The sequence below is a fragment of the Syntrophomonas sp. genome, from assembly GCF_028707975.1.
GTDB lineage: Bacteria > Bacillota > Syntrophomonadia > Syntrophomonadales > Syntrophomonadaceae > Syntrophomonas.
In genome coordinates, this window is sequence record NZ_JAQVZX010000006.1 from 1 (window position 1) to 57671 (window position 57671).

55 protein-coding genes, 1 tRNA gene, 1 riboswitch and 1 other annotated feature (1 of these 58 running past the window's edge) are annotated in these 57671 nt (G+C 44.9%); of the genes, 49 read left to right on the forward strand and 7 right to left on the reverse strand.

The features are described 5' to 3' along the window. Positions 1-434: 434 nt before the first annotated feature. Positions 435-511: transfer RNA gene (locus PHP87_RS01540), tRNA-Pro, on the reverse strand. A gap of 54 nt (positions 512-565) precedes the next feature. Next, positions 566-1426 carry a peptidoglycan-binding protein gene (locus PHP87_RS01545; protein ID WP_299917666.1) on the reverse strand — a complete coding sequence of 287 codons (861 nt, stop codon included), beginning with the start codon at positions 1424-1426 and terminating at the stop codon, positions 566-568. A 198-nt stretch (positions 1427-1624) separates the two neighbouring features. On the opposite strand from PHP87_RS01545, the gene PHP87_RS01550 reads away from it, so the two are divergent. From PHP87_RS01550 to yihA, 9 genes are all read left to right on the forward strand, one after another. Beyond that, complete coding sequence (locus PHP87_RS01550) at positions 1625-2938, forward strand: tetratricopeptide repeat protein (protein ID WP_299917667.1); 1314 nt, start codon at positions 1625-1627, stop codon at positions 2936-2938. A gap of 392 nt (positions 2939-3330) precedes the next feature. After that, a complete protein-coding gene (locus PHP87_RS01555; RefSeq protein WP_299917668.1) occupies positions 3331-4242 on the forward strand; it encodes a slipin family protein in 912 nt (303 codons plus the stop codon). After that, entirely contained in the window at positions 4232-4771 is a 540-nt protein-coding gene (locus PHP87_RS01560) for a peptidoglycan-binding domain-containing protein (protein WP_299917669.1), read from the forward strand. Before PHP87_RS01555 ends, PHP87_RS01560 begins: the two co-directional genes overlap by 11 nt. Before the next feature lie 307 nt (positions 4772-5078). Continuing rightward, positions 5079-6395 (forward strand): trigger factor, encoded by a 1317-nt coding sequence (gene tig, locus PHP87_RS01565; RefSeq protein ID WP_299917671.1) that lies wholly within the window; start codon positions 5079-5081, stop codon positions 6393-6395. Positions 6396-6650: 255 nt separating this feature from the next. Then, a complete protein-coding gene (clpP, locus tag PHP87_RS01570) occupies positions 6651-7253 on the forward strand; it encodes an ATP-dependent Clp endopeptidase proteolytic subunit ClpP (RefSeq protein WP_299917673.1) in 603 nt (200 codons plus the stop codon). A 25-nt stretch (positions 7254-7278) separates the two neighbouring features. After that, positions 7279-8529 (forward strand): ATP-dependent Clp protease ATP-binding subunit ClpX, encoded by a 1251-nt coding sequence (gene clpX, locus PHP87_RS01575; RefSeq protein ID WP_299917674.1) that lies wholly within the window; start codon positions 7279-7281, stop codon positions 8527-8529. Positions 8530-8814: 285 nt separating this feature from the next. Next, positions 8815-10515, forward strand: coding sequence for an ATP-dependent protease LonB (lonB, locus tag PHP87_RS01580; RefSeq protein ID WP_299917675.1), 1701 nt, complete (start codon positions 8815-8817; stop codon positions 10513-10515). A 103-nt stretch (positions 10516-10618) separates the two neighbouring features. After that, positions 10619-13057 (forward strand): endopeptidase La, encoded by a 2439-nt coding sequence (gene lon / locus PHP87_RS01585; RefSeq protein WP_299917677.1) that lies wholly within the window; start codon positions 10619-10621, stop codon positions 13055-13057. Between the two features lie 72 nt (positions 13058-13129). Beyond that, positions 13130-13717 carry a ribosome biogenesis GTP-binding protein YihA/YsxC gene (yihA, locus tag PHP87_RS01590; RefSeq protein ID WP_299917679.1) on the forward strand — a complete coding sequence of 196 codons (588 nt, stop codon included), beginning with the start codon at positions 13130-13132 and terminating at the stop codon, positions 13715-13717. Here yihA and PHP87_RS01595 read toward each other — a convergent pair. Both PHP87_RS01595 and PHP87_RS01600 read right to left on the reverse strand, forming a co-directional pair. Continuing rightward, positions 13714-14976, reverse strand: a complete 1263-nt coding sequence (locus PHP87_RS01595; protein WP_299917681.1) for an SEC-C metal-binding domain-containing protein — start codon at positions 14974-14976, stop codon at positions 13714-13716. The genes yihA and PHP87_RS01595 overlap by 4 nt on opposite strands. A 14-nt stretch (positions 14977-14990) precedes the next feature. After that, positions 14991-15650: a phosphatidylserine decarboxylase family protein gene (locus tag PHP87_RS01600; protein WP_299917682.1), complete on the reverse strand. Its 660-nt coding sequence runs from the start codon at positions 15648-15650 to the stop codon at positions 14991-14993. Between the two features lie 283 nt (positions 15651-15933). On the opposite strand from PHP87_RS01600, the gene PHP87_RS01605 reads away from it, so the two are divergent. The 20 genes from PHP87_RS01605 (at position 15934) to PHP87_RS01700 (ending at position 35796) form a co-directional block, all read left to right on the forward strand. Further along, positions 15934-18585, forward strand: coding sequence for a valine--tRNA ligase (locus PHP87_RS01605; RefSeq protein ID WP_299917683.1), 2652 nt, complete (start codon positions 15934-15936; stop codon positions 18583-18585). A 56-nt stretch (positions 18586-18641) separates the two neighbouring features. Then, positions 18642-19856: a folylpolyglutamate synthase/dihydrofolate synthase family protein gene (locus tag PHP87_RS01610; protein WP_299917765.1), complete on the forward strand. Its 1215-nt coding sequence runs from the start codon at positions 18642-18644 to the stop codon at positions 19854-19856. An 87-nt stretch (positions 19857-19943) separates the two neighbouring features. Continuing rightward, a complete protein-coding gene (locus PHP87_RS01615; RefSeq protein ID WP_299917685.1) occupies positions 19944-20579 on the forward strand; it encodes a DUF47 family protein in 636 nt (211 codons plus the stop codon). Beyond that, complete coding sequence (locus PHP87_RS01620; RefSeq protein ID WP_299917686.1) at positions 20572-21561, forward strand: inorganic phosphate transporter; 990 nt, start codon at positions 20572-20574, stop codon at positions 21559-21561. The genes PHP87_RS01615 and PHP87_RS01620 overlap by 8 nt, the downstream gene beginning before the upstream one ends. A 109-nt stretch (positions 21562-21670) precedes the next feature. Continuing rightward, entirely contained in the window at positions 21671-22303 is a 633-nt protein-coding gene (locus PHP87_RS01625) for a redox-sensing transcriptional repressor Rex (RefSeq protein WP_299917687.1), read from the forward strand. Positions 22304-22615: 312 nt separating this feature from the next. Continuing rightward, positions 22616-22879, forward strand: coding sequence for a DUF4321 domain-containing protein (locus PHP87_RS01630; protein WP_299917688.1), 264 nt, complete (start codon positions 22616-22618; stop codon positions 22877-22879). A 15-nt stretch (positions 22880-22894) separates the two neighbouring features. After that, on the forward strand, positions 22895-23479 hold the full coding sequence (locus tag PHP87_RS01635; RefSeq protein WP_299917689.1) for a nucleoside triphosphate pyrophosphatase: 585 nt from the start codon (positions 22895-22897) through the stop codon (positions 23477-23479). Between the two features lie 10 nt (positions 23480-23489). Beyond that, positions 23490-24197 carry a DNA repair protein RadC gene (gene radC / locus PHP87_RS01640; protein ID WP_299917690.1) on the forward strand — a complete coding sequence of 236 codons (708 nt, stop codon included), beginning with the start codon at positions 23490-23492 and terminating at the stop codon, positions 24195-24197. 19 nt (positions 24198-24216) lie between these two features. Next, positions 24217-25239, forward strand: a complete 1023-nt coding sequence (locus PHP87_RS01645; RefSeq protein WP_299917693.1) for a rod shape-determining protein — start codon at positions 24217-24219, stop codon at positions 25237-25239. 14 nt (positions 25240-25253) lie between these two features. After that, complete coding sequence (mreC, locus tag PHP87_RS01650; RefSeq protein WP_299917695.1) at positions 25254-26120, forward strand: rod shape-determining protein MreC; 867 nt, start codon at positions 25254-25256, stop codon at positions 26118-26120. After that, positions 26117-26620 (forward strand): rod shape-determining protein MreD, encoded by a 504-nt coding sequence (gene mreD, locus PHP87_RS01655; RefSeq protein ID WP_299917697.1) that lies wholly within the window; start codon positions 26117-26119, stop codon positions 26618-26620. Before mreC ends, mreD begins: the two co-directional genes overlap by 4 nt. Beyond that, a complete protein-coding gene (locus tag PHP87_RS01660) occupies positions 26621-28714 on the forward strand; it encodes a penicillin-binding protein 2 (RefSeq protein WP_299917698.1) in 2094 nt (697 codons plus the stop codon). It begins immediately after the preceding gene. Between the two features lie 336 nt (positions 28715-29050). Continuing rightward, entirely contained in the window at positions 29051-29668 is a 618-nt protein-coding gene (gene minC, locus PHP87_RS01665; protein WP_366942872.1) for a septum site-determining protein MinC, read from the forward strand. Between the two features lie 14 nt (positions 29669-29682). After that, positions 29683-30483: a septum site-determining protein MinD gene (minD, locus tag PHP87_RS01670; protein WP_299917700.1), complete on the forward strand. Its 801-nt coding sequence runs from the start codon at positions 29683-29685 to the stop codon at positions 30481-30483. Positions 30484-30499: 16 nt separating this feature from the next. Beyond that, entirely contained in the window at positions 30500-30772 is a 273-nt protein-coding gene (gene minE / locus PHP87_RS01675; RefSeq protein ID WP_299917701.1) for a cell division topological specificity factor MinE, read from the forward strand. Between the two features lie 431 nt (positions 30773-31203). Then, a complete protein-coding gene (rodA, locus tag PHP87_RS01680) occupies positions 31204-32340 on the forward strand; it encodes a rod shape-determining protein RodA (protein WP_299917703.1) in 1137 nt (378 codons plus the stop codon). Positions 32341-32403: 63 nt separating this feature from the next. Then, positions 32404-32829, forward strand: a complete 426-nt coding sequence (locus PHP87_RS01685; protein ID WP_299917706.1) for a YkvA family protein — start codon at positions 32404-32406, stop codon at positions 32827-32829. 88 nt (positions 32830-32917) lie between these two features. Further along, positions 32918-33036, forward strand: a riboswitch (molybdenum cofactor riboswitch). A 179-nt stretch (positions 33037-33215) separates the two neighbouring features. Continuing rightward, on the forward strand, positions 33216-33893 hold the full coding sequence (locus PHP87_RS01690; RefSeq protein ID WP_299917708.1) for an ABC transporter permease: 678 nt from the start codon (positions 33216-33218) through the stop codon (positions 33891-33893). Positions 33894-33904: 11 nt separating this feature from the next. Next, complete coding sequence (locus PHP87_RS01695) at positions 33905-34636, forward strand: phosphate ABC transporter ATP-binding protein (protein ID WP_299917709.1); 732 nt, start codon at positions 33905-33907, stop codon at positions 34634-34636. A gap of 59 nt (positions 34637-34695) precedes the next feature. Further along, positions 34696-35796 carry a substrate-binding domain-containing protein gene (locus tag PHP87_RS01700; protein WP_299917710.1) on the forward strand — a complete coding sequence of 367 codons (1101 nt, stop codon included), beginning with the start codon at positions 34696-34698 and terminating at the stop codon, positions 35794-35796. A gap of 594 nt (positions 35797-36390) precedes the next feature. Here the strand turns inward: PHP87_RS01700 and PHP87_RS01705 are convergent. Then, positions 36391-37560, reverse strand: a complete 1170-nt coding sequence (locus PHP87_RS01705) for an iron-containing alcohol dehydrogenase (protein WP_299917712.1) — start codon at positions 37558-37560, stop codon at positions 36391-36393. A gap of 514 nt (positions 37561-38074) precedes the next feature. Between PHP87_RS01705 and PHP87_RS01710 the strand changes: the two genes are divergently transcribed. The 4 genes from PHP87_RS01710 to PHP87_RS01725 all read left to right on the forward strand — a co-directional run bounded on the left by PHP87_RS01710 (position 38075) and on the right by PHP87_RS01725 (position 42498). Then, positions 38075-38254 carry a hypothetical protein gene (locus PHP87_RS01710; RefSeq protein ID WP_299917713.1) on the forward strand — a complete coding sequence of 60 codons (180 nt, stop codon included), beginning with the start codon at positions 38075-38077 and terminating at the stop codon, positions 38252-38254. Between the two features lie 246 nt (positions 38255-38500). Beyond that, positions 38501-39235: a Uma2 family endonuclease gene (locus PHP87_RS01715; RefSeq protein ID WP_299917714.1), complete on the forward strand. Its 735-nt coding sequence runs from the start codon at positions 38501-38503 to the stop codon at positions 39233-39235. A 427-nt stretch (positions 39236-39662) separates the two neighbouring features. Beyond that, positions 39663-40802, forward strand: coding sequence for an acyl-CoA dehydrogenase family protein (locus PHP87_RS01720; RefSeq protein WP_299917716.1), 1140 nt, complete (start codon positions 39663-39665; stop codon positions 40800-40802). A 538-nt stretch (positions 40803-41340) separates the two neighbouring features. Continuing rightward, positions 41341-42498: a hypothetical protein gene (locus tag PHP87_RS01725; RefSeq protein ID WP_299917719.1), complete on the forward strand. Its 1158-nt coding sequence runs from the start codon at positions 41341-41343 to the stop codon at positions 42496-42498. Positions 42499-42702: 204 nt separating this feature from the next. On the opposite strand, the gene PHP87_RS01730 is transcribed toward PHP87_RS01725, so the two are convergent. Then, complete coding sequence (locus PHP87_RS01730) at positions 42703-43128, reverse strand: PIN domain-containing protein (RefSeq protein ID WP_299917720.1); 426 nt, start codon at positions 43126-43128, stop codon at positions 42703-42705. Continuing rightward, complete coding sequence (locus tag PHP87_RS01735) at positions 43103-43384, reverse strand: AbrB/MazE/SpoVT family DNA-binding domain-containing protein (protein ID WP_299917723.1); 282 nt, start codon at positions 43382-43384, stop codon at positions 43103-43105. Before PHP87_RS01735 ends, PHP87_RS01730 begins: the two co-directional genes overlap by 26 nt. Before the next feature lie 369 nt (positions 43385-43753). On the opposite strand from PHP87_RS01735, the gene PHP87_RS01740 reads away from it, so the two are divergent. The 16 genes from PHP87_RS01740 to proB all read left to right on the forward strand — a co-directional run. After that, entirely contained in the window at positions 43754-44125 is a 372-nt protein-coding gene (locus PHP87_RS01740) for a GntR family transcriptional regulator (RefSeq protein WP_299917724.1), read from the forward strand. Then, a complete protein-coding gene (locus tag PHP87_RS01745; protein WP_299917726.1) occupies positions 44125-44823 on the forward strand; it encodes an ATP-binding cassette domain-containing protein in 699 nt (232 codons plus the stop codon). The genes PHP87_RS01740 and PHP87_RS01745 overlap by 1 nt, the downstream gene beginning before the upstream one ends. Next, positions 44810-45559: a hypothetical protein gene (locus tag PHP87_RS01750; RefSeq protein WP_299917728.1), complete on the forward strand. Its 750-nt coding sequence runs from the start codon at positions 44810-44812 to the stop codon at positions 45557-45559. The genes PHP87_RS01745 and PHP87_RS01750 overlap by 14 nt, the downstream gene beginning before the upstream one ends. A gap of 527 nt (positions 45560-46086) precedes the next feature. Beyond that, complete coding sequence (locus tag PHP87_RS01755; RefSeq protein ID WP_299917731.1) at positions 46087-46596, forward strand: hypothetical protein; 510 nt, start codon at positions 46087-46089, stop codon at positions 46594-46596. 254 nt (positions 46597-46850) lie between these two features. Continuing rightward, positions 46851-47738, forward strand: a complete 888-nt coding sequence (locus PHP87_RS01760) for an Rpn family recombination-promoting nuclease/putative transposase (protein ID WP_299917733.1) — start codon at positions 46851-46853, stop codon at positions 47736-47738. A gap of 136 nt (positions 47739-47874) precedes the next feature. Continuing rightward, positions 47875-48453, forward strand: a complete 579-nt coding sequence (locus tag PHP87_RS01765; protein WP_299917735.1) for a murein hydrolase activator EnvC — start codon at positions 47875-47877, stop codon at positions 48451-48453. Positions 48454-48455: 2 nt separating this feature from the next. Then, positions 48456-49316: a M50 family metallopeptidase gene (locus tag PHP87_RS01770; RefSeq protein WP_299917738.1), complete on the forward strand. Its 861-nt coding sequence runs from the start codon at positions 48456-48458 to the stop codon at positions 49314-49316. A 274-nt stretch (positions 49317-49590) separates the two neighbouring features. Continuing rightward, complete coding sequence (locus PHP87_RS01775) at positions 49591-51450, forward strand: TIGR03960 family B12-binding radical SAM protein (RefSeq protein WP_299917741.1); 1860 nt, start codon at positions 49591-49593, stop codon at positions 51448-51450. After that, positions 51428-52105, forward strand: a complete 678-nt coding sequence (locus tag PHP87_RS01780; protein ID WP_299917743.1) for a TIGR03936 family radical SAM-associated protein — start codon at positions 51428-51430, stop codon at positions 52103-52105. Before PHP87_RS01775 ends, PHP87_RS01780 begins: the two co-directional genes overlap by 23 nt. A gap of 116 nt (positions 52106-52221) precedes the next feature. Further along, positions 52222-53652, forward strand: coding sequence for an Rne/Rng family ribonuclease (locus tag PHP87_RS01785; RefSeq protein WP_299917745.1), 1431 nt, complete (start codon positions 52222-52224; stop codon positions 53650-53652). A gap of 53 nt (positions 53653-53705) precedes the next feature. Beyond that, positions 53706-53782 (forward strand) — a sequence feature (ribosomal protein L21 leader region). 13 nt (positions 53783-53795) lie between these two features. Beyond that, positions 53796-54110, forward strand: a complete 315-nt coding sequence (gene rplU / locus PHP87_RS01790) for a 50S ribosomal protein L21 (protein ID WP_299917747.1) — start codon at positions 53796-53798, stop codon at positions 54108-54110. Beyond that, a complete protein-coding gene (locus PHP87_RS01795) occupies positions 54110-54439 on the forward strand; it encodes a ribosomal-processing cysteine protease Prp (protein WP_299917749.1) in 330 nt (109 codons plus the stop codon). Before rplU ends, PHP87_RS01795 begins: the two co-directional genes overlap by 1 nt. Positions 54440-54441: 2 nt before the next feature. Further along, the gene (gene rpmA, locus PHP87_RS01800) at positions 54442-54735 is read left to right on the forward strand and encodes a 50S ribosomal protein L27 (protein WP_299917751.1); all 294 of its coding nucleotides are present in this window, start codon (positions 54442-54444) and stop codon (positions 54733-54735) included. 127 nt (positions 54736-54862) lie between these two features. After that, positions 54863-55315, forward strand: a complete 453-nt coding sequence (locus tag PHP87_RS01805; protein ID WP_299917753.1) for a Spo0B domain-containing protein — start codon at positions 54863-54865, stop codon at positions 55313-55315. A 4-nt stretch (positions 55316-55319) separates the two neighbouring features. Further along, positions 55320-56579: a GTPase ObgE gene (obgE, locus tag PHP87_RS01810; RefSeq protein ID WP_299917755.1), complete on the forward strand. Its 1260-nt coding sequence runs from the start codon at positions 55320-55322 to the stop codon at positions 56577-56579. A gap of 22 nt (positions 56580-56601) precedes the next feature. Further along, positions 56602-57671, forward strand: the 5' portion of a protein-coding gene (gene proB / locus PHP87_RS01815) for a glutamate 5-kinase (protein WP_299917757.1). 58 nt of this gene lie beyond the right edge of the window; only the first 1070 of its 1128 coding nucleotides appear in the window; it begins with the start codon at positions 56602-56604; its stop codon lies beyond the right edge, outside the window.

Genomic DNA, 57671 nt, shown 5'->3' on the forward strand with positions numbered 1-57671 from the left:
AACAATTCTTGTTTTCCTTTATATTCATGAATTGCAGATACCAGATTCATCAATTCATGGTTCATTAGTTCATTGGGAACGGCCGTATAATCAAACTCTCTCAACGACTTGCCTCCCTTCTGCACAAAAGCTCGTGGTTCTGCACAATATTACTGCTAGAATATGCAGAAGTCAAGCGATATAGGTCAGATTAGAAGGTTTTCTTTCTGCACAATTCATTATAATTCTGCATTATTATATATAGATTTTGTGCAAAAACAAGAAAAGAAACATCCCTGGACTGATACAATAAAAGCGCACACCCTTGGCAAATAGAGGCACTTTTACGCAAAATGAGTAAAAATGCTGCTAAAAACAACCTGAAAATATCCCAGAAAAGAGCTAAAGCCCTGTATTACAAAGCTTTTTATTGTATCAAAGATTAAGTTTTTAACTGGTCGGGGCGACAGGATTTGAACCTGCGGCCTTCTGATCCCAAATCAGACGCGCTACCAAGCTGCGCCACGCCCCGAACTTCTTTATAATATCATCTGCAAGGGATGGCTGTCAATTGGGGTTGAAGGCTCTAGGGTTCCACATCATTGATGGCCAGGTCATAAGCCTTCTGCAGGGCATGATGGGTATATGGCCCTACAATACCATCAGCTATCAGTTGCTTATCCCTTTGGAAAGCAATTACCGCGGCTTCGGTTTTAGGGCCGAATTTACCATCGGGTTTGGCCCGGTAGTATCCCAGGGTTCTTAACATCCTCTGCACCTCTTTCACATCACTGCCTTCATCACCCCTCGAAAGAACCCGTCCCGTATTGGCTTTCCCGAATATATTAACCGGTGTACCCAGGGGAGTCCGGTCATAAAGCGCGATTACATCAGCATTATACATGCGCACACAGCCGTGGCTGGCAGCTTTGCCAATAGAACTGGGGCGGTTGGTTCCATGGATGCCATATCCTCCCCAGGGAACACTGAGTCTCATCCAGCGAGCACCAAAAGCCCCTCCAGGATTGGCCGTTTTTTGAACTATGGTCCAATTTCCCAGTGGGGTAGGAGTTTGTGGCTTACCCACCGCTACCGGGTAGGTCTTCTTAAAGGTACCGGAGGTATAGGTAAGTCTTCTTTTTACCACATCAATACTGATGCGAGGTTGCTCCCAGGCCTGGCCCTGTCGCTTTTTTGGCAGCCGGATTGAAGAACTGGGATCCAGTTGGAGCCAGCTGTTGGTATCAACAATACCATCAACTATGAGACCCCGGCTGGCTTGAAAGGCTTTCAGCGCGGCTTCGCTTTGCTCTCCAAATATCCCATCTTCCACTCCAGGATTAAATCCCAACTCCTTTAGTCTCTTTTGCATTAAATAAATATCAGGCCCGGACATTCGTATTTTTTCTAACCGTAAAAACCGGCTGGCATATACCATTTTCCTCATTCTCCTCATATACTTGCTTAGTATCATAATATTTATCTTTTTTATATAGGTTCCGGATGGCGTAAAGCGAGCCAGGCGAAAATTGGAAATTTTAGTATTCAAAATAATCAGTCAAAAGAAAACAGATAAAAATTTACAGAAGCTGGAAGGAATTATAAAACAAATGTGGAATAAGTTGGAAAGAAGATCTGAGGGCGAATGAAATATGAAAGAAATTTCTTTCATGATCTTTTGTTCCTCAAGAAAGGAATGGTTATAAATATGAAGGAAAGCATGGAAACAAATATTAATGAAAATACTGATACATCAATTAATTCGTTATCCGAGCAGGCGGCGGAAAAATTTTTGAAACATGATATTACCGGGGCTTATGAAATCCTGGTAGAGGCGATAAAAGCAGATGCTGAAAATATTGAGATATTGAATCTTGTAGCCCGCTGTTATTTCCTCTGGGGTGATTTTGAAAGAGCGGAGCTCTGTTGGAAAAAGGTTTTGGAGTTGGATACGGCCAACCGGGAAGCTTCTTCGGCCCTGGAGGATTTGCAAGACCCACCCTTTCAATTCTGGTTAAAGCGCTATTATGAAGCCTTGAATCAGGTGGAAAACCGGAATTATGAGGCGGCTAGAAATTCTCTGTGGGAGCTGTTACAGGAAAAAGACTGTTTTGTGGGGATTTATCAACTTTTGGGCTTGTGTTACCTGGCGGAAGCAGACCGCTATTCGGCGCGGAGAGTATGGAGCAAAGGATTGGGCTGGGATTTATCCAATCAACCTTTGTTGAATTACTTGAATATTTATGAAGAAGAGTCTTCTCAGACAGTAGAATTGGAAGAAGTGAGTGAAAAATGGATTCAATGGCCGGCTTTACCCCGAATAAGACTAGCCTGGTTGCTTTCCGGGGTGTTGTGTACGGTCTTGCTGGTACAGGGAGTAAGTTATTTAGTCGGTCAGCGGGATAATGATGAAAAGCAATCCAGTAAGAATAAACAGGAAGTGGAGTATTTCCAGCAAAAAGTTGAGAAGGGAAACAAGCCCCAGGCGGTTTTATCGGAACATCAGGCGAAGCATTTTTTACCGGAAGAACTTAAAAGTACAGGTGTGGAAAACACTATGGCGGGGGCCGATTATGATCTGGAACAGGAAAAATGGTATTATTCCGAGGGTTATCAGGCTTATTTAGATGGTGATTATAAGAAAGCTGTGAGCAACCTGGGTATGGTGGTTTCTATGCAATCGAAGAGTTTTCTCCATCGCGAAGCCTTGTATTATTTAGCGCGGGTTTATTATATTAATTCCGATTATAAAAATGCGGAAAGATATTTCCTGGATTATACCCGGGATTTTCCTTCCACCAATTATTATGATGAAAGCCTCTTTTATCTGGGTTGTATCTATTACTTTGATCAGCAAGAAGATAAAGCCCGGCAGGCATTGGAGAAACTGCGCGAAGTAGTTCCAGACAGCGGATATCTAACCAGCAAAATGGCGATTAATTTGTTAGGAGCTCAATAAAGCAAGTTAAGCGTTAGGGGAGAAGTGTGAGGTTTGCGAAATGTTAGGGGTTAACGGATGAAGATAAACAGGGGGCAATCTCCAAGATTGTCCCCTTAAAATTTTGTACTAACCCCCCATGGCCGAGGGTCACAATCACCGATGAAAATAGTGACATCAGGAGTTTGTTATAGATGCTGATTCACGCAGATATATTATGATATATATCAGAAGGACCGTCCCCATGATATATTTTCCTCAATTTACGAATCGTTTCTTAGTATAATGGAATTATTTTTGATATGATAGTAAATAATAACACTTGATTCTGCTAAAAATTCCTGATGCTTGATAACTTAGCGGGATTACCCCGGTGCTTTTGGTTTACCTGGGCTATAGAAAGGGGAATGAGGATGGCTAATAATGGAGATCGTCAGGAGCCTGATTGGATTAAATATCGCGGAGATAGGCTCAATGCACCTGCAATTTTGGTTTTTATTTTACTTGCAGCTTTGTCGAGCTACGCATATATTATTATGCAGCAAATCTGGTTGACGGTATTTTTGGGGATAATAGCCGTGCTGGCAGCCTGGTCGCTCAAGGTGGCCCGGGAGTGGGATCGGGTAGTTGTATTGAGGTTGGGAAAATTTCAGAGGATGGCCGGACCGGGACTTTTTTTCATAATACCTATCATTGATGAAGCTCCCATCTGGATTGATTTACGCGTTAGAACCACATTTTTTGCAGCGGAGAAAACCCTGACCAAGGACAATGTTCCGGTTAATGTGGATGCAGTAATGTTCTGGTTGGTGGATGATCCTATGAAGGCGGCCCTGGAGGTGGAGGAATACCAGAAAGCGGTATTCTGGGCGGCTCAGACCACTCTGCGGGATATGATCGGGAAAACTGAACTATATGCTATGCTAGCCGGAAGGGAACATATCGATGAAGAGTTGAAAGTGATGATCGATGCTCGTACAGATTCCTGGGGAGTCTCCGTTCGCTCAGTGGAAATACGGGATGTTATGATACCGGATGAGTTGCAGGATGCGATGTCGCGGGAAGCCCAGGCAGAAAGAGAGCGCAGGGCCCGGGTTATATTGGGAACTGCGGAATTGGAGATAGCCGACAAGTTTGCCCAGGCCGCTACCAGATACCACAACAATCCGGAAGCTTTCAGTTTGCGAGCGATGAATATTCTCTATGAAGGAATAAAGGAAAAATCATCTCTGGTTATCGTTCCCAGCAATATGGTGCATTCCTTGAATCCAGGCTCTATTCTGGGCTATGTAAGCAAAATGGAGGATAAGAAAAGTGGCGATTAATAAACTCTTGATAGGATTATTAATCACTGCAACTGTTTTACTTGGTGGCTGTAGCGGGTCAACGGCTCAATACCCGCAGAGGAGTCCCGATTTGCCGGCTCCTGCTGCTGATAAACAGATGTCAGCTTTAGATGAAGTAATTACCGACCCCAATATAAAAAAAGATGAAAACCTGGCACATAATGAGAATATTCAGGAATTGAAGCACCTGAAATACGGGGTCAGGCCCGGGGAGGGCAGTGAGGTTTCCAGCAAGACTTCCGATGAATCTGCAAAACCAGCAGCAACTCCCCTGCATAGGTCACATGTTAGTTCTGTGGACGAACCATACTCCCGGGTTAATATTCAATTGCTTACCGTGGAGGAGTTGGATGCGGTGATAGCGGAATTAATCAAGCAAGACTACCTCCAGCAAAAGCCGGCTAATGAAGAAGAGTTAAGTAATGCCTTGAGCCAGTTTCAAAGCGACCACAATCTAACTCCTTCAGGTAAAATAGATGCTGCTACCCTGAAAATAATCAAAGAATAAATGGGAGAGACTTGACTTGGAAGAGTGGAATTAATTATTCTTTAAATATCTAAAGGCTTATCTGCCAGTGCTTTAGTGTTCAGCTCTTGCCTTGCCAAGGCTGGAACCGCGGGTTAATCCCATCTTTTACTTGCTTAATTTGTACCTCGGCAACAGCCGGGGTCTTGTGTTTTAAGTTAAATTAGGGTAAATTCTTAAGAGGATTATTCAGGAAACAAAAAAATCAATAAGATAGGTCAGGTATAGTATTCGTAAAATACAGTAATAAGTCAAAGTCTAAATTAATGAAAGGGTAGGAGGAGCATAAATGACCGCAAGATTAGAGAAGATAGAAAACAGCGAGGCCTATATTGAAGTAGAGATTAGTGCCGAGCAGGTTGAGGAAGGTCTACAGTACGCTTATCGCAAAGTGATCAAACAGGTTAGCATTCCTGGTTTTCGCAAAGGAAAAGCACCCAGAGAGCTCTTGGAACTCCAATTTGGCAAGGAAGTGCTTTTCCAGGACGCACTGGAATATATTGTTCCAGAAGCCTATGAAAAGGCCCTGATGGAATTGAACATCAGGCCTATTGCCCAGCCGGAATTTGACATCAATGACCCTGAATCGGGTAAAGCCTTTAAGTTCAATGCTCGTGTACCGGTCAAGCCGGAAGTCAAGTTAGGGGAAATAGAGGGCATAGATGTTGAAATACCTGTTTTTCAGGTAAAAGAAGAGGATGTTATTCAGAGACTTGAAGATATGCGCCAGCATTATGCTCAAGTAGTAGAAAAAACAGAAGAACCGGCTGCTATGGGAGATAAGTTGAGCATTGATTTTGAAGGTTTTATTGATGGTGAAGCATTTGCCGGGGGCAAGGGAGAGGACTATTCTCTAGAGCTGGGCTCCAATACTTTTATTCCTGGTTTTGAAGAACAATTAGTAGGGCTGAAGGTCGGAGAAAGCAAGGATGTGCGGGTTACTTTCCCGGAATCCTATCATGCTGAGGATCTGGCGGGCAAGGAGGCTGTTTTCCAGGTTAGCGTAAATAAAATTGAAACGGCTGAAGCCAGAGAGCTTAATGATGAGTTTGCCCAAGAAGTGAGCGAGTTTGATACTATTGATGAGCTGCGCCAGGACATTAGGAAAAACCTGGAGGAAGCGGCAGATAGTCGCCGTAAAGAGGCCATTAGAACTGAGCTTATGGAAAAGGCCCTGGAAAAATGTGATATTCCTGTCCCTGATGCAGTTATTAAAATGCAGGTGGAACAGATGCTGCAGGATTTTGAGCAAAGAATGGTCTATCAGGGCTTGACTCTGGAGCAGTATTTCCAGTTCACCAACAGCAATCAGGAGGACTTCAGCCAGAAAATATGGCCGGAAGCCGAGAAATCAGTAAAAGGTGATTTCATGCTGGAAAAAGTGGCTGAGGAAAAGGGGATAGAGGTCAGTGAAGAAGAACTTGATGAACACATTATTAAACTGGCCGATAGTTTTGGAATGGAAGTAGACAAGATAAAGGAAGAACTGGGCGATGCTATCGAGAACATCAGAACCGGGATAAAAATAGATAAAGCGATTGACTTCCTTATCGACAAGGCGGTAGTTAAGGAAGTAGCAGAAATAGCCACAGCGGTAGATGAATAACCCGCAAAGTGACATTTAGTTTTAAAATTAACTCCACTGCAAAAACCCCTTTTCTTGCATAAGGGTTGCATAAAAATACAAGTTTTGCAGGGGAACCCCTCATGCCCAGAGGACACAGCCGCCGATGAAAATAGGGGTATTGCAGGGGGTTATTGGACGCTGATTCACGCAGATATATTATGATATATATCAGAAGGACCGTCCCCGGGATATATTTTTTTATTAATCAAAATTAAAATTGAAGGGGTGATTATAATGTCATATCTGGTACCTATGGTAGTGGAACAAACTAATCGTGGCGAAAGGTCGTATGATATTTATTCGCGTCTGCTTAAAGACCGGATAATATTCTTGGGCAGTGGTATTGACGATACCATAGCCAACCTCGTAATTGCCCAACTTCTATTTCTGGAAGCGGAAGACCCGGACAAGGACATTTCCTTATATATCAACAGCCCGGGCGGCTCCATAACGGCAGGGATGGCCATATATGACACTTTGCAATATATCCGGCCTGATGTCTCCACCATTTGTGTAGGTTTGGCTGCCAGCATGGGAGCATTCCTGTTGGCTGCAGGAAAAAAAAGCAAGAGATTTGCCCTCCCCAATGCGGAAATTATGATACACCAACCAGCCGGGGGAACCCAGGGACAGGCTACTGATATCGAAATCCATGCCCGGCGTATAATGAGTATGAAAGAATCTTTAAATAAAATACTGGCTGAAAGGACCGGTCAACCCCTGGAGCGAATCCAAAAGGATACTGACCGGGATTATTTTATGACTGCCCAGGAGGCTAAAGAATATGGTATTATAGATGAAGTAATAAGCCATCCGAAGAAGACCAGCAAGAAATAACTTTTGGCCAAAGAGAGGTGGATTTATGCACAGATACGGGGATGAAAAAGGGCAATTGAAGTGTTCTTTCTGTGGCAAGACTCAAGATCAGGTTAAGAAACTTGTTGCTGGACCGGGTGTGTATATTTGTGACGAGTGCATAGAGTTGTGTAATGAGATAATTGAAGAAGAGTTGGCGGATGACCTGGGTTTTGAACTCGGGGACATTCCCAAACCACAAGATATTCGTGAGATTCTCGATGATTATGTTATTGGTCAGGATCGGGCCAAGAAGTCCCTGGCCGTTGCTGTTTATAATCATTATAAAAGGATAAACTTGGGGATGAAACTGGATGATGTTGAGCTCCAGAAGAGCAATATAATGATGCTGGGGCCGACCGGTAGTGGCAAGACCTTGCTGGCCCAGACTTTGGCCCGAATATTGAATGTTCCCTTTGCCATTGCTGATGCCACCTCCCTAACCGAAGCCGGTTATGTGGGCGAAGATGTGGAAAACATCCTCTTAAAGCTTATTCAATCCGCTGATTACGATATTGAAAAGGCGGAAAAGGGAATAATCTACATTGATGAAATCGACAAAATAGCGCGTAAGACAGACAATCCCAGCATCACCCGGGATGTGTCGGGTGAGGGAGTGCAGCAGGCTCTTTTAAAGATTCTGGAAGGAACTGTAGCCAGTGTTCCCCCGCAGGGAGGGCGGAAGCACCCCCATCAGGAGTTTATTCAGATTGACACCAGTAATATTCTTTTTATCTGTGGGGGAGCTTTCGAAGGTATAGATAAGATAATTGAGAACCGGATAGGACAAAAGGTTATGGGTTTTGGTGCTGATATCAAGCGCCGGGAAGAGAAAAAAATCGGGGAAGTTTTGAATATGATTCTTCCCCAGGATTTGTTGAGATACGGCCTGATTCCCGAATTCGTAGGGAGAGTACCTATTATTGTCACCCTGGAAGCACTGGATATTGGTGCTCTGGTGAGTATTTTAACCGAGCCCAAGAATGCCCTGGTCAAACAGTATAAGAAATTGTTTGAACTGGATGGGGTGGATCTCGAATTTAAGGAAGATGCCCTGCAGGCTATTGCCGATGAAGCCCTGCGCCGGAATACGGGGGCCCGTGGTTTAAGGGCAATAATAGAAGACATTATGCTGGAAGTAATGTATGAGATTCCTTCCCGCCTGGATGTGACCAAAGTAGCCATAACCCGGGATGTGATTGAAAAGAAAGAGCAACCTCTGCTGGTTACTATGGAAGCACGGCGAAAAGTCAACTAGTGCGGGGGAGGGCTCTAATCGCGGCTTTTTCTTGCGCTAAACGCATGTGAAGGCTTTGCGATCACTACTGATGCTCCTGGGACCCATTAAAAGCACTATCAACTTGCCGATGATATTAACTTAAAGTACAGGTCGCTATTAAGGTTGCAGGAGTTCACTTTTCAAAGCGGAATATTTTTATGTGGAAAAGGTAGCGCGCGCTACCTTTTTTTACTGAGTTTTTTCCTAATCCGAAGACAGAGCTAAGGGAATAATACAAAAAGCACAAAGGAAAGGAAAAAACTCATGAATGAATTTTTCGTCCAATATAGCGGTATCCTCTACTTGATACAATTGTTCTTTGCGGTAGTGATCGGCTTATATTTTTGGAATCTACTGAAGAACCAACAGAGCCATAAAACGGTAATGGTAAAGGAGTCGGAAAAAGAGAGTTATAGGTTAAGACAGATGCGTAACATAAAGCTTAGCGAGCCTTTGTCCAGTATAACCCGTCCTGCTCATATGGATGATATTATAGGACAGAAGGAAGCAGTCTCCATTCTTCGTTCTGCTCTGTGCGGGCCGAATCCACAACATGTTATCATATATGGTCCTCCTGGAGTAGGAAAAACCGCTGCTGCACGCCTGGTATTGGAAGAGGCTAAAAAAAACCCCCTCTCCCCTTTCAGAAAAGACGCCAACTTTGTAGAAGTTGATGCTACCATAAGCCGCTTTGATGAAAGAAACATAGCCGATCCATTGATTGGTTCGGTGCACGATCCCATATATCAGGGGGCTGGGTCTATGGGTTCAGCCGGCATTCCTCAACCCAAGCCGGGAGCCTGTACCCGGGCCCACGGGGGCATTCTCTTTATTGATGAAATCGGGGAATTACATCCTTTACAGATGAACAAATTGCTGAAAGTTTTGGAAGATAGAAAAGTTATGCTGGAGAGTGCTTATTACACGGAACACAACCGGACTATTCCGCTTTATATTCATGAAATATTTAACCAGGGGCTTCCCGCTGATTTTCGCCTGGTGGGTGCAACCACACGCTCCCCGGATGAGCTATCGGCAGCTTTGCGATCACGCTGTCTGGAAATCTTCTTTAATTCCCTTACAAAGGAAGATATAGAACACATAACCCATAATGCGGCCCGGAAAATAGATTTTCCCCTGGAACCTGCAGCCTTGAAGGAAATAAGTCGCTATGCCGGTAATGGAAGGGAAGCGGTGAATATGATCCAACTCTCGGCGGGAATAGCTCAGGTGGAAAAAGAAAATAAAATAAGCCTGTCTATCGTGGAAAAAGTTTTAAACAATGGCCGATTTTCACCGCGCCGGGAGATCAAGATAAAGGGAGAAGCAATGGTAGGGGTAGTTAATGGACTGGCCGTGTTTGGCGCCAATATGGGTACTTTATTGGAGGTAGAGGCTGCGGCTCTTTCTGTGGCCAAAGGCCAGGGCAACTGGACGGTTACCGGAGTGGTAGATGAAGAACAAGTTGGAGGACAGGAAAGACAATTCCGGCGGAAAAGTATGGCCCGAGGAGCGGTTGAAAATGTCCTTACCGTTTTGAGGTCAAATTATGATTTAGAAATTGGGGATTACAACATCCATCTGAATTTCCCCGGGGGCATTCCCGTAGATGGACCCTCAGCGGGTATAAGTATGGCCACTGCCATCTATTCGAGTATTACCGGTAAAGCAGTGGATAATCTTTTAGCCATGACCGGGGAAATCTCAGTCTACGGCAAGGTTAAGCCGGTGGGAGGAGTTATAGCTAAAATTGAGGCCGCCCGCAGGGCTGGAGTGCAAAAGGTCATTATCCCGGCGGAAAATTGGCTTAGTATTTTTGACGATTTTCCTGATTTAAAAGTGATTCCGGTTCAGGAATTGGAGGAGGTCTTTTCCTGGGCTTTTCTTGAGCAGCAAGTATTTCCCGCTACTACAGATAAACCGCTGCAAATGATTAATGAGCCCGGCCTTGGCGTTTCGACTTGATGATTGGTAGATAAAGTAGCAACTGCCTGGAAATCGATTACAGGCGTTATTGCACTGAATTAACACATATAGTAGAATAGATGTGCTTGGGAGGTGTTTATTTATGCCAACAGAAGACCATCAAATATATAGAGAATTACCTATGCTGCCTCTCCGCGGGGTGCTGGTTTTCCCCTATACCGTCATACACTTGGATGTAGGGCGGAAGAAGTCCATACATGCTATAGAAGACGCTATGCTGGGTTCCAAGGAAATATTTTTAGCAACGCAGAAGGAAGCCCAAACCGATGAACCGGATGAAGAAGATATTTATGAAGTAGGCACGGTTGCTGAAATAAGACAAATATTAAAAATGCCGGGTGGAACCATGCGGGTTTTGGTAGAAGGTTTATTTCGGGCGGAAATTCACTCTTATCTATCTAATGATCCTTATATGAAAGTGCAAGTGGAAGAATTAAGGGATAAAAAGATTAAGAGCCCTGAACAGGAAGCTCTCATGAGAAACCTGGTGGGTCAATTTGAACAATATGTAAGGATGAGCAAAAAGGTTCCTCCCGAAACGGTGGTTTCAGTAGTAGCTATTGAAGAAGGAGGAAGACTGGCGGATGTTATTGCATCCCATCTTAATCTGAGAATAAATGAAAAACAGCGGATATTGGAATTGAACGATATTGCTAAGAGGTTGAATTACCTTTGCGAACTGCTGGCCAAGGAAATGGAAGTTCTGGAACTGGAAAGAAAGATCAATATCCGGGTGCGCAAGCAGATGGAAAAGACGCAGAAGGAATACTATTTAAGGGAACAAATAAAGGCTATCCAAAAGGAATTGGGAGAAAAAGACGAGCGTACGAGTGAAGTTGAAGAATTCAGAGGACGCATCAAGAAAGCCAATATGCCCAAAGATGCTGAGGAAAAGGCCTTTAAGGAGTTGGAAAGGCTGGAAAAAATGCCACCGATGGTGGCTGAAGCCGTGGTGGTGCGCAACTACCTGGATTGGATTTTATCTTTGCCCTGGTCGTTCGAAACCCGGGATCGCTTGGATTTAAAAGCCGCCGAAGCAATATTGGATGAGGACCATTACGGTTTGGAAAAACCGAAAGAAAGAATTCTGGAGTATTTGGCCATTCGTAAGCTGGCCAAGAAAATGAAAGGTCCCATTCTCTGTTTGGTTGGTCCTCCCGGGGTAGGAAAGACCTCTTTAGGCAAGTCAGTAGCTCGCTCCCTGGGACGGAAATTCATCCGTATGTCTTTGGGAGGCATCCGGGATGAGGCCGAAATAAGAGGGCATCGTCGGACTTATGTAGGTTCCATGCCGGGCCGCATATTGCAGGGCATGAAAACAGCGGGTTCCAAAAACCCCGTCTTTCTCCTGGATGAAATCGACAAGATGACCATGGACTTTCGCGGAGACCCGGCCTCGGCCCTTCTAGAGGTCTTGGATCCCGAACAAAACTATATTTTCAGTGATCATTATCTGGAAATACCCTTTGATTTGTCCAAGGTAATGTTTATTACCACGGCCAACTCGGTTTTCAATATCCCTCGTCCCTTGCTGGACCGGATGGAAATAATAGAAATAACTGGATACACCGAGGAAGACAAAGTTCACATTGCCAGTGATTACCTGGTACCAAAACAAATAAAAGAACACGGCCTGAAGGAAAGTAATATTGCATTCTCCGAAGGAACCTTGCGCCGAATTATCCGCGAATATACTCGGGAAGCCGGGGTTAGAAACCTGGAAAGACAGATTGCTTCTATATGCCGCAAGGTGGCTCGCCAGGTGGTGGAAGATAAAGATACTTATGTTCATGTCGGCTCCAACAGTTTAAATCGTTTTTTAGGAGTAGGCAGATACCGCTATGGAATAGCGGAAAGCGAAAACCAGGTAGGGGTAGCAACTGGTTTGGCCTGGACGGAGAGTGGAGGGGAAATATTATCTATTGAAGTTGCTTTGCTAAAGGGCAAGGGGAACTTGACCTTAACCGGCAAGCTGGGTGAAGTGATGAAGGAATCAGCCCAGGCAGCATTAACCTATGTTCGTTCCAAAGCAGATGAATTAGGAATTAGTGACGAAATCCGTGATAAATATGATGTACACATCCATATTCCCGAAGGGGCCATCCCCAAGGATGGGCCATCCGCCGGAATAACTCTGGCTACGGCCCTGGCTTCAGCCATGTCTGGCCTCCCGGTTCGAAGTGAGCTTGCTATGACCGGTGAAATAACCCTGCGGGGTAGAATCCTGCCTATTGGCGGATTAAAAGAAAAAATTCTGGCGGCTCATAGAGCGGGGATTACCAAGGTACTTCTGCCGGTAGAAAATAAAAAGGATTTGGCCGAAATACCAGCCCCGGTTAAAAGAAAAATTAAGCTGGTTCTGGTCAGTCATATGGATGAAGTATTAGAGGAAACCCTGCTCAAGTTGGAACCTATGCAAACGGGTGAAGAATTTCCCGGTGTATTGCTAAATCCTGAGTTGGTTGGGGAGAGCCTGGGCCAGGAAAGGGTAGAGCCCGAAGCCAATAAAGATCTATGTTAGAAAAGTAAGGCGCGAGGTGTAAGGGATAATTTGGGCAGCGAAGAAGACAAATTAACAAGACAAAGAGGTCCTATGGGGTTAAAAGTAAAAAAAGCGGAATTAGAGGGAATTTATGTAGATATTAATCAACTACCGGCGGGCAATCTCCCGGAAATTGCCCTGACCGGTCGTTCCAATGTGGGGAAATCTTCTTTAATCAATAAAATATGCAACCGCAAAAAATTGGCCAAGTCCAGTTCAACTCCCGGTAAAACTAGAACCATAAATTATTATTTAATTAACGATCAATGGTTTATGGTTGATTTGCCGGGCTATGGTTACGCCCGGGTTTCCCGGGAAGAAAAATCCCGCTGGAAGAAAATGATTGAGGCTTATCTTAGCCAGCGGGAACAGCTTCGGGGTGTGATTCAATTACTGGATATTCGGCATGAACCCGGAGAAAATGATATTTTGATGAAAGACTGGCTATTGCATTTGCAGATACCGGTATTGATAGTAGCTACCAAAGCCGACAAGCTCTCCCGAGGGGCCAGAATGAAAAATATGGCGGTGATTCGTAAGACCCTGGATTTACCTGATATGCCCCTGGTATTTTCCGCTCATACCGGGGAGGGGGTAGAGGAATTAAAAGCCGCCCTGGCTGAGCTTCTCTCCCCTTAGAGGGAGGTTTTTTGACTTATTCTTTCTTTCATATATTGAATCAATTCTTGCTCACTTTTACCGGGCAGAGATTTAGAAAAATCATCTAGCAGATCATAAAGCCGTTCGCGGCCATTCTCTTCTGCCAGCAACTCCTGAGGGGTTTTTTTATCCAGTTCCCCATGAGGAGTAGACAACCAGCGCTCAGTTTCCCTATCTTTGATTACAGTAAACCACAAACTCATTAACTCCTCAGCCGGGGGCTGCTTGCGGAAACGGTTATTAACCACAGCCCATTCTTTCTCGGGTAAAATATCCACCAGCACTTGCTTAAGCTTATGAATATCCTCCAGTAAATCGGCAGCAAAAAGTATATTATCCATGCCGACTCCTATTCTGGCATAAGCTCGATTCTCTCCGGAAAAGTGGAACCAGCTATATCCTCCGGTTTGGTGAAGCAAGGTATAGTCTTTATTATTTGCCAGCTGTTTTAGGAGCAGGTTTCTTTCTTCATCGTTAATACTGCTGCTTTCTATATGATTGAAGCTTAGCAGTACTTTCTTATAAGCGTGGTCGAAAAGTCCATAGAGCATTTCTGCATTAAATTTTAAGAGGTTAGTAATTTTTTCTCCCAATAAACTACTCAAGTATTCCATATGTTGCTTTAGAAAATCCTTTTCCGCAGATTTGTTTTCCATAACCAACACCATACCGGAAAAAACATTTTCTCCCGGGAAATTGACTAATCGCCCTAAAAGAAGAACGGGGTTTTCTTCGGCATCAACTTCCCAGGGTTCCTTTAAGAGGACTTTATGCTCTTTAGCCAGGAAAATATCTTCAATCTCCAGGTGCATATCCTGGTATCCTTTAACTTCATATACCGATAAATAGGAAAAAACCAGAGCGGTTAAACAATCCCGCAAGGGATTTTCCATAAAGCTTCCATGTTCCTTTAAATATTGAAAAGCAAAGGTATCATCGTCATGGGAAGCCAGGTCAAACCATAAGCAGTCAGACATAAGGCTTTCATGTTCCGGGGGCAGATTTTTATCTACCGTAAAAGCAAGAAAGTGTTCTTTAATTTCTTTATTGACCTTTTTAATCTGCTGACCATAGAATTGATCCAGTTTTATTTTTGCCGCTATTATCAACTGGCTATAGCGAGTAAAGGGGTCGCCATCAAAGTCCAGCAACTCACTTAAGGCACCGCAGCACTTTTTGTATTTCTTCCCACTACCGCAAAGACAGGGGTCATTTCTACCTGGTTTTGCAACCTTCATCTCACGCCTCCTATTTATTTTTCTTGCTCAGATACTGCCGGGTGAAAGCGGGCAACGATGGTTTCTCCGCCTTTTACCTTCTGACCAGGAACCACCAGAATTTCGGCTTCCAGGGGTAAGTATAGTTCCGTACAGGAACCAAAGCGTATAAGGCCGATCCTTTCCCCTGCATTCAAGGTATCACCTGGATTCACCCAGCAAACAATGCGACGGGCTATTAGTCCGGTTATCTGCACTACCAGTATTCTCCCATATTCGGAAAGCAAACCTACATAGTTACGGGCATTTTTTTCACCCGCTTCCTTTTTGAAGGCAGGTAAAAAAATCCCGCCTTTTCGATTTACCCATTCTATGGTACCCGCCATGGGACTACGATTAACATGGACATTAAATAGATTTAAAAAAATCCTTAGCTGTATAGTTTTAGTCTGTAAATATTGATCCTCCCAGACAGTATTGATTTCCATTATCCTGCCATCAGCCGGGGCTAAAACCAGATCTTTATCCTCATTGACTTTTCGTTCCGGATTGCGAAAAAAATAAAGACAAAAAACAGTTAAGATGCTAGCGGCTATGGCGAACTTATACCAGGAGATCCATAGAAGCAAAAAAGTTATAACGGCAAAAAAAATAATAAAAGGCCATCCTTCACGGGCAATTATATTATTGTGCATTTCTTCTCCCTCAATTCTAATGCCATAATCTAGAGACAATTGTAACTCATAAAGGCCTTAAATGTTAAGTGAAATTTGCTCTGGAACTTGCACTAATGTATCTGCTTTAAGTAGAATTGAGAAAGAAGTTTAAAATTCGATAGAAAAAAACAGCAAGTAAGCATAAATTAACCAGGACTCTGCGGCAAGAATCCCTTTGTTGCATAAGGGTTGGATAAATATACAAGCATAAGGTTTATGACTTTTTGCTGTGAACCAGTGGAAATAAGGAGGTAAATCTTTGATGTCGATGGTCACGAGTTTGCCCAGTGTATATGAACCAGGACAGGTCGAGAACAAATGGTATCAATACTGGAGGGAGAATAATTATTTTGCCCCCCGTCCGGATTTGGAGGGAAAAGCTTTTTCCATTGTTATGCCCCCGCCCAATGTCACCGGGTCATTGCATCTGGGACATGCCCTGGATAATACTTTGCAGGATATATTAACCCGCTGGCGGAGAATGCAGGGATATAATGCTTTATGGCTGCCCGGAACCGACCATGCCGGGATAGCCACCCAGGCCAGGGTTGAGGAGGCGCTGGCCCGGGAGGGATTGAATAAGTACGAATTAGGCAGAGAAAATTTTTTGGAAAGGGTATGGGAGTGGAAGCACTTATATGGCAACCGGATAACCCAGCAGTTGAGTCTAATGGGCTCATCCTGCGATTGGAGCCGGGAGCGCTTCACTATGGATGAAGGTTGTTCCCGGGCGGTGCGTGAGGTTTTTGTCAATCTCTATGAAAAGGGCTTGATTTACCAGGGGGATTACATAATAAACTGGTGTCCCCGCTGTCACACGGCTATTTCCGATATTGAAGTGGAACATGAGGATAGTGCTGGCCATCTCTGGCATATAAGATACCCGCTGGAGGGTGAAGATGAGTTTATAGTGGTAGCCACTACCAGGCCGGAAACCATGCTGGGAGATACCGGGGTGGCCGTGCATCCTGATGACGAAAGATACCAGCATCTTATTGGCAAGAAAATCTTGCTTCCCCTGATGAACCGGGTGATACCGGTGTTTGCTGATGATTATGTGGACCAAGACTTTGGTACCGGGGCGGTTAAAGTAACCCCGGCCCATGACCCTAACGATTTTGATATGGGTTTGCGGCATGGGGTGGAGCAAATAGCGGTGATAGACAAGTATGGCTTTATGAATGAGAATGCTGGCCCTTACCAGGGTCTGGACCGTTATGCTTGCCGCCGCCAGGTAGTGGAAGATTTAGAAGCTCAGAGCTATCTGCTCCAGGTGGAAGAACACCGGCATGCCGTAGGACATTGCCAGCGCTGTGATACCGTAATCGAACCGTTGGTATCCACCCAGTGGTTTGTAAAGATGAAGCCTTTAGCTGAGCCCGCCATTCAAAAGGTGCTGGACGGAGAAATAAGATTCGTTCCGGAGCGTTTTACCCGGATATACATCAATTGGATGGAAAATATCCGGGATTGGTGCATATCCCGACAGTTGTGGTGGGGACACCGTATACCGGTATGGTTTTGCCAGGAATGTGGGGAGATAATCTGCAGTAAAGAAGATCCAGACTGCTGCCCGCAATGTGAGTCAGCTGAATTAAAACAGGATGATGATGTATTGGATACCTGGTTTAGCAGTGCTCTCTGGCCTTTTTCCACTCTGGGCTGGCCGGATAAGACCCGGGATTTGGATTTCTTTTACCCCACCACCGTCCTGGTTACCGGCCGCGATATCATTTTTTTTTGGGTGGCGCGTATGATTTTCTCCGGAATTGAACACACGGGAGAGGTCCCTTTCTATGATGTAAATATTCATGGATTGATTCTGGATGCCCAGGGCCGAAAAATGAGCAAGTCCTTAAATAACGGTATAGATCCGATTGAAGTGATAGAGAAGTTTGGCGCCGATACCCTGAGGTTTTCCCTAATTACTGGTGTAACACCAGGGAATGATGTTCGTTTTCATTGGGATAAGGTGGAGAACACCCGTAATTTTGCCAATAAAATATGGAATGCTTCGCGTTTTGTTCTTCTGAGTATGGAGGGATTTGAAGCCATCAAGCCAGGCATTGAGGAGCTGATGCTGGCGGATCGCTGGATTCTGTCGCGTTTACAGCTTACCATGGCGGAAGTAACCAGCTTATTGGACAAATATGACCTGGGTGAAGCAGCCCGCAGACTCTACGAATTTATCTGGGATGAATTTTGCGACTGGTACATTGAACTGGCCAAACCCCGGCTGGTAAACCAGGCTAATCCCCGGGAAAGATTGGTAGTGCAAAATGTCTTGCGGGATGTTCTGGTCGATATATTGCGCCTCCTGCATCCTTTTATGCCCTTTATCACTGAGGAGATATATCACTTTCTACCTGCTCACTCCGCTACCGTCATGCTGGATCCCTGGCCGGAGAGCAAAGAGGAATTGATCTGGCTGCCAGAGCTAGAGCAGATGCAGCAGTTGATGCAGGCTATTCGAGCTCTGCGTAATATTCGCTCCGAATTTAATATAAATCCCTCTACTCTCATTAAATCAATAATGGTAGTGCCGGATGAAGCGAGAAGGCAAGTCTTTATGGATAATCAGGCCATGATCAAGCAAATGGCCCGTTTGGAGCAGTTAGAGCTGCTGTATGAACTGGAGAAGAAACCGGAACAGGCGGTATCGGCCCTGCTTTCCGCAGCTGAGATCTATGTACCGTTGGAAGGCATAATCGATGTGGAAAAAGAAATCCAGCGCCTGCTAAAGGAATTAAAGACGGCCGAGAGCGATCTTCAAAAAGCGGAAAACAAACTTAACAATGAGAAGTTCCTGTCCAAAGCTCCTCCCGAGGTTATTGAGAAGGAGAGAAGTAAGGCTGGAGAGGCGATAAACAGAAAAGAGGGGATTTTACAACGCTTGCAGCTTTTGAAGAAATAGCAGGTCAACAACTTGAAGAAATAGCCAGCTCGGGCATTAAACCCGGTCTAAGCAGAATCGAAGCCCTGCTTCGGGAGATGGGGCAGCCGGAAAAGGGTCTAAAAACAGTCCATGTTGCTGGAACCAATGGCAAAGGTTCAACTTCCTTTATGCTATCTGCAGTTTTAAGTCAGGCCGGCTATCGCGTGGGGCGTTTTATTTCGCCCCATATTCATTCCTACCGGGAAAGATTTACTATAAATGATACTTTCATCGGGGAAGAAGAATTTTTATCCTATCTGGCACAGGTGAAAAAGCATATTAAGAATTTGAGCGAGCGGCCTACAGAATTTGAAATACTAACTGCTATAGCTTTAGAATATTTTCGCGACAAACAGGTGGATCTGGCCATATTTGAAGTTGGTATGGGTGGAATTTATGATTCAACCAATGTTATTGAGTCGGTGGTTTCGGTTATTACCGGCATAGATTATGACCATACCCAGTATTTGGGGACATCCCTGGAAGAAATCGCGAGGAATAAAGCGGGGATAATCAAGAATAAGGTGCCGCTGGTTATGGGGCCGGTTAATTCTCCAGCCCGGCAGGTGATTGCAGCTAGAGCCAGGGAGTTAGAGTCTCCGCTCTATTCCAGTTCAATGGTAAAAGTCACTTGTGAGGCCCGGTCCTGCCTGGAAGGGCAGTGGCTTAAGCTCGTTTTTTCCGGGCAAGTCATGGATAAGGTCTTTCTGTCTTCTCCGGCCTCCTATCAACTGGAAAACCTGGCGGTGGCTTTTACTGCTCTACAGATTTTGAAAATGGCCGGATTCTCGTGGACTGAGGGGGAAATGAAAGCGGCCCTGGCAAAACTAAGAATCCCGGGGCGAATGGAAGTAGTAAAGATGAACCCCCCGCTTATTTTAGATGCGGCCCATAATCCTCAGGCAGCCTCAGTATTGGCATCATCCTTGGAGGATATCTTACCCAGAAAGAAAAAAGTCCTGGTTCTGGGTGTACTGGATGATAAGGATGCACAGAATATACTAAAACCCTTAGGCCTCAATACCAGGGCTTTGGTTTTAAGCCGGCCGGAAGGTAGCAGGAGTAAAAACTGGAAAAGACTGAGGGATGATTGGTCTTTACTCTTTCCAGGAGCTGATTTATATCTTGAGGAAGATATTATAGAAGCCATTAAGCTGGGAGAGCGCCTGCTGGAGCCGGGAGAATATCTCTTGATTACCGGATCATTCTATCTTTTGGATAAGGCGCGAAAATACTTAACCAGTGTTTAAGCTATTGTTAACAGATTCTTAACACAGGCTTAAAGACATTGTTTGTTATAATTAGAATAGGATAAGTAGGATCGAGGAGGTATAAAAGTGGTTTTCAAGTTAAAGCCACGGGAAGACAAGTTCTTTGTTTTTTTTAATGAACTGGCAGAAGCGGTCTGTGATGCCGCTGATATATTGCTGGAATTTTCCAAGAAAGCTATGGATGCACAGGGAAAGCTGGAATTACTGACCCGGATGGAAGAGCAGGGAGACCAAACCTTGTCTTTGCTTATGAAGCAAATCAACAGCTCTTTCATAGCTCCTTTCGATCGGGAGGATATTCTCATGCTGGCCCGGGAATTAAACAATATTTTAGATCATATTCAGGGCTCCATGGAAAAGTTTGTTTTGTACAAAGCAGATGCGCCCAAAGAACCTGAATATATAATGAAACTTATTGCGGTTTTAAATACGGCTACCCGGGAGATTAAAAACGCAGTAACCAAACTTCCCGAGCTTAAAACCAGGCACGATGAAATTGTTATTTCCTGTGAAAAAATCAGGTCTTATGAACATGAGGGCGATTACCTGTACCGAGCAGGTATTGCTCTTCTTTTTGAGAAAACGGAAAATGTGGTTGAAATTATTAAATGGAAAGAGATTTATGAACACCTGGAGACTACACTGGATTATTGTGAAAACGTCAGTAACATAATTAAAGGAATAACGGTAAAATATGTTTAGTTTAGCAATGATTATACTGGTTATCCTATTGGCTCTCCTCTTTGACTTCATTAACGGTTTCCATGATACCGCCAACGCCATTGCCACATCAGTTTCCACCAAAGCTCTGTCGCCGCGTACGGCCATAATGATTGCTGCCACCCTGAATTTTGTCGGGGCCTTGAGTGGCACCGCAGTTGCGGCTACCATAGGCAAGAGCATCGTAGCTCCAGATCTGGTAACTCCTCTGGTTTTGATTACTGCTTTAATGGGGGCCATATTTTGGAACCTATTTACCTGGTATTTTGGCATTCCCAGCAGTTCATCCCATGCCCTGATAGGGGGACTGGTTGGAGGAGCGATAGCAGGTTTTGGCATTTACGCGGTTAACTGGCAGGGTTTTGTCAAGATCTTCAGCGGCTTAATTCTAGCACCCATACTGGGTCTTGTGGCTGGTAGCATGGTAATGACTCTATTATTTTGGATATTTAAGAAAGCTTCTCCGGCTAGAACCAATAACAAATTCCGCAAGCTCCAGATACTTTCCGCCTGCATGGCTTCTTTCGCTCATGGTTCCAATGATGCTCAAAAATCAATGGGAATAATAAGCTTGACCTTGTTAAGTGGAGGGTTAATAAGTAGTTTTCATGTTCCTATCTGGGTTATGCTAGCCTGTGCCCTGGCTATGGCCATGGGGACCGCAGTGGGAGGCTGGAGGATTATCAGGACCATGGGGGGGAAAATATTTCGTATTGAACCTATAAATGGCTTTGCCGCTGACTTCACTTCCGCAGCGGTAATCTATTCCGCCAGTCTACTTGGAGCTCCGGTTAGCACCACCCATGTTGTTTCCTCCGCCATTATGGGAGTTGGAGCAGCCAAACGCTTGAAGGGTGTGCGCTGGAATATTGCCCGCCAAATTCTAATCGCCTGGTTTGTAACCATTCCTTCAGCAGCATTAGCAGCAATGCTTGTTTACAAATTAATCAAAATCTTCCTATAATGATAGCAGCGGTTCTACTAAAAAGCTGGCGAACTGTTCTTTTCAAACTATGTCCAGTGAAAAGATAAGCAAGACAAGCAGAAAAATTTAAGAAAAGGGGGATGGGGGCTTGAAAGTCTTTAAAATTCCAGAAGCGACAATTATGAGGCTCTCAATCTACTCCCGCTATCTCAGGCAATTGATCGAGGAAGGCGTGGAAACAGTTTCATCGGGTGAAATCGCTGCTGGCGTAGGCGTTAGTTCGGCCCAGGTGAGAAAGGATCTGGCCTATTTTGGCGAGTTTGGCACCCGTGGGGTAGGATACAAGGTAGAAGACCTATATGGCTGTTTATTGAAGATTTTAGGACTTGACCGAAGATGGAATATTATTATCATAGGCGCCGGTAAATTGGGTTCGGCTTTTGCCCTGTACCAGGGCTTTCTGGATCGGGGATTTACTATCAGCGCGATTATGGATGTGGATGAGAAAATAATTGGCAGCGAACTGGATGGGGTAAAGATTGAGCCTCTGGAATTGCTTCAGCAGAGAGTGACGGAAAAGAATATTACGGTAGGGGTAATTACGGTGCCTGCTCCGGCGGCCCAGGATGTTACCGACCTCCTGGTAGCTTCGGGGGTAAAAGCCATTCTCAATTTTTCGCCGCGGGTACTCAAAGTACCCAATGAGGTCATATTGAGGAATGTGGATCTTTCAGTTAACCTGGAAGTTTTAAGTTTCTACCTGGCCTTGAATAACAGGTAGGAAACGGAAGACGGAGGATTGAATGGTCGTCAGTCGTCGGAAGAGGAAATACCCCCACCCTGCACCCTGCGGGTACTCCTGGTGTTCCATCCTGCGGATGTAACTATTAAGGTTGCACCCTGCGGTTACTATTGACGCACCCTGCGGTCGCTATTAAGGATGCGGCCATGGGAGGTTAGAAAGGATATCTAAAAGGGGATGCTCTGTTTCCTGGTTACAGGTAATGATGGGATTTATCCCCTTTTTTGCTGGTCTTGTTTTTAGCCGGTCCTAATGCTACACTTAAAAAAATGTGCGACTGGAGGAAGAAAAGTGGCAAGATCCAACGCCTACCCAGGCTGGCAGATTTTCTTGCTTTTACTGGTGCTGGGAGGAATTATAGGTGGATGGATAGGAGATGCCGTAGTAAAGCTATGGCCTAATTTGCATGTGCTGGGGCAGGTTCAGAGTATAGGTCTGCCTGCTTTTTCTTTAGACCTGAATGTATTTAGTTTGCAATTTGGCTTTATGCTTCATGTCAATTTTTTCACCATTTTAGGATTCGTTCTAGCCTATTTGCTATACCGGCGCTTTTGATGGGGAGGCGGTAATTTGCACAAGGGAATTATTTTAGCTTCAGCATCCCCACGGCGTCAGGACTTGTTGGATGCCCTGGGGGTTAAGTATAAAGCTGTTCCTGCCAAGGTGGAAGAGCAGTTCTTTCCGGGCGAGCTACCCCGGAAGACAGCGGAGAGAATCGCCCGCGAGAAAGCAGAGGCGGTAGCCAGGGATTTTGATAATGGCCTGGTTTTAGCTGCCGATACTATAGTTGTATGCGATGGTAAGCTTCTGGGTAAACCCCATGATGAAGATGATGCCTTTCATAAGTTGAGCTGTCTTAGTGGCAAATCTCATGAAGTAATAACAGCGGTTTGTTTACAAAATATTGATAAAGCTGAATCTGAGGTGGCAAGTGAAGTAACCCGGGTTTATTTTCGCAGCTTGTCAGCGGCAGAAATAAAAGCCTATATTGCCAGCGGGGAAGCCATGGACAAAGCGGGGGCCTATGGTATACAGGGGCTGGGTTCTGTTTTTGTCGAACGCATAGATGGCTGTTACTTTAATGTGGTGGGGCTTCCCGTCAGCCGGGTATATGAAATGCTGGCCCGGCAGGGTATAAATATCCTGGAGGAATGAGTGAAAGCCGATGAACGAGTATTTCGTAAATCTTAATATAAAGGAAATGCCGGAAACCATGCGTCCCCGGGAGAAGCTTATTGCTCAAGGTGAAGACAAGCTGGATGAGGCTGAACTCCTGGCCATTGTTCTGGGGAGTGGCACCAGGGAAATGAACGCACTGGAACTGGCCCGGCAGCTTTTAACTCGCCACGGCGGAAGTTTGAGGTATCTCATGGCAGCCAGCTTGGAGGAACTTACCACCGAGAGAGGAATCGGGATGGCCAAGGCAGTGAGCATTAAAGCAGCCATAGAAATGGGGAGAAGAGTAGTCGGCAATATCCAGCTAAGAAAGGTTATAAAATCTCCCGAAGATGTGCAAGAAGCGGTTAGAGAATTAGCCATGGAAGAAATGCGTCATTATGACCGAGAGCATTTTCGTGTTATGTATCTGGATCGCAAGGGCGGTCTTATTACCATGCAGGATATATCGATTGGGGGTTTGCACAGCTCTATAGTACACCCCCGTGAGGTTTTTAAAATAGCAGTGAAAAAGAGTGCAGCTTCCATGATTTTGGTACATAATCATCCCAGCGGTGATCCTACTCCCAGCCAGGAGGATATTGAAATAACCCGCCGTTTGATTGAGGCTGGTAGAATAATGGGAATCGAGATTCTGGATCATGTAATTATTGGGGAAGTTAATTACTGCAGCCTGAAAGCAAGAGGGCTAATTTAGTTAAGGAGGAAACAAGATAGTGGTTTTCGGCAAGGATATGGGTATTGACCTGGGTACTGCCAATACCCTGGTTCACTTAAAAGGTAAAGGGGTAATCCTTAGAGAACCTTCGGTTGTAGCTATACTAAATGATAGTGGAAAGGTACTGGCCGTGGGTGAAGAAGCCAAACAGATGATAGGCCGGACACCGGGAAATATTGTTGCTATCCGGCCCATGAAGGATGGAGTAATAGCTGATTTCGATATAACCCAGGCTATGCTCAAGTATTTTATTGCCAAGGCCCTGGATCAGAGAATGCCTCTGGTAAGACCCCGAGTGGTAATAAGCATACCTACCGGATGTACCACCGTGGAGGAACGTGCGGTTAGAGAAGCAGCACTGCAGGGTGGTGCCAAGGAGGTATATTTAATTGAGGAACCTATGGCAGCAGCTATTGGTGCAGGCCTGCCGGTTCATGAACCCACCGGCAACATGATTGTCGACATAGGTGGGGGAACTACCGAAGTAGCCGTAATATCCTTGGGTGGCGTGGTTACGGCCCGTTCGATAAGGGTAGCCGGCGACAACATGGACGAAGCCATAATTCAGAATTTGAGAAAGAACTATAATCTCCTGATAGGAGAGCGAACCGCCGAGAATATTAAAATATCGGTGGGGTCAGCCCTATGGGAAGGTGAGGAGGAGTTCTACGATGTACGGGGGCGCGATCTGGTAAGCGGTTTACCTAAAACTATAAAGGTATCTTGCCTGGAAATCCAAAAAGCCCTTAAAGAAACGGTAGAACAAATTGTGGATGGGATTAAGGTATGTCTGGAAAAAACCCCGCCGGAGCTGGCTTCGGATATTATGGATCGCGGTATTATCATGGCTGGGGGTGGAGCCATGCTTAAGGGTCTGGATAAATTGATCAGTCAGGAAACGGAAATGCCGGTTTACGTATGTGACGAACCCCTTTTGGCAGTGGCCCAGGGAACCGGACGGGTACTGGAAAATATTGAAGTTTTACGCAAGGTTTTGATATCTCCGAAAAAATCCTTTTAACCGGGTGAAGGCAATTGTTGAAAATATTACGCAACAAATACTTGTGGATGGCAGTAATCGCAGTATTGCTATCATTCCTGCTTATGCATCTTAGTTCCCCTGAACGCGGGGAAATAAGTATTGCGGAGAATTTGATAAGAGATATATTTACCCCGCTGCAAAGGGGGGTAAATGAGCTTAGGCATGATTGGGGAGGTATTGCCTCTATTCTCAATAACAAGGAAGTTCTTAGCCAGCAGATTCAGGCTTTGCAAAAAGAAAACCAGGAGCTCAAGATAGAGAATCAGGTTTTAAGGGAATCTCAGGAGGAGCTTAAACGCTTGCGAAGCTTGTTGGATTTCCAAAGTGACAGCCTGGATAGCTACGCCTTGTTACCGGCCCGGGTAATAAGCCGCAGCCCCAATAACTGGTATCGCTATCTGCTTATCAATAAAGGGAGCAAGCAGGGTATAAAGAAAGGGATGCCGGTTATCAGCCCTGACGGCCTGGTGGGCCAGGTAGGGAGCGTAAGCAAAGAATCAGCACAGGTCAACCTGATTACTGACCGTGAGGTGGCTGTAGGTGCTATACTTCAGGAAAGTCGGGAAACCAACGGGATAATTGAAGGACGTGGGGACAATAACCTGCTGCGTATGATAAATATTCCTTATTATTCTCCAGTTGAAAAGAACAATCGGGTAATAAGCTCCGGTTTGTCAGTAATTTATCCTCGGGGAATAGATATCGGAGTGGTAAAGAATATAAGCCGGGAACCCGGTGGGCTCTTATTATCCGCTGATATAGAACCGGTCGTAAATTTTGATAAGCTGGAGGAAGTACTGATTATAACTAGCTTCAAGCCAGCAGAAGCTGTACAAGGGGCGGAGGGTTCAGAAAATTGAGGTATTTGCTTCTTTTCCTATTACCTTTTACGGCTATATTATTACAGTCGACCGTTTTTAGTTTCTATAGTATAAAGGGGACATTACCTGACCTGGTACTTGTTTTCGTAGTATTTTTTGCCTTGATAAATGGGGCGCGGGGAGGAACCATATATGGCTTTCTTTGCGGTTTATTTGAAGATCTCTACCTGGGTCGATTTATTGGGGTTAATGCTCTATCCAAGGCTTTGACTGCTTACCTGGTAGGGCATTTTCAGGATAGAGTCTTTAAAGAGAATATACTCGTAGCTCTGGTAACGGTTATGCTGGGCACGATTATTAACTCCCTGGTTGTGTTTTTCTTAGCATTATTTACCCACGATATTTTTAATGTTGATATGAGTATTGCTGTTACTGTACTCTACCAGTGCATTTATAACACGGTTTTAGCCCTACCATTGTATCTATGGTATTATAATTCATCTTATAAAGGGGTTCTCAGGCCAACAGAGGAGAGGTAGATGAAAAACGATGAGTTCAAAAAACGCCTAAAAATATATACAGCCATAGTTGTCGTGCTACTAGCTGCACTTGCTATCCGGCTGGCCGTTGTGCAATTGTTTTTTAACGAGGTATACCAAACCCAGGCCAAAGACAACCGCATCCGCCTGGTAGCCATAAAGGCTCCGCGCGGGGAAATATATGATCGCAATGCCCGGATACTGGCGGCTAACAAATTGGTATATACGCTTTCGCTCACTTTTTTGCAACTAGGAGATCAACAACAAGTAATTAATAAGCTGGTAAGCCTGGTACAGGATTATTATCCCGATATTACTGCGGATATTATTGAAGAGAAAATTGAAAAGCAAAAATTCCGCCTCTTTGAGCCAGTAATTATTATACGGGATATACCCTGGGAATTGGTGGTGATATTGGAGGAAAACCGGCGGGATCTACCGGGAGTGGCAGTGGTAGTGGAACCTTGGCGCTACTATCCGGAAGCAGCCTTAGCAGGCCATGTATTGGGGTACATTCACTCCATAAACCCGGAGGAATTGGCCCGGGTAGAAACGCCCAAATACAGCATTAACAGCCTGATTGGCAAATCAGGCATTGAAAAATACTATGAGCAGTATCTGCGGGGTGAAGATGGCGCCCGGCAAGTGGAAGTTGACGCCCGGGGGCGTCCGATACGTGAACTGGTTACCCTGGAACCTTCACCCGGAGAAAATCTCTACCTTACGCTGGATACGAAGCTGCAGCGGGTAATGGAAAAGAGCATGGCGGATACCTTGAAACGCTTGCAGGCCAAGTATCCCAAGGCCCGGGTCGGTTCAGCCGTGCTAATGAATGTTAAAACCGGAGAAGTTTTGGCTATGTGCAGTGACCCTCCACTGGATCCCAATGATTGGAAAGGAAACCTCAGCCTGCAACGAGTACCCTATTATTTTCCCCAGGGTACGGCGTACAATCCCATGGAACCGGGAGCCGAGGTAAATCGTGCCCTGCAATCCACCTATCCACCTGGCTCCACCTTTAAACCCATAACTGGTATGGCCGCTCTGGAAAAAGGGGGAGTTGATCCTTTAAAAAGCCTGGTAAAATGTACGGGCGCCTATTGGATAGCTCCATATATCCCTTGTACGGGAGTACACGGCAATGTGAACTATTATACCGGTATGGCCACCTCCTGCAATAGCTTTTTCCAGGAAATGGGCCGCAGGGCGGGCAAGGATGCCATAATATGGGTGGGCAGGCAGTTCGGATTAGGGATGAAAACTGGCATTGACCTTCCTGATGAAGAAAGCGGGCTGTTACCCTCACCCGAATGGAAGAAGAAAAAATTTGCCCGGATTACAGACAAGAAGTACGAACTATTGCAAAAGCAATTGGAAGAAAAGTATGAGCAGTTATTGGCTGAGGCTCAGGATGATGAGCAGAAACGCAGTTTAGAAAAAAAGCTCAAACAGGAAAGAATAAAGCTGGAAGCCCATTATGATATTGATTATAACTTTGATACCAACTGGCAGGATTTCGATACCTTTAACATGTCTATAGGCCAGGGGGGCAACAGTTATACCGTAATCCAGCTGGCCAACTATGTGGCCACCATAGCCAATGGAGGCCATTTGATGAAGCCTTATGTAGTCAGTCGCATAGTTTCTCATGACAACAAGGTGATAAAGGTTTATAATCCCCGGCTTGTACATGATTCCGAAGTGAAAGCGGAAAGCATCAGGGAAACCCAGAAAGCCATGCTGGCGGTTACCCAGCCAGGTGGCACGGCTCACTTTCTTTTTTATAATTTTCCGAAAGAAATAGGAGTAGCTGCTAAGACCGGAACCGCCCAAACGGGACGTGCCGGTGATAATCAATTAAAAGAATTTCACGGAGTATTTATAGCTTTTGCTCCTTATGATGATCCGGAAATTGCCTTTGCTGGAGTGGTGGAATATGGCCATCATGGAAGTGAATCAGTGGGCTATGTGGCTAAAGATATTTTTGAACAATATTTTGGTTTAGTGGATCACCTGGCAGAAGCAGAAGCGGATAAGATAGATGAAGGTAAAGCAGCAGTGGAAAATGTAAGTGCAGGTCAGCCAATAGAGTAATCGCTTCGTTCACAAAGAGCTAAATAACTTAAAAAGTCAGTCCATGATAGCGAAAAATCGGGGAATTTTTGGGTAGGAACATACGGTTTTCAGGGAATATTTGAGTAATATTCCCTTATTTTTTTGTTTTTCTATAGAGGAAAAAAAAGGAATTTATAGAATTAGATGTATAGCAAAGAGCGGATGGCATAATTAGGAAACGTAGTAAACACGTGACCCCATTTTCATTGCTGTATGTATACTCCACCGTGCGGTACTCCTTATATGATATCCGTTCATTATTAAGGTTTAGAATATGGTGGCTTGGCTAAGAATTTTTAGATTGGAGGCTAGACAATGGCGGCAATTAGGGAAAAGCCCAGCGAAATACACCTGAATTTGAGCGCTTGCAACAGCTTCGAAGACATGAAAAGGGAATTAGAGAGAAGATTAACTTGGACCCAGGATTGCTCATGGGGGAGCCGTATTAGTATTACTGCGAAAACCGGGAAATTAACTTTAAAGCAGACCCAAGAAATAAAGACATTTCTGGCGGAGCGCGGTTTACGCTTGCATGACCTGCTGGTTAAGAACGAGCCTTATGAGGAAGAGGAAAACGACTTTTTTGAAAACTTCTCCCATTATGAAGAAACAGCTTTAATTTGTCGTCATTTACGTTCAGGCAACAAGTTTTTCACTAATGGCAATGTGGTAATACTTGGTGATATCAACCCCGGGGCTGAAATAATTGCCGGAGGCAATATCCTGGTTATGGGAAGTCTTAGAGGAATGGTTCATGCGGGAGCATCTGGTGACGAAAAAGCGATTATAGTTGCCTATCGCTTGATTCCTACCCAATTAAGGATAGCTGACCACATAACCCGCCCACCAGATGGGGAGGTAGTGGTGGTTGATAGCCCTGAAATGGCCCGGATTCGATCCGGTAAAGTCTGTATAGAAAAGCTAAAAATATGATTGGAGGACTGAAGATGAAGAGTAGGGTTATCGTTATTACCTCAGGCAAAGGCGGAGTAGGAAAAACCACAACTACTGCCAATCTAGGAACATCGCTGGCCATGATGGACAAAAGAGTGGTATTGGTAGACACCGACATTGGCCTGAGAAACCTGGATGTAGTGATGGGTTTGGAAAATCGCATAGTATTTGATATCGTTGATGTGGTCAATGGGAAATGTAAACTCAAGCAAGGTCTTATAAAGGACAAGCGTTTTGAAGGATTACATCTCTTACCGGCGGCCCAAACCAAAGATAAGACTGCTATTACACCTCACCAGATGAAAAATCTTACCAATGAGTTGCGTCAGGATTTTGATTTTATACTGGTAGACTGCCCAGCGGGGATAGAGCAGGGCTTTAGGAATGCTATAGCCGGGGCGGATGATGCTATTGTTGTTGCTATGCCCGAGGTTTCATCAGTCCGGGACGCAGATCGTATAATCGGTCTCTTGGAGGCTGCCGGGCTTAGAAATAGCCAATTGGTTGTGAATCGACTGAGAAGCAAGATGGTCAGACGGGGTGATATGATGGATATAAAGGATATCCTGGATATTCTTTCTATAGACCTGCTGGGAGTGGTACCTGAAGACGAATGTATAGTGGTTTCCACTAACCGGGGAGAACCGGCTGTTATGGAGAGTGCTTCCAGAGCCGGTGCCGCTTATAGACGGATTGCCCGAAGAATGATGGGAGAAGAGATTCCAGTAATATCCTTCGATGAACCGGAAAACCTTTTTTACCGATTCAAAAAAATTCTGAAAATGGCTAGATAGGAAGGGGGAGGGAGTCTTGTTGGATATTATTAACCGGCTATTGGGAAGGGAGAATGCAGGTAGCAGGGATATAGCGCGGGAGAGGTTGCGGCTGGTTTTAATTCATGATCGAGCTTCAGTATCCCCCAATTTCTTAAATGCATTAAAAGAGGAATTAATAAGAGTGATTCGGGAATATATGGAAATAGACGAAGAGTCCATCATCGTGGACCTGGAGAATGAAGATAATTCAGTTGCTCTGGTGGCTAACATTCCTATACGGGGCTTTAAAAGAGCCGCCAACGAATAGGGGTGCTATTGTAGCTGGCTGGCATAAGAGGAGGCGATACAGCAGGAGACCGCAAGGTCTCCTTATTTGTGTCAAGGGACGGTTTTAAATATATCAAGGGGACGGTCCTTCTGATATATATCATAATATATCTGCGTGAATCAGCGTCTATAATAACCTCCTGTAATGCCTTTATTTTCATTGGTGGTTGTGTCCTCCGGACATGGGGGGTTAGTAAGAAAATAGAATTCTTGACGCAGATGGACACTAATTTTTATGATTAACGCTGATATTAATCTGCGCAATAATAATATATCTGCGTAAAGCACCCTGCGCCCTGCGGGTACTCCTGCTATTCCATCCTCCAGGCGGAAGGGGGGGTAATACGGGAATTACATCCGCTAGACAGAGCTTTATGGTCCCATTATAATGAATTGGGGAGGCAGCAGCAATTGAATGCAAAAAGATTAAGATTTATTGATAAGGCTTTTATATTCGCTTTATTGAGCTTGCTAATTTTTGGCCTGGTGATTCTAAGAAGCGCTAGTATTGGGATTTCCAGTGACCCCTTTTTTTATCTAAAAAAGCAAGTATTTATAATATTTCTTGGCCTGGCTATGGCCATACTAATAATAAGATATGACTATTCCCAGTTTAGAAGATTCAGCCCTATACTTTACGGTATTTCAATCATACTCTTAGTTGCCGTTCTTATATGGGGGACAGAGATCAGGGGGACAACCGGATGGATTGGACTGGGATCTTTGCCAATGGTACAGCCGGCGGAGTTTACCAAGGTCTTGCTAATTCTGGCTTTTGCTGAATTTCTAAATCATCGTAAAGGCGAGCTTGATACATTGTCTGATATGTTACCCTGTTTTCTTTTTATGGGGATACCGTTTCTTTTGATAATATTACAACCTGATTTGGGAACTGCCCTGGTTTATATTGCTATCACCTTGGTGATGATGTTTGCCGCCGGTGCTAATTCCAAGATATTAATTCAGGTGATTGCCGTTGCTGTGGGTCTGGTCGCTCTTGGCCTTTATCTACATGTCCAATTCGGTATGTGCTTGCCTCTGGAAGATTACCAGTTGAAACGCCTTACTATTTTTCTAAATCCTTATGAAGATGGGCAGGGCGGACGGGGGATGGGTTGGAACACCATTCAATCATTGGTTGCCATAGGCTCCGGCGGTTTAACGGGGAAAGGGTTATTCCAGGGTACTCAAGTACAATTAAATTTTTTGCCTGAGCATCATACCGATTTTATTTATGCGGTGATAGGAGAGGAACTGGGGTTTTTAGGTGCTGCTTTTGTAATAATCTGCTACGGGGTTTTGCTTATAAGAGCCATTATTATCGCTTTGAACTCGAAAGAATTATTTGGAAGTTTGCTGGTATTAGGGATCACTGCTATGTGGTTGTTTCATGTTTTCGAAAGCATTGGCATGTCGATTGGTTTGATGCCTATAACAGGAATCCCGCTTCCGTTCCTGAGTTATGGGGGAAGCTCAATGCTATCCAATCTTATAGCGGCCGGTTTGATATTAAGCGTAAATGTAAGAGGAAAGAAGATTGTTTTTTAAATAGCCTGTACCAACCGGTAGTTTTTTGTAAGGAATTATCCATGGGATAAAGGAGGTTTTTTAATGAGCAATTCTGGTCTGAAGGATTTTACAAAAACTACAGTGAAAGAATTACTCTTGTTTATTCCTAACCTGTTAAAGCTTCTATATCGCCTGCTTAACGACCAGGCAGTTACTACCCTTGACAAGACTTTATTATTGGCCACGGCAGCCTATGTAATCTCACCATGGGATTTTCTTCCTGACATGGTGCCATTTTTAGGCCAACTAGATGACCTGGTATTGCTGGCGCTGGTTTTCAAACGATTGACAGATAGCGTAAGCTCTGAGGTGTTGCATAGTTATTGGGATGGTAAGCCCGATTTACTTCATCTCCTGGAGGACATAGTTAAGCTGGGACTACAATTCCTTCCCCCCGGCATATACCAGCGACTGGTCAAACATACTGAACAGCCATACCAGGCAGACCTGAAATATGGAAGTGAGTAATGCCCAGAAGGAGATACTATTTCAATTAAATAAACTTGAGCATGAAGGGAGGATTTTCAGAGGTATTGTAGAAATAAATAGGTAATGGAAGTTTAAAACTCACCGAGTTTTCCGGTCTAAGGTTTTGTGGCTATGAGCGGGAAGCCGATAGGTATGAGGGGAAACGCCCATGCCTCCCGTTTGGAAAGGAGAGTTAAAAGTATGGTGGTGGAGTAAAATACCGGGCTTGTCTATCTGGGATGGGCCTGGTTTTTGTTTGCAATATTGGTTTCACTGCCAAACCCTTTTTGGCATAAATTTTACATAGATATAACGAACGACATAGTATAAGAGAAGCATGAAGAGTCTCTTGGGACGAGACTAAAACCATTGGAGGGTTTATTGCTATGGAAGCAGCTGTAAACAGTTTATTTGCACAAAAAATGGAAATAGTGGAAATAGTTAAGATGTCCCTGCAGGTATCAGGATCAGCTACTATAATCAGTGCCCTGATAGGAATTCCCCTGGGGGCCTGGATAGGTTTGTCTGAGTTTAAAGGCAAGAGGTTCTTATTAAAATTAGTATACACTATGATGGCCTTGCCACCGGTGCTGGCTGGTCTCCTGGTCTATCTGCTTCTTTCCCGCAGTGGGCCTCTGGGATTTATGGAATTGCTTTTTACTCCCTCAGCGATGATTATTGCCCAGTGCCTTCTGGTTACACCAATTGTGACCGGACTGGTATCTGCCGGCGTAGCTGCCAAGGAAGGCTTGATCTTTGAGCATGCCATTAGCCTCGGAGCGAGCAAGGCACAAGCTACCTGGACCATAATAAAGGAGGCGCGTACAGGAATTATTGCCGGGGTTATGACCGGTTTTGGGAGGGCTTTCGCGGAGGTCGGAGCGGTAATGCTGGTGGGAGGAAATATAAGGCATATGACCAGAGTGCTTACCACCTCCATAGTAATGGAAACCAGACAGGGTAATTTCGAGATGGGCGTAGCCCTGGGGATTATACTTTTATTGCTATCGTTCATGGTAAGTTCAATAGTTCTGTCAAATGCTGATGAATTTAGTTTGAAGTAGAGGTGTTGCCAATGAACTTATTCGAAATATCCGGATTAAGGAAGAGCTTCGGAAGTAGAACCGTATTGAATATCGATGAACTCACGCTTCAGGCAGGTAAAATTTATGCTGTCTTAGGTCCCAATGGTTCTGGTAAAACGACATTATTGCGGATTTTGAATCTTTTAGCTGCACCCGATACCGGCCGGATTAAGTTTATGGGAGGTGATATCGGAATTTCACAGGCTGACCGGCTGTCTGTATCGCGGCAAATGTGCATGGTGTTTCAGAGGCCATTCATGTTTCGCAGTACGGTATTCAATAATGTAGCCTATGGTTTAAAGCTCAGGCGAGTGGCCAAGGCCGATTGCGAAAAAAGGGTTAATGAAGCCTTGGACTTTGTGGGTATGGGGAATTTTGTCAAGCAATCCGCTACCCGCCTTTCCGGAGGGGAGACCCAGAGAGTGGCTCTGGCCCGGGCTCTGGTTTTGCAGCCCCAGGTTTTGCTGTTGGATGAACCCACAGCTAACCTTGATCCAGGAAGTGTCCAGCAAATTGAGGAGATAATCCGCAAATATCACCAGGAATACAATACCAGTGTAATCATAGTCACCCACAATCTATTTCAAGCTAAAAGAATGGCTGACGAAACTATTCTTCTGATTAATGGCGAGGTGCTTGAGCGAGCTTCCACAGCTGAGTTTTTTGAACATCCTCGGGAGCTTGGAACCCGTCATTTTCTGGATGGAACCATGGTTTATTAGAGAGAGCTATTAGAGAGGGGAGCAATTATCAAAGCTCCAAAAGGAAAGGAGACAGTATTATGAAAAGATTTCGGGACTTAATTGCAGTAATAGCTATTTGTATGATGGCTTTTACCCTGCTGCCGTTTAATGTTGAGGCAGCTCAGGTGGAAAGCACTATGACCCTGGCTACCACGACCAGCACCCAGGATTCCGGACTGCTCGATTACTTGCTGCCGGTTTTTGAAAAGGATTACAATACCAAAGTTAAAGTAATAGCGGTGGGAAGCGGTCAAGCTATGGAAATGGGAAAAAAGGGAGACGCTGATGTATTATTGGTACACTCCCGCGCTGCCGAGGACAAATTTGTGGCTGATGGTTTTGGCATAAACCGCAAGGATGTAATGCATAACGAATTTCTGATTGTTGGACCTGCCAGCGATCCGGCTAAAATTAAAGGAACTACCGATGTAGTAGCGGGATTCAAAAAAATAGCTGCCAGTGAAAGCAAATTTGTCTCCCGTGGGGACAAATCAGGTACTCATGTCAAAGAACAGGGAATATGGAAAAAAGCGGACATTATCCCGGCTCTTCCCTGGTACATTGAGGCCGGAAAAGGCATGGGTGATACCCTTTTGATGTCGGGTGAAATGAAAGCTTACACTCTGGCGGATGAGGCCACCTGGCTAAGCTGGAAAGGAAAAACCGAATTGACCGAGATTCTTCAGGGCGATAAGTTGCTTTTCAATCCTTATGGGGTTATTGCAGTCAACCCGGCCAAGCATCCTGGTGTCCATAAAAACGCTGCCAATGCATTTATTGAATTCATGACCGGAAGCAAGGGACAGAATATGATAGCTTCGTTTGGTAAAGAAAAACATGGTAAAGCCCTCTTTACCGCTGATGCTCTTCCTGCTCCGGCTGCTCCCGCTCCGGCTGCTCCCGCTCCGGCTGCTCCCGCTCCGGCTGCTCCCGCCCCGGCAGCAGTAAGCCCGGCTGAACAAGCCACGGTTAATGTCTATGCCTTAAATGTTCGCACTGGTCCGGGAACCAATTACAGGGTTCTGGGTAGTGTTATAAGGGGAACTCAGCTGCAGGTACTGGGCAGCAGTGGAAAATGGTTGAAGGTAAAATATAACAACAACGAAGCCTATGTAGCCGGATGGCTGGTAAAGAAGTAGATAGTAATTCGGGAAAAGGAATATTAATTACTGAGCAATAGATTTTGAAAATATTCTAAAGGCAAGTGGAAATCCCACTTGCCTAATTTCTTGGGCATGTCTGGCTTGGGTGGACAGCCAGGCGATGAGATTCGCTATGGAGAAAGTACTAAAGATAGCGTCAGAATCTGATTAATAGCGGTCAAATACTTGTCATTTTTAAAGCTTGAAGGCTATAAAAGTAAAGCTCTGATGTTACTGCAAAAAGTTATAAATATGCATTAGCGTGCATAAATATATGCTCCAGCGTCCTTAATCGCGACCGAAGGGAGCATCAGTTGTGCCCGACAGGGCGCAACGCATGGGCAACACTTGCGGCTCAAGGGGTACCGCGCTAATCTCCCATCCTGGTAACAAACCTAATAGCGACACCCGCAGGGTGGAACACCAGTAGTACCCGCAGGGTGATAGCGCTCACGCGATGTCCTGTCGCTCGTCCCCTTTCGCCTGCTCACCTTCGCCGGTAGTTGCATCCATGCTTCGCCCCAGCGCTTTGTATATTTATGCAACCCTTATGCAACAAAAAGGGGTTTTTGCAGTAGAGTCAGCTTTTAGCTATTTTCCGTTAAAGGCGTTTGTCAAAATCTTCAGGACATCCGAAAATTCCAGTTTTTTAAATGAGCCCAGGGTGCCATGAGCAGTTGCTTTTTCGGCCATTTCGATCAAACGATCTGATTCCACCCCGATTTCGCTTAGACTGCCGGCCAGATGCAGCGAGCGGAAAAACTCCGCCGTCTTTTTTATGCCCGCCCGGGCTACTATGAGGTCTTCAGTTCCTTCTATGCTCCAAACCTGCCGTGCGTAATCTGCCAGGCGGGGTGCAGTCACCTCATCCATGACATAGTGCATCCAATAAGGAGTGAGGATGGCCAGGCCTAGACCATGGGTGATATCATAGAGAGCACTGATTTCGTGTTCTATATCGTGGGTGGCCCAATCAGTTCGCTTGCCTGCCCCCAGCAATCCATTCAGAGCCAGGCTTCCCGTCCACATCAGATTGGCGCGGGCCTCATAGTTGTCTGGTTCGGCCAAAGCTATTGGCCCATAGTGGATACAGGTCTTCAGCATAGCTTCCGCCAGGCGATCCTGAATAAAAGTTCCCGGAGTAGGGCTGAAATATTGCTCAAATACATGACTCATAATATCCACCGTTCCCGCTGCCGTTTGTTCAGGTGGAACGCTGAAGCTGTATTCCGGATCGAGAATGGAAAAACGGGGAATCAAGACGGTACTGCCGGTTCCCAGCTTCTGCTCCGTTTCCTTGTTGCTGATGACAGCGTTGCCGTTCATTTCCGAACCAGTAGCAGCCAGAGTAAGTATGCATCCCAGTGGCAAAGCATAGTTTATTCTAGCCCGGCGGGTAAAGAAGTCCCAGGCATCCCCCTCATAACCGGCGCCGGCAGCAATGATTTTAGCGCAATCAATCGTGCTTCCCCCGCCAACTGCCAGCACCAACTCTATCTCATGTTCTTTGCAGAGCTCCACCCCCTGGCGTACGCTGCTTATGCGCGGGTTGGGTTGAACCCCGGAAAGTTCTAAATGAGTAATTCCGAAATCATCAAAAATATTTACCACCTGCTCATAAAGCCCACTACGCTTGATGCTGCCACCACCGTAGACCAGCAGCACCCTCCTGCCGTAAACCAAAATCTCCCGGGCCAATTCCTCAATCTTGCCCCGCCCAAAATGAATGCGGGTGGGAAAATGAATATCGAAGTTTAACATACTTATAACCATTCCTTTCTTGAGGCACAGAACATCATGAAATAATTTCTGTAAAGGCTTTTACCTGCATTATGTTTTGTGCTGGTTTATGTTTTTTCTCCTGGCATGCATATTGTTTTAGCAGTACAGCTGCTGCCGAATTATTATTATCTTAGCGCAAATTCAGGGTCAGGGAAAGCAGAGGAGATATTAGTGCCACGCATGCCGGTATCTAGAGTATTCTTTGCTTATCTGTTATAATTAAAATAATAAAAAGGGGCCTCCAAGCTCCCGGGGGCATAGCACCACTGGAATACGAGGTGCTGCGGAATGTGAAGATCTAACTGGAGGATCCCGGTTCTTGTGGGAAGCCTCCAGTTGCGTTTATAGGAAAATTACAAAAAGGAGCATGAATTGTGCGGGTTGGGGTCAGGCCACGATATGCAGTATATGAATCGACCGGGATTTCATGAAGAGGAAAGTTATGGTCTATGAAAACGTCACCCTCTGGGTGCCTTAGAAAGGGGAGATGTTGATGAAAACCATGACTGCTTTTGAAAAACAGCTTCAGATTGAAAAGCAAAACCGAATAGCTAAAACACATTGTAAATTATGCAAACACCTTATCGGAAACAAGCCCCACATTGTGTTCGAGGAGAGATATTTTCACTCTGTCTGCTTGAAAAAGAAGACAAACATAGCCCTGGACAGGTAAATGACATGAATCAAGCAAATTTGATTAACCAGCCCAACATTTCTAAAGTGGCCCGGCTCCACCGCCTGTTTTATTTTGCTGAAATCTAACTATATGTCACTGACAAAACCCCTGTTTTTGTATACGGTATATTTATAAAAATCTTCCCCCAGAGTAATTGCGGGTTTTCTTAAATAGCTATTATTAATTGACATTATAGCTAAAACATCTTAATATAATGGCTAATTAAGAACTGGGGGCGAGCTTATGCGTGTCAATACTACAGATTTGCAGAATGCTTTCGGGAAATATCTTTCCCTGGTAGCGAAGGAAGATATTATTATTACCAAAAACGGGAAAAGCGTGGCCAAAATGATTCGCTATAATGAACCCGAGTATTTTCTGGTCCACGAAGAAGCAAGAGGTTATAAAACCACCAAAAAAATCAGTTATGAAGAATACATGGAGCTGGTCGATTCATCTGACCAGAGGTATGAACTTATTGATGGCGAGATTTATCTGCTGGCGTCACCAAGTATTAAACATCAGATTGTAGTTAACGAAATAGCCTGGCATTTTAATAACTATTTTAGAGGAAAGTCTTGCCGGTCCTTAACGGCGCCACTGGATGTGAGGCTGTTCGGATTTGCGACCAAGTTCGAAGAAGATCCCAATGTTGTCCAGCCGGATATTGTTGTCATCTGCGACCTGGACAAGGTCAACGAGGCTAACAAATATGAGGGCATACCCACACTTGTGGTTGAGGTATTGTCTCCATCGATGAAAGGCAAAGATATGGTTACGAAATTAGAATTATACATGAAAAGCGGGGTTTCGGAATACTGGATAGTAAATCTGGAGAATAAGAGTATTTTGCAGTATTCCTTTTCCCCGGAAAGAGATATAGAGAGCTTAAAATGCCTGAGGGAGGAAGACATAATAGAATCAAGTGCTTTCGCCGGGCTTAAGATATCGTTGGGAGAAATTTTTGCTGAAATCTAACGACCTTCTTTAATTGGCTTTCCTTGAATTGGCGGGGACAAAACTCTGAAGAAGACATCAAAATTGTATTAAAGAACTTCATTTCGAAGAAGCCTTAAAACAGATTAGAGTCGCTAGTTAGCGATTTTTCTACAGCAATCTTAATGTCTTTCACAAAATAATGTGTCGTTAAGTATGGCACATTATTTTTCTATAGGCAAAGGATAATGTCGCAGGCAATATTGTGCTAATTAATGAAAATGATTATAATATTATCCAATCATACATTGTTAAGGAACAAAAGCAAATTCCTATCTATTATCTATTATCTATTTATCTTCCAACATGATTATGAACCTGGAAAGGAAGGGGGGTTGTGTTTTTTAAATAAGGCAAAAGCTGGGGCTGATGCAAATAGGTGATATTATTGCAGAGAGGGGATAAATTAATGAATTTTAATTATACAGAAGAACAGCTCATGTTGAAGGACGCGGTGAGGAAGTTTTCAGAGAAAGAGATTGCTCCTCTGGTCAAATGGATGGAAAGCGAAAAGAGGACACCACGGGATTTGATCAAAAAGATTAAAGATTTAGGCTGGTGCGCCATCCAATACCCGGAGAAATACAGTGGTACGGGAAACACCTATGTTGAGTATGTTATTATGCAGATTGAGATGGCAAGGGTATATTGTTCAACCGCATGTACCATCTCGGTTAACGGCATGCTGGGGGCGAATATCATGAAATTTGCCACCGAAGAGCAGAAAATGAAATTCCTTCCGGAGCACCTTTATGGTGAGGGGATTGGTAGTTTCGCTTTTACCGAAGCGGCAACCGGCTCCGATCCGAATGCGCTTCGGACAACATGTGTCCGTGACGGGGATGAATGGGTTATCAATGGAGAAAAGGTTTTTATCACCAATGCAACCATGCCGGGTTTGATGGGCATATTCTGCAAGGATGTCGAAATGGGCGGCAAGTGCACGAACATCATCATACCCAAGGGGACCGAAGGATATTCCACCCCGAGGATTTATGATAAGATGGGCATGCACGGGCTGGAAGTATCCGATGTCGTATTGGACAATGTAAGGGTGCCTTATGAAAACACAACCGGCGGTGAGGCCATGCGGGGCAAGGGGTTCCAGGTACTGCTCGGCTCCACTCAGATTGGCAAACTTTCGGTCTGCGCTCAGGCTGTGGGTATGGCTCAAGCGGCTTTGGAGGAGGCGGTTAATTATTCCAAGGTGCGGGTGCAGCGTGGTAAGCCCATCTCCAACTTCCAGACCATCCAGTCCTTGATTGGCGATATGGCCACCGATGTGATGGTAGCGCAGCAGATAGTACTGGCTACCGCATTTAAAGCGTCAGAAGGGAAAGAGCTGGCCGCCGATGCCGCCAGAACCAGATTGTTTACTTCCGAAGCTGTTCACCGGGTGGCAAGTAAAGCCATGCAGGTCATGGGGGCTTACAGCTATACAACCGAGTTCCCCATTGAGCGCATCTTCCGCGATGCCAAGCTAACCGAGATTTATGAAGGCGTAAATGAGATTCAGCGACTCATAGCTTCGACTGATCTGCTGAGATAGCAAAAGTTGACAAGGGTAGGGGGTTGTTGTCACATTTTAGCTTATACCGGCTGGAAAGGTCTATAGTGGAAACCAGCCCTTGATCCGCGAGACAAGCCGCAGGTGTTGCCCATGCGTGGGGCGCCCTGTCGGGCACAACTGATGCTTCCTTCGGTCGCTATTAAGGACGCTGGAGCGGTATATTTATGCACGCAAATGCATATTTATAACTCTTTGCAATAACATCAATCATACATTGGTAAGGAACAAAAGTAAATTCCTATCTATTATCTATTATCTATTTATCTTCCAACATGATTATAAACCTGGAAAGGAAGGGGGGTTGTGTTTTTTACAGTGACATCAGAATTGTATAATAAAACTGTAAAACTAATGCTGAAAAGGAGCGATTAAAAAGGAAAAACTTGAGCATTAAAACTAAAGCATGAAATTCAAAAAGAAGCCCGTCTCAGTTTTATGGGCTTTAATCGCTAAAGCCGAAGTCTACTGGATCAAATACTTCTGTATAATTATGCCGTAATGAAAAAGGGGAATTGAAGTGGGCTGCACGAAAGCATATGTTGAGTTGAATGGATTTGAGGGAACGGTAACAATTAATGAACCAGTTTTACGTTACCCTGGTAATCCAATATTAACATGCCATGACATTAACAAAATCTGGGATAATGATAGTCGATTATATACATACAGCGTTCATAATGCAGGAATGGCAGAAGTGACTGGTACGAATGGCCAGACTCAGACAATAATGCTCTTTCGTTCCCACATTACTGATGGTCGTAGTGTAATAGGAAAAGCTGAAAGTGACAATGGCTTAAACGGTTGGAAGGTCGACCCCAGACCATTTTTATTACCTGCGACAGAGAATGACATATTTGCTAAGGGTGTCGATATTGCCTCTATTATTGAATCTGAGGCCGGCGGTGTGGAAGATATTCGGGTTAATCCCGTTGGGAGCGGCTTGTATGTATTGACTTATAGTGCCTATCACGAACAGATTGCTGATAGAGTCAAGGTTATGATGGCTGTTACAAAGGACTTTAAGACTATTGTTCGCTATGGTCCAATATCTGAACAAGATATGCGCAATGTTGTTATATTTCCTGAACCTGATAAAGATAAAACATGGATAGCCTTGCTGCGTCCAAACGATAAAAACAGGGAAGTTTCTGGCTCCGGTCATATCGGTGGCTCATTTGGGGAAATATGTACAGCTTTCGCACCAGGTCCTACCGGACCATGGGAAATCGGCAATGTAATCATGAGAAGCGGTCACGGGCCCAGTGCATTCCAGGCTAAGATTGGCCCAGGTGCCCCGCCTATTAGAACTCGCTATGGGTGGCTAAATATCTTTCATGGTGTACGTTCAACCTTGGCTGGCAATCCTTATACCTTGGGTGTGGCATTCCATGACCTTGAAGACCCAACCAATCCAAGTAAACTTCGTATTAGTGCCAAACCGTTGTTAATGCCCAGTGCAAGTGATTGTTTAGTTAGAGAGACTGATTATGCCCACGTTCCTAATGTAGTGTTCAGCTGTGGTGCATTAACCGGTAAGGAGGATACAGTAGCTATATATTATGGCGGTAATGATACAGTTATGAATGTCGGCCTGGCAAATATACAAATTCTAAATGAGATGTGTAATGCTTTCCGCCTGGATCCATTGACAGGGAAACATCTGTATTCTCTGTAAAAGCTAACATCTTGTTTCTAGGTATCATGGTCTTTTAGAATTTTCATCTTGTTTTACGGATTTGGGGAATCAATTGATTTTGATTGGTTTTCTCCTACCATATTTGATTACTGAAGAAGTTGCAGAAAGCCTTGTAACCAAAGTAGAGTTTCGTTTAGAGGGTCGATGATGTTAAACCTATTAATTTCGTGTTTGTGGCAGCTGCTATTTTATAAAATCGCCGGAATTCAGGAAATCCCCGGGTGAACCTATCCGGAATGGTACTTTGTCCATATCAATATTTAAGAAGTGCTTGTCCAGGCTGATTAACCAATCCACCCGGGCAGTAAGAGCAGAAGCCAGTATTTTTACATCGTGGCGGTTGATTAAACTTGCCGCTTTTTTTATGCTTTCTTCATTCGCTTCAACTATTATAAATGCCAGGGAACGGAACAAGTGATAAAAATGGGGCAAGTATGCAGGTAGTTTTTTTTCAATGTTACGTGTTGCTTCTCTGACCACTTCCGCGGAAATTATCGGAATCAGGACTCTTAATTCTGCCAGATTTAGAATTTCCCGTGATCCACCCTGGGGGGAAGCTAAGCCGGCAATTATTACACTGCTATCAAGAAATATCCGGATCGATTTCATACTCATGGTTCCCTTCACGTAGCTCAGACAACAATTCTTCCAGTTTCAGGTCGGCCTGCTTCAGGCCATACTCAACCTGACGGGCCAGCTCGTTAACAACGGTATTTTCAGGATAAAGCACCAATGCCCTGCCAATCTCACAAACCCGAAGAAGCGAATTATCTTTGATATCTAAACGGCGCCTGAATTCTACAGGGATGGTAAACTGTCCGCGCTCCCTCATCTGAACCTTCTTGCTTATAACCCTTTTGGACACGGGAACACCTTCTTTCAGAATTTCTTATTTCTGAATTCATATTACATGAAATTATATTGAACAGTCAAGGTGTGTGCAGGGCAAACATATTTAACCTTTGCATAAAGTTTGATTGCCTAGCTGGCCAACGCTGCGTTCCAGGAAAAAACAGCATTTGTTTTTTATCGTAATATAGCTGAAAGATATGAGGCAAAGGGAGGCGTAAATTTATTTGAAAGCTTTATTTGTTACATGGGTAAATTCCAGTCCCTGCCTCTTTTCACGTCTTCTCTGAGCTCTTCAATAAACCGCTTGACAATAATTAATAGCAGGCTTACCATAATAGTATACTAATAAACTAGTACACTATTGTTCTGGGAGGTGGAAGCTATGAAATTTGACAGTTCCCGTCCCATTTATCGGCAGATAATTGACAGCTATAAAAAGCAGCTTATTCGGGGTGAGCTTAAGACGGGTGATAAAATACCATCCCAGCGGGAATATGCCGAGCAGGTACGCATAAACCCGAATACCGTGCAGAGAGCTTATCGGGAAATGGAGGCCCTGCAAATGGTGGAAACGCAGCGGGGGCAGGGGACATTTATTATTGTTGCCGAGCCGATGCTGACAGAGATCAAGTTGGAGATGGCCCGGGATGTGCTGGAGTATTTTAGCGGGGAGATGAAGTCTCTGGGATATACCTACGCCCAGATGATAAGCATGTTGGAGGAAGAAGAAAAGAAACAGGGAGGAGGGTTTTAATGATTGAGTTTAAAAAGGTGTCGAAAAGGTTTGGCAGTACACAGGCCCTGGATAAGTTGGACGCAAATTTCCCCACCGGTAAAATAATTGGTCTTTTTGGTCCCAATGGAGCAGGTAAATCAACCAGTATTAAAATGATAGCAGGACTCAATCGTCCGGATCAGGGGCAAGTACTGATAGACGGTGAACTGCCGCGCATGAGCAAAGCCCAAATAGCCTATTTGCCGGAAATAGATCATTTATATCCCTGGATGACTGTTGGCCAAGCGGCCGAATTTACCCGAACTTTTTATGGGGATTGGGACAACGATAAATACCATGAGCTTTTAAAATACTTAAACCTGAGTGCGGAAATGAAAACAGGTAAAATATCCAAAGGTCAGAGGGCCAAAACCAAGCTATTGCTTACTGTTGCCCGGCGTGCTCCTTATCTATTAATGGATGAACCATTATCAGGTATAGATATTCTGACCCGGGAAGAGATAATAAACGCCCTGGTAAGAGATTATCGGGAAGGGGAACAGACCATAATAATATCCACTCATGAGATTGCCGAAGTAGAGAGCCTGGTTGACGAAGTGTTTTTTATCGATCAAGGAAAGATTATGCTATCCGGATCGGCGGAAGAATTCCGAGTGGAAAGGGGCCAATCTCTGGTAGAAATAATGAAGGAGGCGTTTCGCCATGTCGACCAGTAAGTTGAAAATGTTTTCCCAATTATATACCAAAGATCTGCGGGAATTAGTACCTGAAATCGTTATAGTAGTAGCTGCGGCAGTGATTCTTAACGGATTGTTCTATTTTAATATGAACCGGGATACATCATTTCACCCGGCAGTTTTTATAATACCTACTTTTATGGTGCTGGCCGTGGCTGCTTTTTTGCCGTTTGTTTCTTCTTTCAAACTGGTAAGCCGTGAGTGGAGCAATAATACGGTTTATCTCATCATGTCATTGCCGGTTTCAGGGGTCATGATTATGGGGGCCAAGCTGGCTGCTTTAATTACCCAGTATATTGCAGGGACTTTGATAGCTGTCTTGATGGGATTGTTTTTGGCTCGGGAAGCAATTCCGGATATTATGAAATTAATATCCAACTACCCGGATATCCTGAACCTGGCCATTTTGTTTTATTTACTGAGTATTGCCGCTTTACTATTTCTGATTAGCATGGGTTTTTTGAGTCAGATTACAGGAAAATTAAGCTCGCGCTTCTCCAGTCTGATTACTTTTATAGTTTTCCTTCTCACCTTTTATAGCATGAGTAAAATCATCAATTATTCTATCGTTAAACTGAGAATGATAACGCCTGCTGATTCGTCGGCAATCCTTAACAATTCGTTCCTGACCGGGGATCTATTAATATTGTTGCTGGCGGCGACAGTAGTATTCACCCTGGCGGTGGTAATTTATGATCGCAAGATAGAGCTATGATTCGCGGGCATGCCCGCCCAGGTGCGGGCATGGGGACGGTTCTTTTGCCCGCAGGTAGACATTATCTTAGATACTATGAAACAGCTTGATGAAGAATATTGCAGCAAGGCAGAATGGTTGGATTGGCAAAATAAATGGCCAGAATGGGCATTATTTAATATCAACATAAATGATAGCAGAATAAAGAACAATGGGATTATGCTGCCATGCTCCCCTCAATAATTGCTGATATTGCTTCCCAGGGCTATACTTTCGAAATACCAACACCCATGCCCGTGCATTGGGACGATGCGGGCAAAAGAACCCCCATGCCCGCAAACCTTGTTCACAAAATTACGCAGTTATGGTAATATGTCGTAAAGTCTAATTGATAAAAAGGGCATAGCTCTTCCTATACACTACCAATTAAAGGTATAATGGCAGTGATGTTATCTCATATTAGAATAAGATTGTGCCGTTGCCCTACCTGGTGGGCCGTTCCGATGACCCGACCAGACGATGATTAATTAGGGATAGGGGGTACTATAATGAAAAACGAAGAAAAAATCCTTAGTATTCTTGAGTTTATGCAGTCAGATATTAAAAGCCTTAAGGATGGCCAGGCTAATCTGGAGCAAGGCCAGGCTAATCTGGAGCAAGGCCAGGCTCTTACCAATTCTCGCCTAGATACTCTGGAGCAAGGCCAGGCTCTTACCAATTCTCGCCTAGATACTCTGGAGCAAGGCCAGGCTGTATTGCAAGAGGGCCTGGTTGCTACTAATTCGCACCTAGACACCCTGGAAAAAGGTCTGTCTGCTACTAATTCTCGCCTGGATACTCTAGAGGAAAGTGTGGCTAAATTAAGCCAGTCCCAGGCCCGGATGGAAAATCAGCTTACTGAACATATCCGGGGTTTATGGGACTTCCAGTCGGTACAAACTGATGTTAATAACCGTGTTCTGGCTGCCCTGGAACGCATTGAGAATAAGATAGAAAAACATGACATACAAATCCAGGCTTTAGATCTAACCAAGTCCAACAAGCGAAAAATTAAATAGTAAGAACTCTCACCCTATAGCCAACGCCCATGCCGGGCGCACAACAAAAGCCACCCTGCAAAGGTGGCTTTTTTCAGTTCCAAACTAAACTATTTCTTGTATCCCGTCCCGGTAATTGTGGCAGGATTAATGTGAGAATTCACAGGTTTCTGCAACAGGAATTGTCTGGTGGATATACTAATATTTATACCACTCTATTAGAAATCAAATATCCTATGATAAAATAAAAACATAAGGAAAGGGCGCTGATAGATGTGCCAGAGATATTGGACCCCAAGGTAGACTTGGCTTTCAAAAAAGTATTTGGCTCCCAGGAAAACAAAAGTATCTTGCTCAGTTTTCTTAACGCAGTGTTAAGCTGGACCGGAGAACAACAGATTGTAGATCTTAAAATCCTAAACCCTTACCTGGAACCGGAGAACATTGATGACAGTGTAGGCATACTGGATATCAAACTGCAATTAGAAAACAATGACCTGGTCGATGTAGAAATGCAGATTGGCAACCTGGGTAACATGGAGAGACGTAGCACCTACTATGTTTGTCGCATGTTTGGAGACCAGAATATAAGCAGTGGGAGATATCAAGACCTTAACCGGGTAATCGCCATAAATGTATTGGATTTTATCAGGATAAAACATATCAAACGCTATCACACAATATTCAGATTACGAGAAACACAAGATAACATAGACCTGACCGATGCAATAGAGATTCATTTCATCGAGTTGCCCAAACTAAAGCTAGAAATGGCGAGTTATGCCAACCCGTTGGATAGGTGGGTGGTGTTTTTGAAAGGAGGATGGGATGACATGGAACTGCTTGATAAATTAGCCAAACAAGACCCCGCCATCGGGAAAGCTAAACAGGTGTTGGAACAAATGGCTTCCAACCCCAGGGAAAGAGAACTCTACGAACTCAGACGAAAAGCCATATTAGACAGAAACTCAGCTCTTTATGAAGCAAAGATGGAAGGCATATCGGAAGGCAAACGGGAAGGCATATCGGAAGGCAAACGGGAAGGCAAATTAGAAACAGCCCGTGTAGCATTGCTAAAAGGCGCTGATATAGAATTTGTTGCGGAGATTACCAATTTGCCTTTGGAAAGCATTCAGAAGTTGAAAGCCGAGATAGTGAGCTAAAGGTGCGGGCAAAAGAACCGTCCCCATGCCCGCGTTTTTATAGCGGGAATAAAATATGGCTGTTTAAAATATATATTTCATATAATGCCTTGCTGGGAGACGAGCAAGCGTTAGCCAAGTAAAGTTGGGGTGAAATATGATGGTCAGAAGCTTCAAACTGCGAATGCTCCTGGTAATATTTCTGGTTGCTACCGCCGGTTTGGCCATGCAGTCAGGTGAAAGCAGCCGTAGAATTGCTGAGCCGGTCATTCGTTATATGCTCAAAGATTACGGGGTGGAGCAGAAAATTGCCAGCTTTATTGACAACCTGAGGGACCCGGGTAGCCTTGATCTAGTTCCAGCCCGCAGCAGTTCTACCCTGGCTTTGCCCTGCGAGTATATTGCGGTTAAGAAGAACTATGGTTGGTATTGGAATAGCAAGACGCATAAACAGGAGTTTTCACCGGGCATCTACCTGGAAGTAAGCCGCAATACCGTAGTGAAACCCATATTGGATGGGCGGGTAATAGAAATATCAAGCAATGAGGAAGGTCGCCAGGTATTGCTGGAACATAATGAGAGCTTTTATTCCTTATATGGTGGATTAGATGAAGTTTTCGTGGAAAAAGGAAAGGAACTTGCTAAAGACAGTCTTATCGGTAAAACCGGCAACACCCTCTATTTTGAAATCAGAAATCAGGATGGACCGCAGGATCCCACGCCGCTTTTTGAATAGAAGTGAAGTTTGCTCGCCTTTTTGGTATTCCTATCCGGGTCAATCCCCTGTTTTTGTTGCTGGCTATTCTTTACAGCTGCTTGGGCCTGGGGCGGGAAATAATCATTATTTTGGCTGCAGTGTTTTTGCATGAAATGGCTCATACCCTGGTTGCTTTGATGCTGGAAATAAAGGTGACTGTGATTGAAATCCTACCCTTTGGGGGTCAGGCTCAGATTGAGGATTTTACTGGTCTGGATCCGGGCAAAGAAATCTACCTGGCCCTGGCTGGACCGGCGGTGAGTCTGCTGCTGGCGGGCTTATTCTATTTTTTACAGCCTTATCTTGATCTAGATCTGCTCTTTTTCGTAAATATCAATCTGCTACTGGGCTTATTTAATCTCTTGCCGGCTCTCCCCCTGGATGGAGGGAGGGTTTTTCGCGCTCTAATATCACCTCTGCTGGGTTTTAAAAGGTCGACCAAAATCGCGGCCTTTTTGGGCCAGTTCATAGCCCTCCTCCTGCTTGCCTATGGTCTTTATCTAAGCTATACTCGCTTTACCGGGGCCAATTATATAGTGATTGGGATTTTTCTTTTCTGGGCTGCCCGGCGGGAAGGCAAGTTGTTGCTTTATAGTTTTATGCGCTATTTGATACACAAGAAAGCGGAACTGGCCCGGAAAGGTTTTTTATCCTGCAATCAGTTGGTGGCTTACCCTTATACCCCGGTCAAAGACATATTAAATGCTACCGGTCCCAGTTATTATTTGGTGGTGGTAGTGCTGGATGAAGAGCACCATCCTTGCGGAATGATAAGCGAAGTAGAGTTAATTGAATGCTTCCTGGAGAAAGGCCCGCGGGTCTCTTTGGAGGATTGCTGGTAGCTCAACCTTGTCCCCGGTAGCCTTTTAGAATTTTAGTCTTCTGGAATTGTCGTTCTACTCTCTTTATCAAAGGGTTTTTCCAGGCCTTTGGGCGTGTAAAGTCTTAGTTTTATGGTAATATATATAAGAAAAGTGAGGGGTAAGGGGTTAAGTTTCCTACGACATCTTACTATTCAAGCGCCTGCTAACTCACATTTCATCAATAGTTGTGGCCCCCGGCCATGGGGGGGTAATACGAAAAGTTACATTATACATTAATGGAGGAATAGTATTTTTGAAAGACCGGCTTTTTCGCGATATTCTACCCCGAGTAGCGAAACCGGCGCGTTACACGGGCAGTGAACTCAACATGATAAAGAAAGACTGGGAACAGGCGGGAGTAAAGATGGCTTTTGCCTTTCCCGATGTCTATGAAGTGGGGATGTCCCATGTGGGGGGGAAGATACTCTATGGGCTGGTCAATGAAAAAAGCCGGCACCTTTTGGAGAGGGTTTTCGCTCCCTGGCCGGATATGGAAGCGATAATGCGGGCGGAACAGATAGCGCTTTTCTCCCTGGAGTCTTTTCATCCCGTATTGGACTTTGAGGTGCTGGGTTTTTCCTTGCAATATGAATTGTCCATTACCAATGTTTTAAATATGCTGGATTTGGCCGGAATACCCTTGTGGTCAAGAGAAAGGAATGAGGCTCATCCTCTGCTTATTGCGGGTGGACCAGTGGTTTTCAACCCGGAACCCTTTGCCGATTTTTTCGATATATTTATTATCGGTGATGGGGAAGAGGTTCTGCTGGAGTTCCTGGATGAAATGGAGGCCAGCCGGGGATTGGGGAAAGCGGAAAAACTGAAAAGGCTGGCAGCTATTGAAGGTGTCTATGCTCCGGCCCTATATAGCGTAGAATACAAAGAGGACGGGACGTTAAAGTCCTTTGAACCAAAGTTCCCGGGAGTGCCGGCCCGGGTTCGTAAAAGGGTGGTTAAAGACCTGGATCAGGCTTATTATCCTGATAAGCCTTTGGTTCCCTATATGGAGATAACCCATGACCGGGCCGTTTTAGAGGTAATGAGGGGCTGTCAGCGGGGATGCCGCTTCTGTCACGCGGGAATAGTTTACCGGCCGGTGCGGGAAAGGAGCCTGGAAATGCTGGAGAATCAGGCCCGGCGTCAACTGCAAAATACCGGCTATGAGGAGATATCCCTGGCTTCTTTGAGCAGCCTGGATTATTCGGGAATAGACCCCTTGCTAAAGAGTTTGGTGGGAAACTATGGGGAAAAGGGTATTGGGGTATCTTTACCATCTTTGCGGGTTGATGCCTTTTCCATTGACCTGGCCAATGAAGTGCAGAAGGTCAGGAAAACTACTTTAACCCTGGCCCCGGAAGCGGGAACCCAACGCTTAAGGGATGTAATTAATAAAAATGTCAGTGAGGAGCAGTTGCTGGAGGCCGTAGAAGCCGCCTTTAAATCCGGCTGGCTTTCGCTTAAACTGTATTTTATGATAGGCTTGCCGGGGGAAACAGAAGAGGATCTGGAGGGAATTACAGAAATACTGCAAAAGGTCAAATACATTGGGGACAAGTATTCCCGCCGCCCGGTGGAGCTCCGGGCCAGCCTGGCTTCTTTTGTGCCCAAGGCCCATACTCCGTTCCAATGGCGGGTTCAGAACAGTATTGCGGAGCTGGAAGGCAAGCGCCAGTTTTTATCGCGCAGAAGAAAAAAGCGAATCAAGCTGAGTTTTCATGACAGCCGCACCAGCTATCTGGAAGGAACTATTGCTCGGGGAGACAGGAGACTGTCCCCGGTGATTTATCTGGCTTGGCGAAAGGGTTGCAAGTTTGATGCCTGGTCGGAGTATTTCAACTTTGACTGGTGGTGGGAGGCCTTCCAGGAAAGTGCCGTGGATCCGGAGTTCTATACCGGACGGCAGCGTCCCTACGAAGAAGAATTCCCCTGGGATTTTATTGATATTGGAGTCAGCAAAGACTTTTTGCGGGAAGAAGACCAGAAGGCTGAGGAGGGCTTGACCACAGCCGATTGCCGGCAGGAAGGCTGCAGTGACTGTGGCATTTGTCTTTCGATGGAAATAAGTTTGGATATTAAGGGTGGAAGCGCTCATGCGATTGAGAAGCAGATATAGTGTAGGGCCGGAATTAAAGTTTCTGGGCAATCTGGATATGATGCACCTGATGGAAAGAAGCCTGCGGCGAGCCGCTATTCCTTACGCCCTCAGCGAGGGCTTTAATCCCCACATCAAGTTGTCTATGGGTACGGTACTGCCAGTAGGCTTGTGGGGGGAGAACGAATATTTTGACCTGGAACTAGCTCAGACGATGGATTTGCTAGATTTCAGGCAAAAACTCTCCGCGGTTTTGCCCTCCTATCTGCAATTAAAGGAATGCCAGGAGATAGCAGATACCGCTCCCTCTCTGATGAAAATCATAAATGCCGCTTCTTATGTATATTTGCTCGAACCTCCTTTCCCCTCTTTGGACAAATGGAAAGAGGAACTACTGGCCCGGTCATCTTTAACGGTCAGAAGCCGGGGCAAAAAAAAAGGCCTTGACAAAGAACTGCGTACTGGTATTTATAGAATAGAGGTTGATGAAAGTTTGAATATTGGGCGGGTAGAAATATGGGTGGCAGTTGGCGAACCGGTAAATGTGCGTTATGACGAACTCGGTGAGTTGTTGCTGCAGACTGGCTTTACGCAAAACAGTATAGCCGAGGTTTTCCGCAGTGGGAATTATATTCGGGAGGGTTCTGGGTACCTTTCACCGCTGGAAGTGCTATGAAAGTGAGGGGTAAGGAGATGAGTGCTTGTACCTGGGACTCATTCTGCTTATTCACATGCTTATGCTTGCCCATCAACGCTGAGTGCCGGGGAATAAACAAAAAAAGGTGAGCTGAATTGATTAAAGAAATAATTGCCGAAGTGTATCCCTGGGAATCAAGGGTGGCGATAGTGGAGGATGGCCGCCTGGCTGAGGTTTTTTGGGCTGACCAGGGGGAGAATGTAGGCAAGATATACAAGGGTAAAATTAAAGATATATTACCGGGTCTGTCCTGTGTTTTTATTGACATCGGATTGGCGAGGAACGCTTTTTTATACGCCGGCGATGTTGTCAGGGTAGGGAAAAAGAAAGGGCTTAATGTATATGAACTCTTAAAAAGCGGACAGGATATTATGGTACAAGTGAAAAAGGAAGCTTTTTCGGAAAAAGGAGCTCGGGTAACAGGAGATCTCAGTATCCCCGGGCGCTTGCTGGTTCTTCTACCTTTTCAGAATGAGGTATCCATTTCGCGTAAAATCACCGGAGATGAGCGGAGGCAGCACCTGCGTTCCTTGCTGGAGCAAAACAAGCCGGAAAATGGTGGCATCATTGTGAGAACTGCGTGTCTGGAAGCTGAAGATCAGGAGATAATCCAGGAATTAAACAGGTTGCTCAAGGCCTGGGAGGAAGTAAAACAGCGCTATCAAAACCGAAAAGCTCCCAGTCTCATATATGAAGATATGGATGTTTTGGAAAGGACCATGCGGGATTATCTGGATGGAAATTTGAGCCGGATAGTAATAAACCATCGGAGGCTTAAGGACAAGATTCTGGACTATATCAGCGGTAAGAAGGTTTTTGATCGGGTGACGATTGATTATGAAGAGGGAGCTCTTTTTGAAAGGTACAACTTGGAGAAGGATATTAAAAGATCGCTGCGCCGGAAAATATGGTTGAAAAATGGAGGCTACCTGATTTTTGACCGTACCGAAGCCATGACCGTTATAGATGTTAACAGTGGCAAATTTACCGGCAAAGATAATTTTGAAGAAACGGTTTTCAAGATAAATATGGAAGCGGCCATAGAAATACCACGGCAGCTCAGGTTGCGCAGCCTGGGGGGGATAATTCTCATTGACTTTATAGATATGAAAGAGAAGTCGCACCGGGATGAGTTGATAAAGGTTTTAAAGACGGAACTGGAAAAGGACAAGGCCCATACTCGTATTATCGGTATAACTGGTCTGGGCTTCCTGGAAATGACCCGAAAGAAATCGCGATACGGGGTAGTGGAGTTTTTCACCGATGAGTGTCCCAGTTGTAGTGGCCGGGGTCATACCATTAACCTGCAGGCCCTGGCCAGTGAAGCCAAGAGGAAAATGGCTCATATGGGATACCTGGAGAATAGCCAGATAGTATGTCAAGCAGAACCGCGTCTATTAAAGATATTAAAAGATGACGAAAAAGATATAGGATACATTGAAAGGCGGAGCGGCAAGAGAGTAAAATTATTATGTGATCCCGATTTAGCCCTGGGAGAATACAAGATATACTCCGGCAGCGAATAGCAGCAATATCTTGACTAGCTCTGTTATTTATGTTAAGTTTTTATCTGGGTTTCATGTTTTTGTAACCGCACAGTTCGGGTTTTTAAATGGCCTTATAGCTTACCTGCAATTGGCGAGTCTGAGAAATATGGGGGTGTATTGAAGTGTATGCAATTATTGAAAGTGGTGGGAAACAGTATAAAGCATATGAAGGAAGCATAATAAAAGTTGAAAGACTGGATGTTGAGGCCGGTGAAAAACTTACTCTGGATCAAGTTCTTTTTTTCAATGACGGGAATGGCAATGTAAAGATTGGGAATCCACTGGTGGCTGGCGTACGGGTGATTGCTGAGGTATTGGAACAGGGAAAACACAAAAAAATTACGGTTTTCAAGTATAAACGCAGAAAGAACTATCGCAAGAAACAGGGACATCGCCAACCGTATACCAAGATTAAAGTGGAAAAAATAGAGGCTTAATGCTTGCGCTAACTATTAATTACAAGAATAATAAAATTATATCATTCAAAATAGAGGGACATGCGGGTTTTGCCCCTGAAGGTGAGGATATATACTGTGCCGGTGTGTCAGCGGTAGCCCAGACCGCCTTGATTGGTCTAATTAAACAGCTGACAGTTGAGCCCAAGTATCGGATGGAAAAAGGTTTCCTGGAATGTGAACTTCCTCCCTCTTTGAATGAAGAAGAGTTGGAAAAGGCCCAGATAATTCTATCTACCATGGAAGCAGGATTGCTTTCCATGCAAGCAGCATATCCCAGTAGAATTAAAGTTAATATCAGGAGGTGTTAAGAATGTTCTTTTTTGATTTGCAGTTATTTGCCCACAAAAAAGGGGTTGGCAGTTCCAAAAACGGTAGAGACAGCCAGTCCAAGAGGCTGGGAGTTAAAAGGTATGACGGTCAGATAGTTACCGCCGGTAACATTCTGGTTCGCCAGAGAGGCACCAGGATTCATCCCGGACAGAATGTAATGATTGGCGGAGATGATACCCTTTTCGCGGTAATTGATGGTAAAGTAAAATATGAGAGAAAAGGTCGGGACAAAAAGCAGGTCAGTGTATACCCGCTGGAAACCATGACCATGTAATTCCCATCTGGACTTATAACAGAGCCCCTGGAGTTTTTCAGGGGTTTTTGTTATTATTAGGTAGTTGAGAGGGAAGATATATTAAGGCGAAACACTGTATTGAGTTACAATATAAAGGGGAGTTATTTTGGAAGCCAAACATAGCATGGAGATATTAAGAAGGGTCAGGCATGATTTTGCCAACCACCTGCAGGTTATAAGCGGATACCTGGAACTGGGAAGATATCAGCAGGTAAAAGAATATATTGCTGAAATAGTGAAGGATATGGCTGAAGAGAAAAAAATATTTGAGGCGGGCCTCTCCGCTAAAGAAGCACTATATTTTTTTGAAAAAACATTAACAGCTCGTGAGCTGGGGATAATATTAAGGTTCGAGGAATTGGAAGTCAACTCGCTGGACCTATCCCGGCTTAACCATGAACTGGATAAAGCGTTGCATGAATTGTCCAGTCAGCTAAAGGGAAGGGAAGAGGAACCAGTGGTTTATCTTTTCTTATATAATAATGGAGAAGAAATAACGATGCTTTTTTCCTGTCCTTTGCTAGCGCAAAGCCCGGTAAAGATTAGCATCAAGGAGTGAAACCATGTTTGTTGATCAGGCCCGGATATTTGTAAAGGGCGGAGACGGAGGAAACGGGATAGTGGCTTTCCGTCGCGAAAAATATGTTCCTATGGGCGGCCCGTCTGGTGGTGATGGAGGGCGGGGAGCTAATGTAATATTAGTGGCTGATGAAGGACTAAAGACTCTAATGGATTTTAAATATCGCCGGCATTTTAAAGCTGAGCGCGGAGCCCATGGACAGGGCAAAAATATGCATGGTGCCGGTGGGCGTGATTTACAGGTAAAAGTCCCGGTAGGAACGGTGATAAAAGACGATGAAAGTGGAGAGGTTTTGGCTGATCTGCTGGTTCATGGACAAGAGGCTGTAGTGGCCAGAGGGGGGAGAGGAGGACGAGGCAATGCTCGTTTTAGTTCGGCCATAAATAAAGCGCCGTCCTTCTCGGAAAATGGTGAACCGGGAGAAGAGAAATGGATTCGTCTGGAATTGAAATTGCTGGCTGATGTAGGATTGGTTGGTTTCCCCAATGCGGGAAAATCTACTTTAATATCGAGAGTTTCGGCGGCACGGCCTAAAATCGCCGATTATCCTTTTACCACTCTGGTGCCTAACCTGGGGGTGGTCATGACCAGGGAGAGGGATACTTTCGTTCTGGCTGATATTCCTGGTTTAATTGAGGGCGCTCATCAGGGTTGGGGATTGGGACATGAATTTCTCCGGCATATTGAGCGCACGCGCGTAATCCTGTTTATTCTGGATGCAGCCCAGACGGAGGGAAGGGATGTAGTAGAGGATTACCGGGTTCTCTACCGGGAACTGGAGCTGCATAATCCGGATTTACTTAAACGACCGCAGCTCATTGTCGCTAATAAAATGGATATCCCAGATGTCCAGGATAATGCCCGGAGACTGGAGAGTGAGCTGGGGAAGACGGTGCACTGTATATCCGCCGTGACCGGGGAGGGAATAGAGGAATTAATAGAAATAACCTATGCGCTTTTGCAAGCTGCTCCCCAGGAAATTCCCCGTGGCGAAGAACCGGTAGTAAGGCGCTTTGAAGAAGAGCTACCCTTTCAAATCGATATAGTGGACGGAGTTTTTGAAGTTAGTGGCGCGCGCATCGAGAAACTGGTAATCATGACTAACTTCAATAGCGACGAAGGCCTGCAGCGCTTTCAAAGAACTGTAATTAAGATGGGCCTGGAAGAGGCCTTAAAAGAGCAAGGAATCAAAAAAGGGGATACCGTAAGAATAAAGGACTTTGAGTTCGAGTTTACGGAATAATTTTGAAACAGGGTGATAGGAAATGGGCTGGCGTGATAAACTTAATAAATGCCGCCGGGTAGTGATCAAGGTGGGAACCAGCACCTTGACTTACAGCAATGGACAGCTTAACCTGCAGCGTATAGAACAGCTGGTGCGGGAAATGGCTGATTTACATAACCGTGATATGGAAGTATTACTGGTCACTTCGGGAGCCATTGGAGTAGGCGCCAACCGGATGGGCTATAAAAAAGTTCCTAAAACCATGCCGGAGAAACAAGCCCTGGCAGCGGTAGGTCAGGGAGCTCTGCTGCATCTCTATGAAAAGTTTTTTGGCGAATATGGCAAAACGGTGGCCCAGGTCTTGTTAACCCGGGATGATCTGGATGACCGTATGCGCTACCTAAATGCCACCAATGCTTTGCTGGCCATCCTGGCTATGGATGTTATTCCTATCATAAATGAGAACGATACCGTAGTAGTCGATGAGATCAAGTTCGGCGATAATGACACCCTTTCAGCCCTGGTGGCCGGGATAGTGAATGCTGATCTCTTGCTGATTCTCTCTGATGTCGATGGTCTTTATGACTGTGACCCCAGGACGAACAAGGAGGCGGTGCTGCAACACCAGGTAAGTGAGATTACCAGCGACATGGAAGAGAAATCCACCAGCCGCGGGAGCAGTTTTTCCAGTGGGGGAATGTTTACCAAGTTGAAGGCGGCCCAGGTCTGTATAGCTGCCGGCGTACCCATGGTAATTGCTAATAGCGATGAAGACAATGTAATTCGCCGGGTGGTGGGGGGAGAAGAACTGGGTACATTTTTTATTCCCCGTGAGGAGAAAATGCATGCCCGGGAAAAGTGGATAGCCTTTGGTACTGTTTGCCAGGGCAAGCTTTTGGTTGATGCCGGCGCTCGTCAGGCCTTGCTCAACCGGGGAAAAAGCCTGCTGCCTTCCGGGGTGACCGGGGTTGAAGGGGAATTTGACCGGGGAACGGTGGTGGCTGTGGTTGAGCCTGATGGCCGGGAAATTGCCCGGGGCCTGGTTAATTACGCTGCCCGGGAAATCGCCTTGATAGCAGGTAAAAGGAGCAGTGAGATAGAAGCTATACT

Bases quoted from the DNA above. Each gene is read 5' to 3' on its own strand.
- PHP87_RS01545 (WP_299917666.1), bottom strand. From the start codon at position 1,426: ATGAGGAAAATGGTATATGCCAGCCGGTTTTTACGGTTAGAAAAAATA.
- PHP87_RS01550 (WP_299917667.1), top strand. From the start codon at position 1,625: ATGAAATATGAAAGAAATTTCTTTCATGATCTTTTGTTCCTCAAGAAA.
- PHP87_RS01555 (WP_299917668.1), top strand. From the start codon at position 3,331: ATGGCTAATAATGGAGATCGTCAGGAGCCTGATTGGATTAAATATCGC.
- tig (WP_299917671.1), top strand. From the start codon at position 5,079: ATGACCGCAAGATTAGAGAAGATAGAAAACAGCGAGGCCTATATTGAA.
- clpP (WP_299917673.1), top strand. From the start codon at position 6,651: ATGTCATATCTGGTACCTATGGTAGTGGAACAAACTAATCGTGGCGAA.
- clpX (WP_299917674.1), top strand. From the start codon at position 7,279: ATGCACAGATACGGGGATGAAAAAGGGCAATTGAAGTGTTCTTTCTGT.
- lonB (WP_299917675.1), top strand. From the start codon at position 8,815: ATGAATGAATTTTTCGTCCAATATAGCGGTATCCTCTACTTGATACAA.
- lon (WP_299917677.1), top strand. From the start codon at position 10,619: ATGCCAACAGAAGACCATCAAATATATAGAGAATTACCTATGCTGCCT.
- yihA (WP_299917679.1), top strand. From the start codon at position 13,130: ATGGGGTTAAAAGTAAAAAAAGCGGAATTAGAGGGAATTTATGTAGAT.
- PHP87_RS01595 (WP_299917681.1), bottom strand. From the start codon at position 14,976: ATGAAGGTTGCAAAACCAGGTAGAAATGACCCCTGTCTTTGCGGTAGT.
- PHP87_RS01600 (WP_299917682.1), bottom strand. From the start codon at position 15,650: ATGCACAATAATATAATTGCCCGTGAAGGATGGCCTTTTATTATTTTT.
- PHP87_RS01605 (WP_299917683.1), top strand. From the start codon at position 15,934: ATGTCGATGGTCACGAGTTTGCCCAGTGTATATGAACCAGGACAGGTC.
- PHP87_RS01620 (WP_299917686.1), top strand. From the start codon at position 20,572: ATGTTTAGTTTAGCAATGATTATACTGGTTATCCTATTGGCTCTCCTC.
- radC (WP_299917690.1), top strand. From the start codon at position 23,490: ATGAACGAGTATTTCGTAAATCTTAATATAAAGGAAATGCCGGAAACC.
- PHP87_RS01660 (WP_299917698.1), top strand. From the start codon at position 26,621: ATGAAAAACGATGAGTTCAAAAAACGCCTAAAAATATATACAGCCATA.
- minC (WP_366942872.1), top strand. From the start codon at position 29,051: ATGGCGGCAATTAGGGAAAAGCCCAGCGAAATACACCTGAATTTGAGC.
- minD (WP_299917700.1), top strand. From the start codon at position 29,683: ATGAAGAGTAGGGTTATCGTTATTACCTCAGGCAAAGGCGGAGTAGGA.
- PHP87_RS01685 (WP_299917706.1), top strand. From the start codon at position 32,404: ATGAGCAATTCTGGTCTGAAGGATTTTACAAAAACTACAGTGAAAGAA.
- PHP87_RS01690 (WP_299917708.1), top strand. From the start codon at position 33,216: ATGGAAGCAGCTGTAAACAGTTTATTTGCACAAAAAATGGAAATAGTG.
- PHP87_RS01695 (WP_299917709.1), top strand. From the start codon at position 33,905: ATGAACTTATTCGAAATATCCGGATTAAGGAAGAGCTTCGGAAGTAGA.
- PHP87_RS01700 (WP_299917710.1), top strand. From the start codon at position 34,696: ATGAAAAGATTTCGGGACTTAATTGCAGTAATAGCTATTTGTATGATG.
- PHP87_RS01705 (WP_299917712.1), bottom strand. From the start codon at position 37,560: ATGTTAAACTTCGATATTCATTTTCCCACCCGCATTCATTTTGGGCGG.
- PHP87_RS01710 (WP_299917713.1), top strand. From the start codon at position 38,075: ATGAAAACCATGACTGCTTTTGAAAAACAGCTTCAGATTGAAAAGCAA.
- PHP87_RS01715 (WP_299917714.1), top strand. From the start codon at position 38,501: ATGCGTGTCAATACTACAGATTTGCAGAATGCTTTCGGGAAATATCTT.
- PHP87_RS01720 (WP_299917716.1), top strand. From the start codon at position 39,663: ATGAATTTTAATTATACAGAAGAACAGCTCATGTTGAAGGACGCGGTG.
- PHP87_RS01730 (WP_299917720.1), bottom strand. From the start codon at position 43,128: ATGAAATCGATCCGGATATTTCTTGATAGCAGTGTAATAATTGCCGGC.
- PHP87_RS01740 (WP_299917724.1), top strand. From the start codon at position 43,754: ATGAAATTTGACAGTTCCCGTCCCATTTATCGGCAGATAATTGACAGC.
- PHP87_RS01745 (WP_299917726.1), top strand. From the start codon at position 44,125: ATGATTGAGTTTAAAAAGGTGTCGAAAAGGTTTGGCAGTACACAGGCC.
- PHP87_RS01750 (WP_299917728.1), top strand. From the start codon at position 44,810: ATGTCGACCAGTAAGTTGAAAATGTTTTCCCAATTATATACCAAAGAT.
- PHP87_RS01755 (WP_299917731.1), top strand. From the start codon at position 46,087: ATGAAAAACGAAGAAAAAATCCTTAGTATTCTTGAGTTTATGCAGTCA.
- PHP87_RS01765 (WP_299917735.1), top strand. From the start codon at position 47,875: ATGATGGTCAGAAGCTTCAAACTGCGAATGCTCCTGGTAATATTTCTG.
- PHP87_RS01780 (WP_299917743.1), top strand. From the start codon at position 51,428: ATGCGATTGAGAAGCAGATATAGTGTAGGGCCGGAATTAAAGTTTCTG.
- PHP87_RS01795 (WP_299917749.1), top strand. From the start codon at position 54,110: ATGCTTGCGCTAACTATTAATTACAAGAATAATAAAATTATATCATTC.
- rpmA (WP_299917751.1), top strand. From the start codon at position 54,442: ATGTTCTTTTTTGATTTGCAGTTATTTGCCCACAAAAAAGGGGTTGGC.
- obgE (WP_299917755.1), top strand. From the start codon at position 55,320: ATGTTTGTTGATCAGGCCCGGATATTTGTAAAGGGCGGAGACGGAGGA.